Annotated in this window: 58 protein-coding genes and 1 other RNA gene (1 of these 59 running past the window's edge); 15 read left to right on the top strand and 44 right to left on the bottom strand. The window is 40.2% G+C overall.

Annotated elements, in window-relative coordinates; genetic code table 11:
- Positions 1–258: 258 nt before the first annotated feature.
- The 4 genes from FTV52_RS06710 to FTV52_RS06695 all read right to left on the bottom strand — a co-directional run bounded on the left by FTV52_RS06710 (position 259) and on the right by FTV52_RS06695 (position 3,100).
- On the bottom strand, positions 259–993 hold the full coding sequence (locus tag FTV52_RS06710; RefSeq protein ID WP_004976677.1) for a histidine phosphatase family protein: 735 nt from the start codon (positions 991–993) through the stop codon (positions 259–261).
- A gap of 57 nt (positions 994–1,050) precedes the next feature.
- Positions 1,051–1,908: a 3'(2'),5'-bisphosphate nucleotidase CysQ gene (locus FTV52_RS06705; RefSeq protein ID WP_131261461.1), complete on the bottom strand. Its 858-nt coding sequence runs from the start codon at positions 1,906–1,908 to the stop codon at positions 1,051–1,053.
- A 182-nt stretch (positions 1,909–2,090) separates the two neighbouring features.
- Entirely contained in the window at positions 2,091–2,270 is a 180-nt protein-coding gene (locus FTV52_RS06700; protein WP_004976682.1) for a hypothetical protein, read from the bottom strand.
- Between the two features lie 584 nt (positions 2,271–2,854).
- Positions 2,855–3,100 (bottom strand): hypothetical protein, encoded by a 246-nt coding sequence (locus FTV52_RS06695; protein WP_004976684.1) that lies wholly within the window; start codon positions 3,098–3,100, stop codon positions 2,855–2,857.
- A gap of 285 nt (positions 3,101–3,385) precedes the next feature.
- On the opposite strand from FTV52_RS06695, the gene FTV52_RS06690 reads away from it, so the two are divergent.
- From FTV52_RS06690 to FTV52_RS06675, 4 genes are all read left to right on the top strand, one after another.
- The gene (locus FTV52_RS06690; RefSeq protein ID WP_096901429.1) at positions 3,386–4,060 is read left to right on the top strand and encodes an HAD-IA family hydrolase; all 675 of its coding nucleotides are present in this window, start codon (positions 3,386–3,388) and stop codon (positions 4,058–4,060) included.
- Positions 4,053–4,493, top strand: coding sequence for an RNA-binding S4 domain-containing protein (locus FTV52_RS06685; RefSeq protein ID WP_004976690.1), 441 nt, complete (start codon positions 4,053–4,055; stop codon positions 4,491–4,493). The genes FTV52_RS06690 and FTV52_RS06685 overlap by 8 nt, the downstream gene beginning before the upstream one ends.
- Positions 4,494–4,637: 144 nt before the next feature.
- A complete protein-coding gene (recA, locus tag FTV52_RS06680; protein ID WP_004976691.1) occupies positions 4,638–5,684 on the top strand; it encodes a recombinase RecA in 1,047 nt (348 codons plus the stop codon).
- Positions 5,685–5,764: 80 nt separating this feature from the next.
- On the top strand, positions 5,765–6,454 hold the full coding sequence (locus FTV52_RS06675; protein WP_179990297.1) for a regulatory protein RecX: 690 nt from the start codon (positions 5,765–5,767) through the stop codon (positions 6,452–6,454).
- Positions 6,455–6,520: 66 nt separating this feature from the next.
- Here the strand turns inward: FTV52_RS06675 and ffs are convergent.
- Positions 6,521–6,617, bottom strand: an RNA gene (gene ffs / locus FTV52_RS06670) — signal recognition particle sRNA small type.
- 349 nt (positions 6,618–6,966) lie between these two features.
- On the opposite strand from ffs, the gene FTV52_RS06665 reads away from it, so the two are divergent.
- Positions 6,967–7,812 carry a YbgF trimerization domain-containing protein gene (locus FTV52_RS06665; protein ID WP_179990305.1) on the top strand — a complete coding sequence of 282 codons (846 nt, stop codon included), beginning with the start codon at positions 6,967–6,969 and terminating at the stop codon, positions 7,810–7,812.
- Between the two features lie 71 nt (positions 7,813–7,883).
- On the opposite strand, the gene lpxA is transcribed toward FTV52_RS06665, so the two are convergent.
- The 12 genes from lpxA to rimO form a co-directional block, all read right to left on the bottom strand.
- A complete protein-coding gene (lpxA, locus tag FTV52_RS06660) occupies positions 7,884–8,672 on the bottom strand; it encodes an acyl-ACP--UDP-N-acetylglucosamine O-acyltransferase (RefSeq protein WP_019836491.1) in 789 nt (262 codons plus the stop codon).
- Positions 8,669–9,157 (bottom strand): 3-hydroxyacyl-ACP dehydratase FabZ, encoded by a 489-nt coding sequence (gene fabZ / locus FTV52_RS06655; RefSeq protein WP_004976697.1) that lies wholly within the window; start codon positions 9,155–9,157, stop codon positions 8,669–8,671. Before fabZ ends, lpxA begins: the two co-directional genes overlap by 4 nt.
- A 2-nt stretch (positions 9,158–9,159) precedes the next feature.
- Positions 9,160–10,230 (bottom strand): UDP-3-O-(3-hydroxymyristoyl)glucosamine N-acyltransferase, encoded by a 1,071-nt coding sequence (gene lpxD / locus FTV52_RS06650; protein ID WP_179990295.1) that lies wholly within the window; start codon positions 10,228–10,230, stop codon positions 9,160–9,162.
- A 3-nt stretch (positions 10,231–10,233) separates the two neighbouring features.
- Positions 10,234–10,734 carry an OmpH family outer membrane protein gene (locus FTV52_RS06645; protein ID WP_131261465.1) on the bottom strand — a complete coding sequence of 167 codons (501 nt, stop codon included), beginning with the start codon at positions 10,732–10,734 and terminating at the stop codon, positions 10,234–10,236.
- 41 nt (positions 10,735–10,775) lie between these two features.
- The gene (gene bamA / locus FTV52_RS06640) at positions 10,776–13,127 is read right to left on the bottom strand and encodes an outer membrane protein assembly factor BamA (protein ID WP_373683413.1); all 2,352 of its coding nucleotides are present in this window, start codon (positions 13,125–13,127) and stop codon (positions 10,776–10,778) included.
- Between the two features lie 186 nt (positions 13,128–13,313).
- Positions 13,314–14,669 (bottom strand): RIP metalloprotease RseP, encoded by a 1,356-nt coding sequence (rseP, locus tag FTV52_RS06635; RefSeq protein ID WP_096901424.1) that lies wholly within the window; start codon positions 14,667–14,669, stop codon positions 13,314–13,316.
- Between the two features lie 3 nt (positions 14,670–14,672).
- Positions 14,673–15,869 carry a 1-deoxy-D-xylulose-5-phosphate reductoisomerase gene (gene ispC, locus FTV52_RS06630; RefSeq protein WP_179990291.1) on the bottom strand — a complete coding sequence of 399 codons (1,197 nt, stop codon included), beginning with the start codon at positions 15,867–15,869 and terminating at the stop codon, positions 14,673–14,675.
- The gene (locus FTV52_RS06625; RefSeq protein ID WP_004976707.1) at positions 15,870–16,694 is read right to left on the bottom strand and encodes a phosphatidate cytidylyltransferase; all 825 of its coding nucleotides are present in this window, start codon (positions 16,692–16,694) and stop codon (positions 15,870–15,872) included. It abuts the gene before it with no gap.
- A gap of 3 nt (positions 16,695–16,697) precedes the next feature.
- Positions 16,698–17,450, bottom strand: coding sequence for a polyprenyl diphosphate synthase (uppS, locus tag FTV52_RS06620; RefSeq protein WP_004976709.1), 753 nt, complete (start codon positions 17,448–17,450; stop codon positions 16,698–16,700).
- Positions 17,451–17,453: 3 nt separating this feature from the next.
- Complete coding sequence (frr, locus tag FTV52_RS06615) at positions 17,454–18,008, bottom strand: ribosome recycling factor (protein WP_004976711.1); 555 nt, start codon at positions 18,006–18,008, stop codon at positions 17,454–17,456.
- An 88-nt stretch (positions 18,009–18,096) separates the two neighbouring features.
- Positions 18,097–18,825, bottom strand: a complete 729-nt coding sequence (pyrH, locus tag FTV52_RS06610; RefSeq protein WP_004976712.1) for a UMP kinase — start codon at positions 18,823–18,825, stop codon at positions 18,097–18,099.
- A gap of 84 nt (positions 18,826–18,909) precedes the next feature.
- The gene (gene rimO / locus FTV52_RS06605) at positions 18,910–20,253 is read right to left on the bottom strand and encodes a 30S ribosomal protein S12 methylthiotransferase RimO (RefSeq protein WP_096901422.1); all 1,344 of its coding nucleotides are present in this window, start codon (positions 20,251–20,253) and stop codon (positions 18,910–18,912) included.
- 350 nt (positions 20,254–20,603) lie between these two features.
- On the opposite strand from rimO, the gene glnL reads away from it, so the two are divergent.
- Both glnL and glnG read left to right on the top strand, forming a co-directional pair.
- Positions 20,604–21,713, top strand: coding sequence for a nitrogen regulation protein NR(II) (gene glnL / locus FTV52_RS06600; RefSeq protein ID WP_004976718.1), 1,110 nt, complete (start codon positions 20,604–20,606; stop codon positions 21,711–21,713).
- Positions 21,700–23,178 (top strand): nitrogen regulation protein NR(I), encoded by a 1,479-nt coding sequence (gene glnG, locus FTV52_RS06595; RefSeq protein WP_154320780.1) that lies wholly within the window; start codon positions 21,700–21,702, stop codon positions 23,176–23,178. Before glnL ends, glnG begins: the two co-directional genes overlap by 14 nt.
- A 94-nt stretch (positions 23,179–23,272) precedes the next feature.
- On the opposite strand, the gene FTV52_RS06590 is transcribed toward glnG, so the two are convergent.
- Positions 23,273–23,602: a hypothetical protein gene (locus FTV52_RS06590; protein ID WP_004976724.1), complete on the bottom strand. Its 330-nt coding sequence runs from the start codon at positions 23,600–23,602 to the stop codon at positions 23,273–23,275.
- Positions 23,603–23,722: 120 nt separating this feature from the next.
- Here FTV52_RS06590 and FTV52_RS06585 point away from each other — a divergent pair, with 120 nt between their 5' ends.
- A complete protein-coding gene (locus FTV52_RS06585; RefSeq protein WP_136143954.1) occupies positions 23,723–24,163 on the top strand; it encodes an HD domain-containing protein in 441 nt (146 codons plus the stop codon).
- A gap of 63 nt (positions 24,164–24,226) precedes the next feature.
- Complete coding sequence (locus FTV52_RS06580; RefSeq protein ID WP_004976726.1) at positions 24,227–25,126, top strand: LysR substrate-binding domain-containing protein; 900 nt, start codon at positions 24,227–24,229, stop codon at positions 25,124–25,126.
- Positions 25,127–25,350: 224 nt separating this feature from the next.
- On the opposite strand, the gene map is transcribed toward FTV52_RS06580, so the two are convergent.
- From map to FTV52_RS06565, 3 genes are all read right to left on the bottom strand, one after another.
- The gene (gene map / locus FTV52_RS06575; RefSeq protein ID WP_004976729.1) at positions 25,351–26,145 is read right to left on the bottom strand and encodes a type I methionyl aminopeptidase; all 795 of its coding nucleotides are present in this window, start codon (positions 26,143–26,145) and stop codon (positions 25,351–25,353) included.
- 178 nt (positions 26,146–26,323) lie between these two features.
- Positions 26,324–27,481: an RNA-guided endonuclease TnpB family protein gene (locus tag FTV52_RS06570; protein ID WP_154320786.1), complete on the bottom strand. Its 1,158-nt coding sequence runs from the start codon at positions 27,479–27,481 to the stop codon at positions 26,324–26,326.
- Entirely contained in the window at positions 27,478–28,092 is a 615-nt protein-coding gene (locus FTV52_RS06565) for an IS607 family transposase (protein WP_075167936.1), read from the bottom strand. The genes FTV52_RS06570 and FTV52_RS06565 overlap by 4 nt, the downstream gene beginning before the upstream one ends.
- A 366-nt stretch (positions 28,093–28,458) precedes the next feature.
- Here FTV52_RS06565 and brnQ point away from each other — a divergent pair, with 366 nt between their 5' ends.
- Both brnQ and FTV52_RS06555 read left to right on the top strand, forming a co-directional pair.
- Positions 28,459–29,751 (top strand): branched-chain amino acid transport system II carrier protein, encoded by a 1,293-nt coding sequence (gene brnQ, locus FTV52_RS06560; RefSeq protein ID WP_179990290.1) that lies wholly within the window; start codon positions 28,459–28,461, stop codon positions 29,749–29,751.
- A gap of 572 nt (positions 29,752–30,323) precedes the next feature.
- Positions 30,324–30,560 carry a hypothetical protein gene (locus tag FTV52_RS06555; RefSeq protein ID WP_004976747.1) on the top strand — a complete coding sequence of 79 codons (237 nt, stop codon included), beginning with the start codon at positions 30,324–30,326 and terminating at the stop codon, positions 30,558–30,560.
- Positions 30,561–30,733: 173 nt separating this feature from the next.
- On the opposite strand, the gene FTV52_RS06550 is transcribed toward FTV52_RS06555, so the two are convergent.
- The gene (locus FTV52_RS06550) at positions 30,734–31,186 is read right to left on the bottom strand and encodes a hypothetical protein (RefSeq protein ID WP_004976749.1); all 453 of its coding nucleotides are present in this window, start codon (positions 31,184–31,186) and stop codon (positions 30,734–30,736) included.
- A gap of 140 nt (positions 31,187–31,326) precedes the next feature.
- Here FTV52_RS06550 and FTV52_RS06545 point away from each other — a divergent pair, with 140 nt between their 5' ends.
- The gene (locus FTV52_RS06545) at positions 31,327–32,187 is read left to right on the top strand and encodes an alpha/beta fold hydrolase (RefSeq protein WP_096901415.1); all 861 of its coding nucleotides are present in this window, start codon (positions 31,327–31,329) and stop codon (positions 32,185–32,187) included.
- Between the two features lie 267 nt (positions 32,188–32,454).
- Here the strand turns inward: FTV52_RS06545 and FTV52_RS06540 are convergent, their stop codons facing one another.
- A complete protein-coding gene (locus FTV52_RS06540; protein WP_004976753.1) occupies positions 32,455–33,978 on the bottom strand; it encodes a TerC family protein in 1,524 nt (507 codons plus the stop codon).
- 777 nt (positions 33,979–34,755) lie between these two features.
- On the opposite strand from FTV52_RS06540, the gene FTV52_RS06535 reads away from it, so the two are divergent.
- A complete protein-coding gene (locus FTV52_RS06535; protein ID WP_004976754.1) occupies positions 34,756–35,220 on the top strand; it encodes a MarR family winged helix-turn-helix transcriptional regulator in 465 nt (154 codons plus the stop codon).
- 54 nt (positions 35,221–35,274) lie between these two features.
- On the opposite strand, the gene FTV52_RS06530 is transcribed toward FTV52_RS06535, so the two are convergent.
- The 5 genes from FTV52_RS06530 to FTV52_RS06510 all read right to left on the bottom strand — a co-directional run bounded on the left by FTV52_RS06530 (position 35,275) and on the right by FTV52_RS06510 (position 42,485).
- Positions 35,275–35,952 carry an SOS response-associated peptidase family protein gene (locus FTV52_RS06530; protein ID WP_096901413.1) on the bottom strand — a complete coding sequence of 226 codons (678 nt, stop codon included), beginning with the start codon at positions 35,950–35,952 and terminating at the stop codon, positions 35,275–35,277.
- Positions 35,953–36,067: 115 nt separating this feature from the next.
- Complete coding sequence (locus FTV52_RS06525; protein WP_179990288.1) at positions 36,068–37,510, bottom strand: aldehyde dehydrogenase family protein; 1,443 nt, start codon at positions 37,508–37,510, stop codon at positions 36,068–36,070.
- Between the two features lie 199 nt (positions 37,511–37,709).
- Positions 37,710–39,875 (bottom strand): malate synthase G, encoded by a 2,166-nt coding sequence (locus FTV52_RS06520; RefSeq protein WP_004976757.1) that lies wholly within the window; start codon positions 39,873–39,875, stop codon positions 37,710–37,712.
- 358 nt (positions 39,876–40,233) lie between these two features.
- The gene (gene zapE, locus FTV52_RS06515; RefSeq protein WP_179990286.1) at positions 40,234–41,388 is read right to left on the bottom strand and encodes a cell division protein ZapE; all 1,155 of its coding nucleotides are present in this window, start codon (positions 41,386–41,388) and stop codon (positions 40,234–40,236) included.
- An 89-nt stretch (positions 41,389–41,477) separates the two neighbouring features.
- Positions 41,478–42,485: an AraC family transcriptional regulator gene (locus FTV52_RS06510; protein ID WP_171501106.1), complete on the bottom strand. Its 1,008-nt coding sequence runs from the start codon at positions 42,483–42,485 to the stop codon at positions 41,478–41,480.
- A gap of 169 nt (positions 42,486–42,654) precedes the next feature.
- On the opposite strand from FTV52_RS06510, the gene FTV52_RS06505 reads away from it, so the two are divergent.
- Positions 42,655–44,133 carry an NAD(P)/FAD-dependent oxidoreductase gene (locus FTV52_RS06505; RefSeq protein WP_154320792.1) on the top strand — a complete coding sequence of 493 codons (1,479 nt, stop codon included), beginning with the start codon at positions 42,655–42,657 and terminating at the stop codon, positions 44,131–44,133.
- Positions 44,134–44,200: 67 nt separating this feature from the next.
- Entirely contained in the window at positions 44,201–45,106 is a 906-nt protein-coding gene (locus tag FTV52_RS06500) for a lysine exporter LysO family protein (protein ID WP_004976767.1), read from the top strand.
- A 121-nt stretch (positions 45,107–45,227) separates the two neighbouring features.
- Here the strand turns inward: FTV52_RS06500 and pyrF are convergent, their stop codons facing one another.
- The 16 genes from pyrF to FTV52_RS06420 all read right to left on the bottom strand — a co-directional run.
- Complete coding sequence (pyrF, locus tag FTV52_RS06495) at positions 45,228–45,908, bottom strand: orotidine-5'-phosphate decarboxylase (protein ID WP_019836519.1); 681 nt, start codon at positions 45,906–45,908, stop codon at positions 45,228–45,230.
- 182 nt (positions 45,909–46,090) lie between these two features.
- Complete coding sequence (locus tag FTV52_RS06490) at positions 46,091–46,456, bottom strand: lipopolysaccharide assembly protein LapA domain-containing protein (protein WP_004976771.1); 366 nt, start codon at positions 46,454–46,456, stop codon at positions 46,091–46,093.
- A gap of 17 nt (positions 46,457–46,473) precedes the next feature.
- A complete protein-coding gene (locus FTV52_RS06485; RefSeq protein ID WP_004976773.1) occupies positions 46,474–46,779 on the bottom strand; it encodes an integration host factor subunit beta in 306 nt (101 codons plus the stop codon).
- 159 nt (positions 46,780–46,938) lie between these two features.
- Entirely contained in the window at positions 46,939–48,615 is a 1,677-nt protein-coding gene (gene rpsA / locus FTV52_RS06480) for a 30S ribosomal protein S1 (RefSeq protein ID WP_004976774.1), read from the bottom strand.
- A gap of 119 nt (positions 48,616–48,734) precedes the next feature.
- Positions 48,735–49,427, bottom strand: a complete 693-nt coding sequence (gene cmk, locus FTV52_RS06475) for a (d)CMP kinase (RefSeq protein ID WP_154320795.1) — start codon at positions 49,425–49,427, stop codon at positions 48,735–48,737.
- A gap of 16 nt (positions 49,428–49,443) precedes the next feature.
- The gene (locus FTV52_RS06470) at positions 49,444–49,875 is read right to left on the bottom strand and encodes an SRPBCC family protein (RefSeq protein ID WP_179990284.1); all 432 of its coding nucleotides are present in this window, start codon (positions 49,873–49,875) and stop codon (positions 49,444–49,446) included.
- A 101-nt stretch (positions 49,876–49,976) separates the two neighbouring features.
- Positions 49,977–50,468 (bottom strand): tRNA adenosine(34) deaminase TadA, encoded by a 492-nt coding sequence (tadA, locus tag FTV52_RS06465; RefSeq protein WP_004976782.1) that lies wholly within the window; start codon positions 50,466–50,468, stop codon positions 49,977–49,979.
- Between the two features lie 27 nt (positions 50,469–50,495).
- Positions 50,496–51,617: an enoyl-CoA hydratase/isomerase family protein gene (locus tag FTV52_RS06460; protein ID WP_004976784.1), complete on the bottom strand. Its 1,122-nt coding sequence runs from the start codon at positions 51,615–51,617 to the stop codon at positions 50,496–50,498.
- Complete coding sequence (ung, locus tag FTV52_RS06455) at positions 51,614–52,327, bottom strand: uracil-DNA glycosylase (protein ID WP_179990283.1); 714 nt, start codon at positions 52,325–52,327, stop codon at positions 51,614–51,616. The genes FTV52_RS06460 and ung overlap by 4 nt, the downstream gene beginning before the upstream one ends.
- Positions 52,328–52,364: 37 nt before the next feature.
- Positions 52,365–52,961 carry a 6-carboxytetrahydropterin synthase gene (locus FTV52_RS06450; protein WP_104851897.1) on the bottom strand — a complete coding sequence of 199 codons (597 nt, stop codon included), beginning with the start codon at positions 52,959–52,961 and terminating at the stop codon, positions 52,365–52,367.
- A gap of 182 nt (positions 52,962–53,143) precedes the next feature.
- Positions 53,144–54,127, bottom strand: coding sequence for a type II secretion system minor pseudopilin GspK (gene gspK / locus FTV52_RS06445; RefSeq protein WP_179990281.1), 984 nt, complete (start codon positions 54,125–54,127; stop codon positions 53,144–53,146).
- Positions 54,128–54,140: 13 nt separating this feature from the next.
- Complete coding sequence (gene gspJ / locus FTV52_RS06440; RefSeq protein ID WP_131261480.1) at positions 54,141–54,764, bottom strand: type II secretion system minor pseudopilin GspJ; 624 nt, start codon at positions 54,762–54,764, stop codon at positions 54,141–54,143.
- Entirely contained in the window at positions 54,761–55,141 is a 381-nt protein-coding gene (gene gspI / locus FTV52_RS06435; RefSeq protein WP_179990279.1) for a type II secretion system minor pseudopilin GspI, read from the bottom strand. Before gspI ends, gspJ begins: the two co-directional genes overlap by 4 nt.
- Positions 55,131–55,682, bottom strand: coding sequence for a Tfp pilus assembly protein FimT/FimU (locus tag FTV52_RS06430; protein ID WP_179990277.1), 552 nt, complete (start codon positions 55,680–55,682; stop codon positions 55,131–55,133). Before FTV52_RS06430 ends, gspI begins: the two co-directional genes overlap by 11 nt.
- Before the next feature lie 6 nt (positions 55,683–55,688).
- Positions 55,689–56,303: a TetR/AcrR family transcriptional regulator gene (locus tag FTV52_RS06425; RefSeq protein WP_004976797.1), complete on the bottom strand. Its 615-nt coding sequence runs from the start codon at positions 56,301–56,303 to the stop codon at positions 55,689–55,691.
- A gap of 93 nt (positions 56,304–56,396) precedes the next feature.
- Positions 56,397–56,443, bottom strand: partial view of a TatD family hydrolase gene (locus FTV52_RS06420; RefSeq protein WP_004976800.1) — the end only. It continues 727 nt past the right edge of the window; 47 of the gene's 774 nt are visible here — the last part of the coding sequence; its start codon lies off the right edge, out of view — the gene reads right to left on this strand; it ends in the stop codon at positions 56,397–56,399.

Genomic DNA, 56,443 nt, shown 5'->3' with positions numbered 1-56,443 from the left:
ATGTTCGCGGCACAAGTTCGGTATGGGTGTTCCTGCTTCAGCTTGCTTCAAGATACTCATGATCAAGCTGTCTGAATACTTAGATGTTTTCATAGAAAATCTCCTTAAATCAAGGTTATTCGATTTTTTACTTTTAAACTCAATTATTTTTAGGGAGGATTACCAGAGAATAAAATTTGAATTATTTTTTTAATTTCTGACAGACGGTATTCTATCGTACTGAATGGATAGCACTAGAATATGCGTTCAATGTTCTGCTTAAACTTTCTGACGAAATTGCGAGATATCTAAAGTGTGAATCTGACCGCGCCAAATCCATTTTAGCTTGGATTCTAAAAACTCATCACCTTCAAACCAAACGAATAAACCTTCCATCATATCTGGCCAATCGGCTTGCGTGACTTCATTACGTCCAGAAATTACCGCGATAATTGCAGCTAAAATCGTATCATGACTCACAGCCAAACTCAGTCCGTATTGGTTGGTTGGATGGGTGTTATAAATCAGCTCAAGGACATCCACGACACCATGAATCGGATGTTTCATGCCGGGCAAGGCATTATTCACAAAACTATTAATAAAGCCTAAAGCACCCTGTTTCTGAAAATATGGGCCTGCCTGTTTGATATCAAGTACAAAGCTTCCTGGTTCCACCAATAAACCTTGTTCTATAATTTCAATGTGATGGGTATTGGGTTCGAGGGTAATGCCATCTGCCCCACGAATCATTAAAGCAGCCGTATCGACACAACGCTGAATAGGACTTGAAATACAGTGTTGAATCACCCGATCTGTATTTCCAACCAAGTAGCCTCCCCATGCTTCGGCTAAATCGCGACCTTGTTCGGTCAATTGTAAATTATAGCCAGCCAAACCCTGACCAACGACAATTTCACGAATAGAATGACGTGTAAACAAAGTCACAGGCGTCTGAGCATCAGGCAATAAATCAATTGCTTTAAGCATACTTGCAGGGAGTAGTTCTAATGCCATGATCTAGCCAAAATTTTAACTTGGTTGCTTGACACTATACCATGTTCAGCACTTTGCTCAATCTGACTTCGCCATAAGTCCAAGTGCTTGTAAGGCAATCTGTTTCATCTGCGTATTTTTATAGGCGATAAAACCACCATTTAACAATGTATCGCGCTGATTATATAAAAATGCCCGTCCCTGAAAATCGACCAATCCACCACCTATTCGTTCCAATAAACATTGTCCTGCACTGGTGTCCCACTCAGAAGTCGGATGAAAACGTGGGTAAATATCGACACGATCTTCCAAAATCATGCAGAATTTATAAGCACTACCTGCTTTTAGTTCTTCAAAATTGGTCAACTGCGCCAAGCTTTTTAAATAGTCTGCATAGTGTGATTTTTTTTGACTACTGTGGCTTAATCCAATTTTTAGAACTGAAGATGTTACCGTGGGTTCAGACTGATAGAGATACCATTGCTGAGTTAAAATATGATATTTCAATGGCATACCCTGTTCAGGACAAAAATAAATAGTTTGCTCGCCTGGTACTGCAAGTACTGCAAAAGTTGTTTGCACACCACAAATTAAACTTAAATTAATGGTAAATTCAGGACGTTGATGTAAAAACTCTTTCGTGCCATCTAAAGGATCAAGCAACCAAAATTGCTGCCATTGCTGACGTTGGTCTTGCTCACCTTCTTCGGACAACACAGGTAAATTGGAGATTTTTGCCAAAGCCTGCATTAAATAATAATTGACTCGATAATCGGCTTGCGTAACAGGAGAATCATCAGTTTTCTTTTCTACATCAAAAGCAGCACCTGAACAATAATCTTGAAATTCCTGATTTAAAATTTCACACGCCTGCTGCACGATTGGCAATAACTGTAAAATTAAAGTATGCGTTGGCGCCTTTGTTTTTATAAACATAACTATCCTTTTTAGACTGTATCTAAAGGTCTAATTTTTCATTACTTTCATAAAAACATTGTAATAAAATTTACGGCTGATGCGTAGATAAAATTTAGTGGCTAGATATGCTAAATCAAGACTTTATGTGTCAAGGCAATTCATTTTTACTTGAGTTTTTTATTTATTGAGTGCTTAGTTAATTAATCTTTAAATGGATTGGATAATCTTTTTTTAAACATCGATAAAGTGAGTGCACCACTAACCAATAATAAAATACCCACAATCACCAAATAAGTTTCACCACCAAAAAAACCAATAATAATTGCAGCAATACCCAATAAACCCAAAATAGTGGTAATGGCAATTCCTAAAATAGACATCACAATTCCTTTTAAATTTATTTAATCATGAAAAATTGTCAATATTCTTAGGTATCGTTCTGTCATATTCATGCCTCTTTTGATAGTTAAAGCGTAACATTTGAGCGCACCTTGCCACATTTATACACAGAACTTATACTGAAATAGACCAAACACGACCTATTACATTTTACTGAGTTTGCTGAATAGCTTAAGTGCAGATTATGACAACTTGATGCATTTTATTTAAAAAGATTCTTTCTTAAATCATTTTTGAATCACTGCAAAGGAAATTCCCTTTCCTTTTAGGAGACTTGCGGAGCATGCTCCTCAGGGAGAGGTTTTTTATAAGAACCCCCTCATCCACTTGCGGAATATACTCCTCATCCTGAGCAATACATGGCGTAAAAGAAGGGACTTTCAATACTAATTTTACTGATCATTTATGATCAAATTTCGACTTATAAAAGGATTCTAATTCAGGTTGAACCATTCATAGAATTAAGGTATAAAAAAGCCCGATCTGCATCAATCGGGCCAGATTTAAAGGTACACAAATTTGTATACATAATCAAAATCACTAGAATTTTAAATCAAAAAATTAATCAATCCTTTTCTAGAAAAGTTAACTCTCCCTCATCTGAGGTGATTTTAATTTTGACTTTACGATAACTACGTTTATCTGGGTTTAATGCCGACTCTGAAACATGATGGGCGAATTTTTCATCGCCCATTAAATGCGCAAATAATTTATAGCCGATACGCATTTTCTTAATTTTTTTCTTCTTTTTCTCAAACTCATCGAGTTGTTTATCTAAGTGTTTTAAATCTAAATACTGTTGTTCAGCCATTACTAGCTCCCTAATTTAAAAAATTTACCATTCAATTTCTATGCTTGTACAGACAAACAAATACAGAAATATGTCAAAAAAATTGTTTTTGTGAACGCTACAGTTACTTTTTACAACTGCCCCATCTCACCTAATTTATATGCAACGCATGTACAGTGCTTATTTATTTAGCCTAGCACAATTTGGCGAATAATCAGACAGTATTTTGAGTTATGCCTCAAGCATGTTTAAATGAGCCAGTTTTATTTGCCTTTTGGCAATTGCTTAATGGTTTAGGATGTCTAAATGCACAAAAATATCATCATGTTTGACATGGACGGAACGCTGTTAGATCTCGCTTATGATGATTTTATTTGGAATGAACAACTGCCTATTCGCTATGCAGAATTACACGCCTGTTCTTTAGAGCGCAGCAAAGAAATTTTATACGATTTTTATCAAGCGCATAGCCACACCTTAGAGTGGTATTCCTCACGTTTTTGGACGGCTAAAGTGGGTGTAGATATGCTTGCGATGCAACTTGAATATAAAGATCAAGTCACGTTGCGTCCACAAGCTATCGAATTACTGGAATATTTAAAAAATAATGGCTATCACATTTGGCTCACCACCAATGCCGATTGTGCAGGTTTAGACTTTAAATTAGCACATACAGGTTTAGCAAAGTATTTTGAAGTGATTGTTAGTTCTGAAAGTATTGGTTATGCCAAAGAGCGCGTTGAATTTTGGCAAACATTGCAACAACAACATGCATTTAATCCTGAAGATTGCTATTTTATAGATGACACCGAAAAGGTGCTTAATGGTGCTAAAGCCTTTGGGATTGGACACTTATATAGTATTGCCCAGCCATCCTCAGCAAAACCTACGCGTCAGACTTGTAATTACCCTATGTTGCACCAATTAACAGATTTAATTCCTGTCTTAGAACAATTTGAGGACACTCAAAAATATGCCTAAAACTTCGTCCCACGAAGCCATTGAAACGATCCGAATTGATAAATGGCTATGGGCTGCACGTTTTTTCAAGACCCGCTCTATTGCAAAAGCTGCCATTGAAGGCGGCAAAGTACATCACAATGGCGAGCGCGTTAAAGTTTCCAAAGAAATTCGTGTGGGAACTGAGCTGACCATTCAACAAGGTTTTGATAAGAAAACCGTATTGGTCAAGGCATTATCCGGCGTACGCGGCCCTGCCCCTGTCGCTCAGCAACTTTATGAAGAAACTGAAGTGAGTATTGCACGCAGGGAATTGATTGCGACCCAAAGAAAGTTGCATAATCTAGCACGACCTGATCATCGACCAAGTAAAAAAGACCGTCGTGACATCAGCAAATTTAAACAAGAGAATGATCAGCAATTTGACCAATTTTGGTCATATAATGATGATTAAATAGAGCGTCACAGGCTGTCGCACAGCCCGTGATATAAATAGAACTACAGGACAAATTCTGTCACTATATTGCATGTGGAAAAGATTTAAGTAAATGCATCCACTTGAGTATATTGTTTCGTGACATCGTATTGAGGTTGTAAGATGGATGAGAATAAAAGCAAGGCGTTAAACGCTGCGTTAAGCCAGATTGAAAAACAATTTGGTAAGAACACAGTCATGCGTCTTGGTGACAACACTGTGCAAGCGGTAGAAGCCGTATCTACAGGCTCATTGACCCTAGATATTGCATTGGGTATTGGTGGCTTACCTAAAGGTCGTATCATTGAAATTTACGGCCCTGAATCATCAGGTAAAACGACTATGACCTTGCAAGCCATTGCAGAATGTCAAAAAGCTGGTGGAACTTGTGCCTTTATTGATGCCGAACACGCGCTTGATCCTCAATATGCACGTAAACTTGGTGTAGATATTGACAATCTTTTAGTATCGCAACCAGACAACGGTGAACAAGCCCTTGAAATTGCCGATATGTTGGTACGTTCTGGTGCAATTGACATGATTGTAGTCGACTCCGTGGCTGCCTTAACCCCTCGCGCCGAGATTGAGGGTGAAATGGGTGATTCACACATGGGCTTACAAGCGCGCTTAATGAGCCAAGCCTTGCGTAAAATCACAGGTAATGCCAAACGTTCGAACTGTATGGTGATCTTCATTAACCAAATTCGTATGAAAATTGGTGTAATGTTTGGTAGCCCAGAAACCACAACTGGCGGTAACGCATTGAAGTTCTATGCTTCTGTTCGTTTAGATATTCGCCGTGTAGGTCAGGTGAAAGAAGGCGACGAGATTATTGGTTCTGAAACCAAAGTCAAAGTTGTGAAAAACAAAATGGCGCCTCCATTTAAAGAAGCATTGTTCCAGATTCTTTACGGTAAAGGCGTTAACCATTTGGGCGAGCTGGTCGATTTGGCTGTTCAACAAAATATCGTGCAAAAAGCAGGTGCTTGGTATTCTTATCAAGGCGATAAAATTGGTCAAGGTAAAAACAACACCATTCGCCACCTTGAAGAACATCCAGAGCTTGCTAAAGGCATCGAAGCGATTATTCGTGAACAACTGCTCACGACAGGTCAAGCAGCACCTGTAGAAGATAAAGACGAAGAAGAATTCGACTTACTTGATGTTTAAGCATACGCTAATATGAACACAACAAACTGAATTAAATAGAACGCTCTACGGAGCGTTTTATTGTATATGGAAGCATTACCATGCCTGAAGACAAATTCCCCAAACTGATTGATTACGCTGCGCTAAAACAACAATTTGGCGAAGATGAGCAATCATGTAGCCGAACTGAGCAGATATATTCCGAAACAACGTCTGCCCTGCATTTTGCCTCAAATTCTGCGCCTAACATTAATAAACAATACCCTGCTTATACAGATGCCATTGATGATCAAGAACACAATCACAATGAAGACCAAGACGAACAGCAAAACAAACGCCCAGGACTAACAGGTTCTCGTCTACGCAGCTACGCCTTTGCTGTCTTAACGCGTAAAGAATATTCTAAAAATGACTTAATTGAAAAACTGGCTTTATATGCAGAAAACCGTGATGAAGTGATTGAGTTAGTCAATGAATTGGCACGTGAAAATTATCAGAGTGATCAACGCCTAGCAGAAATGTTACTGGCTAGCCAAAAGCGGCAAGGTAAAGGGCCAAATCGTATTAAAATGGCTCTTAAAAACAAAAAAGTGGATAGCAGTTTAATTTCAGAAGAACTTAAAGAAACTGATTGGACAGAACAAGCCTATCAACTGAAAGTGAAAAAATTCGGCACAGAAGTCGCAAACGAGCCAAAACTTAAAGCCAAACAAATTCGTTTTTTACAGTATCGGGGCTTTGATATGGATGAGATTATGAAAGCAATTCGTAGGAAAGAGCAGGATTTTTAAAATAGTGGATATAAGATCAAAATAAGTAGAAGATAAATAGAATTATTATTTCAAAACTGGTGGCAACCCTACCAGCAAGCCTTCGGCACATCATAGTTCCACTACCGCTGCTACCTTCCGGTCCTGACGGGGTTCGTAGAGTACAATTGCGAAGTAACCAGCAGGGCTACCATTGCAAAAACAGAGTATAGAGATTTTTAACAAACTTGCAAGCGTTGTTCTGTATTTCCTTTTATAATGCTATCCAATTGATTATTTTAAAAACAATTGAAGACATTTATAGAATAACCTCACTTAAAATTCAAAACTTAGTCTAACTAAACCATCATAAAAATTATTTTGAGATTTAAATCCTAGATTTACCCATATTGCGCTGAGATTGATGATAAGTTTGTAAAAGCTTATTGCAATTCCACGCGCGGACGTTTTAAATGTGGAAAATGACTAAATCAACAGGTTGAGTCCAATACGCTTACAAGGACTCACTTATACAAGATTAAGATGGATATTCAATTATGCTAAAAAAGCATGCACTTTGTGCTCTTGCCCTACTGTGCTCAACGTCTGTATTTGCCAATATTCCAATTGAAAGCCACAACCTCAGCCAAAGCAGTGCTGGCTATGCCAATAGCCCTGCGATTGCAACGAGTAATATGGCAACTGCTAATGTACCCACCAATATCAATTGGCAGTTGATGCAAAAAAATCAGCAACTTGAAAATGACATCCGCCAGTTACGTGGCAAAATTGAAGAACAAGACAATGAAATTGCGCAGCTCAAACATGAATTGCAAAATCGCTATACCGATTTAGATCAACGTCTAGAACTGCTCCAACAAAAAATAGACCCTGAATCTGCTCCTGCCGCTGAGGAGGATAACCAAAAAGATACTGCACCCAGCGCCAGCAACAACCAGTTAAATAGCAATGCCCCGCAATCTGTGCAAAATACAACGCATGTGAGTCCAACAGCTCAAGGTTTAAATACCAATATTGAGCTGGAAAAAGCAGCCTATACTGTTGCATTGGATGCCTATAAACAAGGTGGCGCCAAAAAAGCGATTGCACCTATGCAAAACTTTATTAAAAACCACCCAAACAGTGTGTATATCAGCAATGCGTATTTTTGGTTAGCTGAATTTAATTTAGCAATTGAGCCAACCAATTACACCGAAGCCAAAAAGAATTTTGAAATTGTAGCAACAAAGTATCCCCAATCTGCAAAAGCATCAAGTGCCTTATATCGCTTATATAGCATAGCGCAAGATGTAGATCACAAACCTACTTTAGCAGCGCAATACAAAAGTAAAATTCTGAGCCAATATCCAAAGTCTGAAGAAGCAAGATTTTTAAAATAAGCCAATAAAAAAAGACATCCGAGGATGTCTTTTAATATTCTGAAGCTTGCCGTATTCGGTAAACTCAAACCTTAACGCACAATACCACGTTCAGATTGTTCTAAAGAATCAATTAAACGCTGCGCTTCTGCCACATTTGGCAAAATATCACTGCGAATTTGCTGAATGGCTTGCTCAGTGGTTAATCCAGATTTGTAAATGAGTTTAAAGGCTTCACGAAGACCTTGAATCACATCCTTCGACCAGCCTTTACGACGCATTCCTTCCACATTCATTGCAAATGCATGTGCAGGATTACCAGAAACCATGACATACGCAGGCACATCTTTAAGAATAAGCGATGCACCACCAATCATGCTATAAGAGTCAATTTTACAGAATTGGTGAATACCAGAGTTTCCACCGACAACCACATAATCCCCAACATGCACATGACCTGCCACACCCACGTTATTGGCAAAAATATTGTGATCACCCACCATACAGTCATGTGCGATATGCGTATTGACCATAAGTAAGTTGTGACTACCAATTTTGGTCAGGCTATTGTCTTGCACCGTACCACGATGCAAACTGCAGTGTTCACGAATTTTGTTGTGATCACCAATTTCTAGCCAAGTTTCCTCACCTGCATATTTTAAGTCCTGACAGACCTCACCTACGCTGGCGAACTGGAAAATTTCATTGTGCTGACCAATACGGGTGTAACCACCAATCACCACATGCGAATGAAGTTTTGTACCCTCACCAATCGTTACATTTGGGCCAATAATACAGTATGGACCAATCGTGACATCTGAAGCGATTACTGCAGATGAGTCAATAATAGCGGTTGGGTGAATGAGTGGGTTATTGCTCATGCTTGCTCTGTTTTCTGATGCGAAACCATAATTTCCGCGGTTGCTGCGACGACGCCATCAACGGTGGCGATACAATTATATTTGTAAATGCCTCGTTTTTGCATAACTAATTCAGATTTTAATACAAGTTGATCGCCTGCAACGACTTGTTTTTTAAATCGAACTTTTTCTGCGCCTGCAAAAAGGAACAAAGAACCTGCGCTCGGTTTCTCATTATTCATGATAAAACCTAAAATACCCGACACTTGTGCCATCGCTTCAACGATTAAAACACCCGGCATGATCGGATAATTCGGGAAGTGTCCTTGCAAGAATTCTTCATTGATAGATACGTTTTTATAACCCACGATACCGTTATCAGTGACTTCTACAATGCGGTCTACCAATAAAAACGGATAGCGATGGGGTAAATATTCACGAATGGTTTGAATGTGCATTGGCAATTCAGGTTTAGTGAAGGTGCTAGAATTCGACTCAGTCATCATAATTATTTACGCAATTTAAAAGTTGATTCAAGGGACTCAATTTGAGATTGCATATCATCAAGTCTTTTCACCAATTGGGTCAATGGCACATCTGCTAATTGTCTGAGGCGCACAACAGTACGTTTCCACTTTTGATTTTCAAACAAGCCTATACCTGACGAATATTTTCCTGATTCAGAAATATTATTTGTGACCATTGACATTCCTGTCAAAGTCACATTATCAGCAATATTTAAGTGCCCTGAAATTGCACTTCCACCACCAATGATACAGTTTTTGCCAATTGTCACACTTCCAGCCACGGCAGTTTTTGCTGCAATGGCCGTATGAGCACCTAATTTGACGTTATGTGCGATTTGCACAAGGTTATCAATAATGACACCATCTTCCAAAATTGTATCATTTAGTGCACCGCGATCTACGCTGCAATTCGAGCCAATACGAACGTCATTGCCAATAATCACCGAACCCAACTGTGCAATACGATGCCATTTGCCTTGATAAGGTGCAAAGCCAAAGCCTTCACTGCCAATTACAGTATTGGCGTGTATGCGCACACGATGTCCAAGCTTGGCTGCGCCTGTCAAAGTCACGTGTGAATCAATAAAACACTGTTGACCAATTTCGACAAAGTCATCAATTTTACAGTGCGATTGCACAATCGTATTGTCACCCACCACACAATTTTCACCAATTACGACGTAATGACCAATATAGGCACTATCGGCGATGATGGCTGATGGATGGATTTGGGCTGTGCTTTCTATACCACGTTGCGTATGCTTGCGCTCAAATACATGAGTCAAAATTGCAAAAGCCAGATATGGATTATCGACCACAATAAAGTTGTGATGATTGTCTAACTCGGCTTGTAGTGAAGCGGTCACAATTAAAGCTCCCGCTTGGGAGCTACGTGCTTGCGCTAAATATTTATCGCCATTCACGAATGCAAGTTGATGCGCCTGAGCAGACTCAAGGCTTGCCAAACCTTGCAAACGTAAGTCGGCTTGTCCAATGTATTGACCTTGAACTAAACTAGCAATTTCTTCTAAGCGATAATGTTGGGAACTCATTGATTATTTAAGTACGTTGACCTTTTGGATCATTTTATCAGTTAAATCATACTTCGGGTCATAGGCAAGTGCTGAGTTTTTATTCAAAACCACATCTAAACCATTTTCTTTACGCAATTGTTCAGCAACTTGCTTTAAACGAGTTTCAAAACCATCGTTAATTTTGTGCAATTCTGACTGAACACGAGTTTGCACTACTTGTTGCAAACCATTAAATTCTTTCAATTTCGCTTGAAACTGAGTATTCATTTTTTGCTTTTCAGCATCTGACAAATTCGTAGCCTGCTGCGCTCGTTGCTGCATGGTTTCTAGCTCTTTTGCCAGTTGCTCAAGCTTAGTGGTTTGTGGTTTGACCGACTGCTGCAAAGCTAGATTTTGCTGTTTGAGATAACTGCTATTTTCTACAACACGCTCTAAACTTACCACACCATAGCCTGCAGCATGTGCTACTGCAGCCATTGTAGATAAACCCAACAATGCCAAACTCAATATTGTTTTTTTCATGTGCTACATCCTGTGTTTAAACAATCCAACATGGGTCGTACTTAGAAAGTACGACCAATTTCAAATTGGATATTTTTGGTGTCATCGCCTTGTTTATCATTCAATGGGTATGCATAGCTAAGTGACAATGGACCAATCATGGTAATCCAAGTAAAGCCGACGCCCACGCTATAACGCATCTCACCGAAGTCAAAGCCGTAGTTGTCTTTACAATACTGTTTGGCATCAACACCATTATCATTGACACCACCTTCCCAATATAATTTACCTTGAGAAATATCACACTGAGTATCAAATACTTGTGCGCCTTCAGCAAAAATCACAGGGCGAACTTGACGTGTCCAATCACCTTTAAATGGTACAGGCAAAGCTAATTCGGTACCGAATTGTACCAAAGCATTTCCACCCACTTCCTCTGGTGAATAATCCTTCGTACGCGCTTCATTACTTGTTACACCCGGATATTTTGGACCTAAGGTACTGTTGTCATAACCACGCACCGAACCATAACCACCCGCATAGAAGTTTTTATAGAACGGTAAATCATTACCAAAACCTAACTTACCATAGCCACGCAAGACAAAATCATGACCTAATGGGAAATAGGCTTGAGCATCATAAGTGACTTTTTGGAATTCCACATCACTACCTGGTAAGGCAATTTCACCATTTACACGATGTGACATACCTGTAGTAGGGAAAATTGGACGGTTTAAAGTGTTATACGACCAACCTAAATTTAAGTTATAAGTAAGGAAGTCACCTTTAAATTTATCATCAAAATCAACTAACGAACCATTACAAATATTATTTGTTAGTTCACCAACACAGACATCTTGTCGTGAACTTGTTGGCTTTCCACCATTCGCCAATAAATAATCTCGTACATAAGTCGAGACATAAGGCCCTGTAGTCACTTCAGTTTGGTCAATATTTAAACCTGCACTAATGCTTTGGTTCTCATCAATTGGGTAACCAAAGTTAATACCACCACCAAAACTGTCTGTCACATAGTTGTTAACGTTATAGTCATCATCTAGCTTAGTTTTGCGGTAATACATGTTATAACCACGACGTACACCATCAATAGTAAAGTATGGGTCGGTCACACTTAAGTTATAATAGTCTTGCGTTTCTGAACGTGATAGATCAATCGAAACGGCATTACCTGTACCCAAGAAGTTAGTTTGGCTTAAACCTGCCTGGAATGTCACACCACCACTTTGAGAGAAACCAACCGCTAAGGTACTGGTACCTGAGTGCTGTTCTTCTACATTTACATTTAAGTCAATTTGGTCTGGCACATTTGGAATACGCACAGGCTTGACATCAACGGTTTTAAAGAAACCTGTACGCTCTAAACGGACTTTAGACAAATCAATTTTTTCATTGCTTGCCAATGCGCCTTCCATTTGACGCATTTCACGACGCAGTACTTCATCGGCGGTTTTACTGTTACCAGCGAAGTTAATACGACGCACTGTAACTTGCTGACCTAGGTTGATGTAGTAGTTTAAATCTACCAGTTTAGTTTCTTTGTCAATTTGCGGAACAATATTCACTTCGGCATAGTAATAGCCTGCATTGCCATATTTACGCAGCAACAATTGTTTCACCGCATTCACTTTTTCTTGTGAATAGGTTTCACCATCTTTATAAATTTTCAGTGCCGTAAGTTCTTCTGGTTTGTATAAAGCATCGCCCAAGAACTTGCTTTCGCCAAACTTGAATTGCTCACCTTCATCCACCGAAACTTCAACAAAAATATGCTTTTTGTCTTCGCTCAAATTCAAGCTAGAGTTAGTGATATTGAAGTTGATATAACCTTTATTCAGATATAACGCACGTAATGCTTCCAAGCTTGCTGCCATTTTTTCGCGTGCATAACGGTCATTACGGGTAACAATCGAACTCCAGCTACTTTCTTTAACAGCAAACGCCTGCTTAATATCGCTATCTTTAAATACCGTATTGCCAATGATGTTGATATCTACCACTTTGGCGGCTTTGCCTTCAACAAATTCTACGGTTAAATCTACACGGTTATTTGGGCGTGCTGTGGTAATGACGCGTACATCTGCATCATAACGACCTTGCTGCATATACTGCTGTTCAAGCTCAGATTCTAAAGTTTGTAGTGCTGACTTTTTCAGCACTTCACCCTCAGCCACACCCATTTTCTTTAAACCATCTTCCAACGCTTCTTTTGGAATCAGTTTATTGCCTTTAAATTCAACCTTAGAAATGATTGGGCGCTCAACCACTTTAAACACTAAAGTGTCGGCTTCACGACTGGCCTGAATGTCATCAAACAAACCTGTGGCATAGAGTGAACGAATCGCATTGGCCAACACTGCTTCATTGACACGATCACCACTATTCACTGGAATCATTCCATAGACATTGGCTGGCGTTAAACGAACAAGACCATCTATTTTTATATCTCGCGCAATAAATTCATCTGCTGCATATACTTGTTGTGTTGCCGCCATTGCACTAACCAGTGCCAAGGGCATAAATAAATGTGTGTGCTGCATGCCAGTCTTTTCCAGTGTTAAATTTATTTCGTATCTACGTTGTTATAAACGCATAATGTCATTAAATAATGCAAGGAGCATCATACTTCCAAGCAGTACCATACCAATTTTTAAACCAACTAATTGTATTTGTTCAGAAACAGGTTTTCCACGAATCAGCTCGATAAAATAATAAACTAAATGCCCGCCATCCAACATTGGAATTGGCAATAAATTTAGAATTCCTAAGCTTACGCTCATAAGTGCCATAAAGGAAATAAAAGTTTGCCACCCCATTTCCGCACTTTGCCCTGCGACTTTGGCAATAGTAATTGGGCCTGATAAGTTATCTAAACCAATTAAACCACGTACCATTTTGACAATAGAATTCAGAATCATGCTAGACAGCTGACCTGTTTTATCTACCGCCATAAATAAAGCTTCACTCGGGCTGTATTGAATGGTTTGCTTAAAATCTTCTGGAATGACAATTTTTCCAGGATCACTTTGCACACCCAATACACCCGAAACATTGCCCATATTGTCACGTTTGCCTTGCGGCATCACTTCCAGTTGCTGTACTTGATTGTTACGCAGCACATCTACTTTCAGTAATTTTTCTGGCGATGCTTGAACAACTTGTACCACATCGTACCAGTCATTCATTTTGACGCCATCAATCGCAATAATTTGATCGCCGACTTGCATACCTTGACGAATGGCCGCACCATCTTCACTTAACTTACTGACAATTGCAGGAATTTGTGGGCGATACGGTGTAAAACCCAAGATATCTAAAGGTGATTGGGATTGATCATTTAAGAAATTTTGAATGGGTAAGCTAAATGTTTTGATTTCACCTGCGCGTTCCGCCTGTACCTGGATCTTGCCTGTTTCACCTACACGATCTACCAAGGCAAAGTTCAGCTTTTCCCATGTCGTCACAGGCGTACCATCAATGGCGGTAATCTTATCACCTACTTGCATTTGCGCTGCCGCCGCAGGTGTATCTGCCAGTACCTTACCCACACGGGTATTCAACTGTTCTTGAGAGGGTAAAAATAATAGCCAGAACAATAATATGGCAAAAATCAGGTTGATTAACGGACCTGCTGCCACAATCGCAATACGTTTCCACGGATGCTGACGATTAAAGGCATAAGGTAGGTCTGCTTCTGCAACGTTTTCTTCGCGTTCATCAAGCATTTTGACATAGCCACCCAAAGGCAGTGCCGAAAGCTGATATTGAATCCCCGATTTTTTAGACGTCCATTTTAAAATGGTTGGTCCAAAGCCGATGGAATACACCAAAACTTTGACACCTAATTTACGTGCAACAAAGTAGTGCCCAAACTCATGAATTGCAATTAAAGGTCCTAGCAAAAGAATCGCTGCAACCACAATAAATAAGGCACTCATGCTTTAGCTTCCTTTATTCAACACAAAATGCTGTGCAACAGCACGGGCATTTTGGTCTGCCTGCAAAATCAGTTCAATGCTTTCTGCGGCTGAATTTTGTATTTGGTTCAGGGTATGCTCAACCACTGTCGCGATTTCGGTAAAACGAATTTTTTGCTGCAAGAATGCTGCAACTGCAATTTCGTTTGCTGCGTTTAAAATAGCAGGTGCTAAACCACCTTCTTGCATGGCTTGACGTGCCAGACTTAAAGCAGGAAAACGGGTGGTATCGGGTGCTTGAAAATCAAGCTGATGATTGACAAACAAATCTAAAGGCGGAACATGCGTTTGGATACGCTGCGGCCATGCCAAAGCATGCGCAATTGGCGTACACATATCAGGATTACCCATTTGTGCCAAAGTTGAACCATCCACATATTGAACCATGGAATGAATAATACTCTGTGGATGAACCACAACTGTAACAAAGTGTTCTGAAATTGCAAAAAGATGACACGCTTCGATTAATTCCAAACCTTTGTTCATTAAGGTTGCAGAATCTACCGAAATTTTTTGTCCCATAGACCAATTTGGATGTTTGCAGGCTTGTGCAGGGGTAACGTGTTGCAGTTCTTCTAGGCTATGATTTAAAAATGGGCCGCCCGAAGCAGTCAGTAAAATTTGTGATACACCTAGCTGAGGTTGTCCATTTCTTTCGGTTTGTAAATAATGTTCAGGCAAACATTGAAAAATCGCGTTATGTTCAGAATCTACAGGTAATAACAAAGCACCATGTTCACGTGCCGCCTGCATCATGATGTCGCCCGACATCACCAAGGCTTCTTTATTGGCCAATAACACGCGCTTACCCGCTTTAACCGCAGCCAGTGTAGGTAATAAACCTGCCGCACCGACAATGGCTGCCATCACCACATCCACTTCAGGATGTTCGGCAACTGCGATTAAACCCGCCTCATCGCTTAAAATTTCAATCCCTGAAATGTGTTGCTGTGCAAGTAACTGCTGCAATTCATCAACTTTTGCCGCAGGTACAACCACAATTTTAGGATGATACTGTTTGCATATTTGAACCAGTTCTTGAATTCGGCTATGTGCCGTCACGGCAAAAACTGAATACTGCTCAGGATGTTGTTGCAGTACTTTTAGGGTGCTTTGTCCAATTGAACCTGTCACACCCAAGATACAAACAGCTTGTGACATTTATAAATCTACGCCAATAAGTTTTAAAACATACATACCTGCAGCAAAAATTGGAGCTGCTGCAAGTAAAGAATCAATCCGATCTAGCACACCACCATGACCTGGCAAAACTCGCCCAGAGTCTTTAATACCTGCACGGCGCTTGATCATGGATTCAAACAGATCGCCCAATACTGAGCTAAATACCGTAAATACCGAAAGAATCAAAAATAAAATATGTTGTGCCAAAGTTAGGTCCAAATACACCACTTCGACAACAATCACAATTAGCATGGCTGTAAACACACCGCCATATAAGCCTTCTACTGACTTGTTTGGACTGACATTTGGTGCAAGTTTTTTCTTGCCTAGTTTGCGTCCAACAAAATAAGCACCTGAGTCTGCACCCCAAACCAACAAGAACAAGTACATTAACCACCACGGCGAACTATTCCATACGGAAAAAATTGCAGTGACCGCAGCAGAAATTAGAATAAAACCAATAAAACTTAAGCTTGGGTTATACCATGCATCGTATTCTGGATAAGACTTGACCCAATAAATACTGAGTAACCATGTCAAAATAGAAGCTGCCCAAAGTAACAAGGCAATATCACTAAAATAAAGTGCCATTGCTGCCAAAGCGGCAGTCAATACACCAAAGCCCCAAGCCACAGGTTTGAGGACATATTTAGTTTTTCTTGGCATGAGTTTGAACCACTCATAGCCCGCAACCCCTGCTGCAACAATCATCAGCATAAACATTGGATAGTGCGACTGAGTTGCAAACATACAACTCAACACCACAGCAACCAATACCAATGCGGTAATAATCCGCTCTAACATGTATTAATTCTCAATTTTCTCTTGTTGAATTTGCTCAGAAGTTTTACCAAAACGACGTTCGCGACCACCAAATACTGCCAGTGCATCGTCAAATTCTTCTATGCTAAATTCAGGCCACAAGGTTTGGGTAAAATACAATTCAGCATACGCAGCTTGCCAAAGTAAAAAGTTGGACAATCTAAAATCGCCACCTGTACGAATCAACAGATCGACAGGTGGTAGGTCTGCCAGACTGACATATTGACCAAAAAGTTGTGTATCTATTTGTTCAATATCAATTTTATGCGCCACAACATCTGCAGCAATTTGTTTTGCAGCTTGTGCCATATCCCACATACCACCATAACTAATGGCAATTGTGAGTGTCATGCTGTTGAAATTAGCAGTCCTTTGTTCGGCATGCAACATTAACTCACGCAAATGCGGCGACAAACGTGAACGGTCACCAATAAAACGTAAGGCAATATTGAATTTTTCCATGCGTGGTAATTGCTCATGAATTGTGGTTTCCAGCAATTGCATGAGTAAATCCACTTCAAACTGCGGACGATTCCAGTTTTCACTCGAAAAAGCAAAAACGGTTAAAGCTTGAATGTGTTTTTTTCTACAATGTTCAACAATCGGGTCAAGTACATCTTTACCAGAGCGATGTCCTTCCCCTTTTTGCATTTGATTTTTTTTTGCAAAACGATTGTTGCCATCCATAATGATGGCAACATGTTTTGGCAAAGACGCGCTGTCTTCCGATGTGGTCATTGATTAGACCTTCATCAACTCAGCTTCTTTTGCAGCAAGACGCTTGTCTACTTCTGCAACGTATTTGTCTGTGATTTTTTGGATGTCATCTGCTGCACGGCGCTCATCATCTTCAGAAATTTCTTTTTCTTTCAATAATGCTTTGATGTCGCCCAATACATCACGGCGGATGTTACGAATAGCAACTTTGGCATTTTCTGCTTCAGAACGCGCAACTTTTTGCATGTCACGACGAGTTTCTTCAGTCAATGCTGCAAGCGGTACACGAATTGCATCGGCTGTGATTGGGTTTAGACCCAAATCTGACTCACGAATTGCTTTATCAATTGCAGACACCATTGAACGCTCAAATGGCTGAACCAATAAGGTACGTGAATCTTCTACACCAATGTTGGCTACTTGGTTAAGTGGCACATCGGAACCGTAGTAAGAAACCATCACACCATTTAAAATTGATGGATGTGCACGACCTGTACGTACTTTGGCAAAACCATGTTCTAAAGACTCTAAAGTCTTGCTCATACGTTCTTCGCTGTCTTTTTTAAGATCGTTAATCATAAGATCTTCCTTACTGTATTCTAAAATTTGAGTCAAAATATAGGGTTAAATTAAACCGTAGTATAAAGAGCTTTGTGGCTCACGTACATTAGTTCGTAACGTGAGTTCCTTCTTTTTCGCCCATCACTACAGAAAGCAATGCACCTGCTTTATTCATATCAAAAACTTGCAACGGCACATTGTGATCGCGGCATAAGCAGATTGCAGTTAAATCCATAACACCTAATTTTTCATCCAACACCTGGTCAAATGTAAGTGTGTCATATTTCACCGCATCTTCGTATTTGCTTGGATCTTTGTTATATACGCCATCTACTTTGGTCGCTTTTAAGATCAAGTTAGCTTCGATTTCGATACCACGTAAACATGCTGCTGTATCTGTGGTAAAGAATGGATTGCCTGTACCCGCAACGAACACACACACTTCACCTTGAGTCAGGTGACGAATCGCATCACGGCTTGAGTAAGACTCAACCACTGTACCAATAGGCAATGCAGACATTAAACGGGTTTTGATGTTACGGCGCACCAAGGCATCACGCATGGCTAAACCGTTCATCACCGTTGCCAACATACCCATTTGGTCGCCTGTTACACGGCCGACTAAACCATCTTTTTGTAATTGGCTGCCACGGTATAAGTTACCACCACCGACAACAATACCCACTTGCACACCTAAACCGACCAAGTGTGCAATTGCCAAAGACATTTGATCGAGCACTTGCGCATCAATCCCCATGTCTTTATTACCCGCAAGTGCCTCACCCGATAGTTTCAACAAGATACGTGCATAACGTGGCTTTTTTGAATCTAACATTGTCATTACTCCAATTCTAAATTCTAAACTTTAATTTTTTACAATTTGTATGGCTTACAGCTAGCAATCCAAATCTGCAAAGCATTATGCAGATTTGACCTGAATCAGCTTGGCAAATAAGTCGTATTCATCGGCATCGGTAATTTCAACTTCAAGTAAATCACCTGCTTTAATCACGCTCTTGTCAATATCTTCTACAAAGACGTTGCCATCAATTTCTGGCGCATCTGCATAAGAACGTGCCACTGCGACTGGAAATTCTTCTTCCAAATCATCTACCAACACGGTCATGGTTTGACCAATACGTTTTTGCAGTTTAGCTGCTGAAATTTCTTGCTGAACCTGCATAAAACGCTCATAGCGTTCTTGCTTGATTTCTTCTGGCACATGATCTGGCAAGTCGTTTGCTGCCGCACCTTCAACAGGTGAATAAGTAAAGCAACCAACACGGTCTAATTGCGCTTCTTTTAGCCAGTCGAGCAAAATTTGGAAATCTTCTTCTGTTTCGCCTGGAAAACCCACCACAAAGGTTGAACGAATCACCAACTCAGGGCATTTTTCACGCCAAAGTTTTAAACGCTCCAACGTGTTTTCGCTGTGCGCAGGTCGCTTCATCAACTTTAATACTTTCGGGCTGGCATGTTGGAATGGAATATCCAAATAAGGTAAAATTTTGCCTTGTGCCATTAAATCAATTACAGCATCCACATGCGGATATGGATAGACATAGTGCAAACGCACCCAAATACCCAATTGCCCTAAGGCTTCACACATATCATAGAATTTGGTTTTAACAGGCTGACCGTTCCAAAAGTCCAATTTGTATTTGGTATCTACGCCGTAGGCAGAAGTATCTTGAGAAATTACCAATACTTCTTTTACGCCTGCACGTTTCAGTGCTGCAGCTTCTTCTAATACCGAACCCACAGGACGCGAAACTAAATCGCCACGCATGCTTGGAATGATGCAGAAAGTACAGCGATGGTTACAGCCTTCTGAAATTTTAAGATAGGCATAATGTTTAGGCGTCAAACGAATGCCTTGTTCAGGTACCAAATCAATAAATGGATTATGTTTTGGTGGCTCAGGAACATATTGATGCACCGCTTCCATCACGTCCTGATAAGCAGCCGCGCCAGTCACTTTTAATACGTTGGGATGCATTTGACGAATTTTATCTTCATCTTTACCCAAGCAACCTGTCACAATGACACGACCATTGGCATTCATGGCTTCGCCAATCGCGTCTAAGGACTCTTGTACTGCAGATTCAATAAAACCACATGTATTGACAACAACTAAGTCAGCACCTTCATAATCAGATGCGACATCATAACCTTCAGTTTTTAACTGAGTTAAAATTCGTTCGGAATCTACCAATGCCTTAGGACAACCTAAAGAAACAAAACCGACTTTGGGGGATTTCATAGAATCTGCACTCCACTAGAATGCGCGTATTGTATGACTTTTCTTTGCATAAAAATAGAGAAATAGCCGACTCTTTGCATAATGCACCAAAATACAACCATTCAGGCTGAATGATTTAAATATTGCACCATTTTAATGCATTTTTTATTTACAGTGTTTCTGTTATCCGTTATATCTTGAAAATTCAGTCCAGTTCCTGCGCATTTTTCCGATTCTTCAGTGATAAATGCACTAAAAACGAAAAGTTGGCGTGCATTTTGCTTAATTCGCCTCAATTCGATCCAAATTTGGAACATGGCTGACAGATGACAATGCCCTTGCACAATATTTCATACAGGAAGCATTCACGAATGGATCAGACCCAGAGCATTGACTATCGTCTTTTGGTGGATAACCTCAGCACCGCAATTTTACTGGTTGATCGTGACCTGAATATTTTTTATTTAAACTCGTCTTGTGAAGCATTGTTTGATATCAGTTTAATTCGCGCTTCGGGGCAACCCGTTTTAAATTTGCTGCACATGCCTGATGATGAGTTCAATACGCAAGAGGCTTTCCTGAATACCATCAAAACTGGTCAACCCTACACCCGCCGTGAAGCGACCATTAATGTCAATTTTAAAGATATTCATGTCGATTACACTGCATCACAGTTAAATGCAGGCAAGCCTTATCATCCTCTTTTGCTGATTGAATTGAATCCGATTGATCGGATGCTCAAAATTTCCAAAGAAGAAAACTTTATTCAACAGCATCAAGTCGCACGTCAGCTGATTCGTGGTGTGGCACATGAAATTAAAAACCCGCTTGCAGGAATTCGTGGTGCGACACAACTGTTAGCACGAAGTTTAAATGACCCGAAATATGATGAATTTACCGACATTATTATTAGCGAGGTAGATCGTTTAAGAAACTTGGCCGATACCATGCTCGGCTCACGCCAACTACCAAGCTATGAACTGGTCAATATTCACGAACCTTTAGAACGGGTGCGCAGCCTGATCGTCAATCAAACTAAAAACAAAATAAATATTATCCGTGATTATGACCTTTCTTTACCTGAAGTCATGGCAGACCGCGATCAATTGATTCAAGTCATGCTGAATATTTGCGCCAATGCAGTACAAGCCATGACCGAACATCCCGATTTCTTTACCGAGCATCGACCTGAATTGATTTTAAGAACTCGTATTCAACGCTTGGTTACCATTAATGGTGTGCTGAATCGTTCTACCGTACGTGTTGATATTGAAGATAACGGCCCAGGCGTACCTGAAGACATTTTAGAATCCGTGTTTTATCCATTGGTGACTGGACGCGCAAACGGTACAGGACTTGGTTTGAGCATCGCACAAAATATTATGCATCAACATAACGGAATGATTGAATGCCAATCCATTCCAGGAAAAACAATATTTAGCTTATATTTACCTTGGGAGGCGAGTCATGTCGCGAAATAAAATTTGGGTGATTGATGATGACCGTGCAATGCGCTGGGTACTGGAAAAAACTTTTAGAGAAGAAGGTTTTGAAGTCACCAGTTTTGAAGAAGCACAGTCTGCACTAGATGAGTTAAACCAAGATGCACCCGATGTAATTTTGACCGACATTCGCATGCCTGGAATTGATGGTTTAACTTTTCTTGGCAAAGTCAAAGTCAGTTATCCCGACTTGCCTGTGATTATTATGACTGCGCACTCCGATTTAGAATCGGCAGTATCTAGCTATCAAACAGGTGCATTTGAATACCTACCCAAGCCTTTTGATATTGATGAAGCACTTGCTTTAGTCAATCGTGCAATTTTGCATATCACCAAACTACAACAGCAAGAATCTGCAAAATCGACAGTGCAGCCAATTCAATCGACAGAAATTATTGGTGAATCGCCTGCCATGCAGGAAGTGTTTCGTGCGATTGGTCGTTTATCGCAATCACACATTACTGTGCTCATTAATGGTGAATCAGGTACAGGCAAAGAGTTGGTGGCGCATGCACTGCATCGCCACTCACCGCGTAGCAGCAAACCATTTATTGCGCTGAATATGGCAGCCATTCCGAAAGATTTGATTGAAACCGAACTTTTTGGACATGAAAAAGGTGCATTTACAGGTGCCAATACACAACGTCAGGGACGCTTTGAACAAGCCAACGGCGGCACCTTGTTTTTAGATGAAATTGGTGATATGCCTTTTGAAACCCAAACCCGCTTATTGCGCGTCTTGGCAGATGGTGAATTTTATCGGGTTGGTGGACATATTGCTGTCAAAGTGGATGTACGGATTGTCGCAGCAACACATCAGGATTTGGAAAAACTGGTACAAGATGGACGCTTCCGTGAAGACTTATATCATCGCCTGAACGTCATTCGGATTCATATTCCTAAACTGGCGCATCGCAGTGAAGATATTCCAATGTTGGCACAGCACTTTTTGGCACGTGCAGGCAAAGAATTAGGCGTGAGTCCAAAAATATTGCGTCCTGAAACAGTCGAATATATGCAGCAATTGCCGTGGCAAGGTAACGTGCGCCAATTGGAAAACACTTGTCGCTGGCTTACCGTGATGATTACAGGACGTGAGGTCTATCCTGAAGATTTACCAACCGAACTCAAGCAAATTCCAATTGAAAAATTAGCCGAACATTCTGCGCTTCATGTGGCAGATCGGGTATCTATGCAGCATTGGGATGAATTACTTGGGCAATGGGCAGTACAAAAGTTAAAAAATGGCGAGATGAAACTTCTGGATATCGCCATTCCAATGTTTGAACGCACCTTAATTAATGCTGCACTGCAACAAACCCGTGGACGTAAACGTCATGCCGCTGAATTATTGGGTTGGGGACGTAATACTTTGACGCGAAAACTCAAAGAATTAGGAATGGACAGTGCCGATGATGAAATAGAAGAAGATATGGAGAGCTAAACGCAGAAAAAATATCTAATCCATCAAAATATAGGGAAATTCAGCTTTTGAATTTCCCTATTTTTATATCTTAGACTCTCTAAGTTAAGTGCAATTAAGCCGCGGTAAATCCAACATAGCGAGATAAACCTTGCACGCCTAAATCCGTTTTATAAATCAAATATTGCGGATAACGACTTGAAGTCAGTTCTTGCCACATATCCAACTGATCATCATGTGCATGAATTTCATCGACACTGCGTGGCATGCTTTGTTCAAATACATCTGAGGCATATTCAAAACCCAAATCCATTGCGACAAACAAAGTATGCTCGCAAGGCTGAATATATTGTTCTTCTGCCCAATCAATAACAGCATGTTGGCAATGTGGGCAAAGCAAATTTTCAGTCGCAGGCGTATTCAGTTCAATGAGTTGATATGGCATAGAGCAGCATCACCAATAGTAAAATAGATAAACATAAAATCTGTTTGCATCATAACAAGCAATTTCTATATTTTGCGCTAAGCACGGCTTATAATTATAGAAATTTTTTTAATTATACTTATGGCAACTCTAGAAAATGCAATTACACTTGCAGTACAACAACATACAGGGCAGCTAGATAAAGGCGGTCAGCCTTATATTTTGCATCCCTTACGTGTAATGTTGCAATTACAACAGCCCGATCAGCAAATTGTCGCTGTACTGCACGACATTCTTGAAGATACCCACACCACAGCACAAGACCTGCAAAATTTAGGATTTCAAACGCATATTATTCAAGCAATTCAGGCTCTCACCAAACTGCCGCATGAAACTCGTGTTCAAGCGGCTATGCGTACTGCACAAAACCCGCTTGCCTGTGCTGTAAAAATTGCAGATGTGCAAGACAACATGAATTTAACGCGGATTCCCAATCCTACAGCACGTGATTTAGCCCGTTTAGAAGAATACCGACAAGTTTTAGAGATTCTGCAAAAAAGCACAGCAATAAAGCACAATTAAAGATTGACAACATGCAACGATGCCACTTTAATTTAAGTATTGTTGCATAAATGGAATTTAGTCATGCTTACAGATTTGGATGATTTTTATTGTTTTGCCCAAGTGGTCGAACATGGTGGATTTAGTGCAGCAGAACGCGCCACCGATATTCCAAAATCCAAACTTAGCCGACGCGTACACAACCTAGAAGAACGCTTAGGTGTGCGTTTAATTCAGCGCAGCTCACGTCATTTTGCGGTCACAGAAATTGGTATGAATGTGTATCGGCATGCGCAAGTAATGATGAATGCTGCCCAAGCCGCGCACGACTTGGTCGATCACCTAAGTATTCAACCGCGTGGTGTAATTAAAGTCAGCTTACCTGTTTCAATTGCACAAAATGAAATTGCCAAAATCTTGCCTGAGTTTTTGAAAGCCTACCCTGAAATTAAAGTACAGCTAATTGTCAGCAACCGTCGTGTCGATATCGTCAACGAAGGGATCGACATTGCCCTGCGTGTCCGCTCAAATTTAGATGATGATCCAAGTTTGGTGATTCGCAAATTCAGCAACATCGAACAACATCTATTTGCCAGTCAGGCTTATTTGAATGAATTTGGCGATTTGAAAAAACCTGAAGATTTAAGTCATCATAAAATTTTAAGCATGTCGGATGAGCATTTAGATCAATACATGGTTGTGCATGATCAACAACAGCAACCGAAAAAAATTAAGGTCAACCCTACAGTCATGGGTTCAGATTTAATGATGCTAGCGCAATTGGCACGACAAAATTGTGGCATTGTGTTGTTGCCTGACACGATTGTTGAAGATTATGTTGCATCGGGTGAATTGGTTCGTGTTTTACCCGACTGGCACGCACCGCATGGTATTTTCCATGCCGTCTATCCATCACGCCGTGGTTTATTACCTGCTGTACGTGTATTTATCGACTATTTGGTCGAAAAGCTAACCATTCGTTAGCACATAGGATCTTTTGATTTCAGATACGAAACAGCAAAAAAAAAAGCTTATCTAAGACAGATAAGCTTTGAAAACTACAATCTAAAATAAGAAAGCTAAAACAAAGAAACTACAGCAAGTATCTTTGACTTCAATTATAGCGATTGTTCATTTTTTAACAAATAGTTTAAAACTAAAGTCTAAGATGTTTTATCTATCAGTCTTAACCTGAAAGCATTCGTGCATTAAATTTCAGGATAACTCCCCGTACCTTCTGGCCACGGCGATAACACTTCAAAGCCTGTATCAGTCACAGCAACCATATGTTCCCATTGTGCAGAAAGTGATTTATCTGTCGTCACCACCGTCCAGCCATCTTTCAGTTCTTTCACACGCGCTTTGCCCGCATTCACCATTGGCTCAATGGTAAATACCATGCCTTTTTTAAGCACCAAGCCTTGTCCAGGCTGACCATAATGCAGCACACTTGGTTGTTCGTGATACACCTGCCCAATACCATGTCCGCAATATTCACGCACAATGCTAAACCCTTCACGATGCGCCACACTTTGAATGGCATAGCCAATATCGCCCAAAGTCGCGCCCGGTTTCACCGCATGAATCCCTGCGCGCATCGCCTCATAAGTGGTATCGACCAGTTTTTTCGCTTCTGGTTTCACCTGACCCACATAGTACATACGACTGGTATCACCATAAAAACCATCTTTAATCACTGCCACATCAATATTAATAATGTCGCCATCTTTTAAAATGGTTTTGGATGATGGAATACCATGACAGACCACTTCATTGGGTGAAATACAGGTGGTTTTGGTATAACCGTGATAGCCCACATTGGCAGGAATGACTTTTAAGGTATTTACAATATAATCGTGACACAAATCATCTAAGTATTCTGTCGTGACTCCGGGTTTGACATGCTCGCCAATCATCTGCAACACCTGAGCAGCCAAACGCCCCGAAATGCGTAATTTCTCAATATCTTGCTCTGATTTAATGCTGACTTTAAGGGCGCGCATGATGAACTCCTGACCTGAAGCCTGAGATTATAGCCGTTATTTAAAACCTACTCAAACCTACTCAATGTGGGTTTGATGTTTAATTCCTACTTCACCATCAAGAACCTAAAACATTTGCTTTAGGGATTACCTCAATTCCATAGGCTGTCACGGTGTAACTCACCGCCTTAATCACCACTTATGCAGTGATTAAATCTTTATCCGCATATCGCAGGATATTAATTGATGCATTAACATCACGATTTTGGATGGTTTGGCAAACTAAGCACTTCCACTCTCGCGCAGAAAGTGTGAGAGATTGATTTAATTCACCACAGCACGAACACATTTTACTACTTGGGAAGAATCGACCAACCGAAAGTACCGATTTTCCATGCTGTTTGGCTTTATAAATCAACTGCCTTTTAAACTCATAAAAACCCATATCGGATATAGCTCTTGCGAGTTTACGATTCCTCAACATGCCTTTAACATTCAAATCTTCAATCGCAATCACATCAAAACGTGTTACCAAATCCGTTGTGACTTGATGAAGATTATTCTTGCGTAGACAGGCAATTTTATAGTGCAGGCGAGATAGCTTGGCTTTTGCTTTTTCTCGATTCTGACTACCTTTTTTCTTACGACTAAAAGACTTGTTGAGTCGTCTTAGTTTTGCAAGCTGTCTTTTAAGTGGTGCGTTAGAAGGAATAACCTCACCATTTGAAAGGGTGGCAAGATTAGAGACACCCAAATCAACACCGATACTTAAACCTGTTTTCGGTTTAAGCTTTTCGATCTGGGTGAGTTCGACAGCGATTGATACAAACCACTTACCACCTTGTTTAAATATTTTGGCCGAGAGAATTTTACCCTTATAGCGCAGATTCTCAGTCATTTTCACCCAACCCAAATTAGGGATTTTAATAGACCGACCCTTTACGCTAAATTGATCATTTGATAATGAAAAACGGTCATCCTTGCCTTTTTTTCTTGGCTTGGGGTATCCTGATTTGCCGTTAAAAAATCTATCAAAAGCACTACCCAACTGCTTAATCGCCAACTGTGGTGCGCACTTAGTCACTTTCTTCATGAAAGGATATTTTTCAAATTTAAAAGTGTTTAGGTGCTTTCTTAATTTACTCTCTTTAGGTCTATTAAGAAGCATTTCATTCACCGCAACATCATAATACTCACACTGATCTCGATATTCCTTATCAGCCTTGTATTGTCGCTGCCACTCTCTTAAAGCCCAATTATACGACAAACGAGCAACACCACTTGCCTGAGCAAAATGGCTTGCTTGTTTATTATTGGGCATCAATTCAATGATATGCCCTCGTATAAATCGACTCATAGTGCTTCTTTGACCGCCTGTATTAGCTTTTGGTTCTTTTTACTTCGGCTTCCATATAATCGTGCTGAAAATACAGTGATAATTTCCAGGACATCTTGAGCCAGTTCCTCCTCAAAACTCAAATTTTCACCCTGATTAATAATTACAATTTCAACATTCCGAGCTTCACATAAAGCAAAAACCAATTCAGCACCAAAACGTAATAATCGATCTTTGTGGGTTAAAACCAATCGACCAATTTCATTATTAATAATTCCATCCAAAAGAGCCTTAAGCCCTTTTTTGTGATAATTCATCCCTGAGCCTAAATCACTAATAATCTCAAATGTCCATCCCTGCTTGGCACAGTACATTTCCAAAACTTGTTTTTGTCGCTCAAGATCAGCCTTTTGATCGTGACTAGATACTCTTGCATAAGCAATAGTTTTTCGGCTGTTCTGAATTGATAGATCATGGATAAGTTCAGGTGTGATCTTGCTTAGATCGTAACGTCTGTGATTTTTTGGGGTTCTATCTGCGACTAAAGTGCCTTCCTCATCCCATCTTCTTAGGGTTTGGATGGAAACACCCAGTGTTTTAGCTGCAACGCCAATACTAACATATCTACTCATTTTTATATAATAATATAGAAATAGGTAGATTTCAACTAGCAGTTATTAACCCTTTCGGCTTGTAAAATCAGCTCAAGCTGCCAAACAAGTATCCATCGTCATGCGACCAACAGTTTTGTTTAAGAACTGCGCATTTAAAATAGCAACCAAAACTTATACTAGATAAGCCATCTATACTATGTGGGATCAGCATTTTTCAAAAATACATCAGATAAACAGTAAGTTATTTAATTTTTATAGTGAAGATTAAAATAGCCTACAAACACATATCATAAAAAATATTCATATGACCTATAAAATAAATTAGAAAATCATAGCTCGATCTACTAAAATCGCTTTCTTTTGTTTACATCTTATTTCTCTCCCATGACGAATTTACGCACACGGGATATTATTGCCTTGGGTTTTATGACCTTTGCGCTATTTATTGGTGCAGGTAATATTATTTTCCCACCTATCGTGGCACAACAAGCGGGCGAACACGTCTGGCTTGCTGCGCTCGGCTTCCTCATTACCGCTGTTGGCTTACCCGTGATTACCATTATGGCGTTGTCACGTGTCGAAGGTTCTATACAAATTTTAAGTTCGCCGTTGGGTAAAATCGCAAGCTTAATTTTAACAGTCGTCTGTTATTTAGCGGTTGGCCCGCTTTTCGCTACACCACGTACAGCTACCGTCTCTTATGAAATTGGTTTCTCTGCCTATTTTGGCGATTCCGCGAACACCTTATTCATTTATAGCGCCATCTATTTTGCCTTGGTGATGTTAGTTTCACTGTATCCACACAAAATTTTAGATACAGTGGGCTATGTACTTTCCCCGCTTAAAATTCTGTCATTACTAATTTTAGGCATCACTGCATTTATTATTCCGACAGGTACAATTTCACCTGCCATTCACAATTATGTGAACAGTCCTGTATCTGAAGGCTTTATTAATGGTTATCTCACCATGGATACTTTAGGTGCATTGGTATTCGGGATTGTGATTATTAATGCGATTCGTTCACGTGGCGTGACTGATAAAAAACTCATCACCCGCTATGCAGTATGGGCAAGTTTAATTTCAGGGGTTGGTTTAACGTTAGTTTATCTAAGCCTATTTAAACTGGGGATGGGCAGTCACGATGTTGCCGCCAATGCCAGTAATGGTGCAGTCATTTTACATGCCTATGTGCAACATGCTTTTGGCGGATTTGGCTCGGTATTTTTAGCTGCAATGATTTTTATTGCCTGCATGGTTACGGCAATTGGACTGACATGCGCATGTGCTGGATATTTTGAGCAAATTACTAAAATTCATTATCGCCGTTGGGTATTTATTTTAGTGGGCTTTGCCTTTGTTATTTCCAATCTTGGACTCACCAAACTCATTGCAGTTTCAGTGCCTATTTTAAGCGCGATTTATCCACCTGCAATTGTGGTCATTCTACTCAGCTTTTTCTGGGGATTATTCCGTATTCCAACCCGCGTGATTGCACCTACTGCCGCAGTTGCATTGCTCTTTGGCATCATTGATGCAATGAAGGCCGCAGACTTAGCTAGATTCTTGCCAACCACACTGACCAATTTTCCCCTGAGTGAACAAAACCTCGCTTGGTTGATTCCTGCATTACTGATTTTTGTATTCGCTGCAATTCATGATCGAATGAAAAAATAGCCAGTACGGACTTCGAGCTCGGCTATTTTTTCAAGTCATGCTCTATTTTCGAGCTGTATTGTATTAAAGTCGTGTTTTATCCAAATACGAATTTAAGTTAGACAATAATTGTCAGGTTTTACCCAAACCCGCACTTATTGTTTCTTGTGCTAAAACTGCCTCTTTTTAAGGCAATTTATCAGTCATGATAATAGCAACCCAAATAATTATTTGGTATAAATAAACAAATGAAATTAAAATATTTTCAATAAAAAACTAAAACAAAATAAATCATTCACCCATTTTAAGCAGAGCTCAAATTAACGCTAAAGTCGTATAGTCGCCCTCAAAATTAGCTGGCATAAAATATGCAAGTACGATTGAAATCGTATTTAAATGGCTTAAAAAACACACTACTTTTTATTATTTTGTAAATAAATGATAACAAATAGTAGTATTTCATATGAAAATGATGTTTTTTATCAAAATATGACTATAAGGGCTTGAAATAGTTTGCTAAACAAGGTAGAACAATAAAACCAATCTGACTAAAATGCTCTGATTTTAGTGATTTATAACAAGGAGGGATGGAGATGTTTTCACATTTCAATACGCAAGTCTTCATTAACGCTCTGAAGGCTAACCAAAATCTAGTTACTTTTTTAAGCACCACTTTTGCACTGATGCTGACCCTATTGCTCCAAGGCTCAATTCAAGGCAACTTGAAACCAACCTATTTTTTATATGCCTTATTGGTATGTATAGCCTTTGCGATTTGGACATCCATTGACCAAAAGTTTCGTGAACATAAAAACGTAGAAGTTCATTAATCATACCCTAGCACCCACTCATTTTAGCTTTTTCGCTTTCACTTTGCGGCAGATGGATCACTCCTCTGCCGCCAAACTCAAAAAGTAGATTCTAATCATCATTCCTGATCTACAGCAAAAATCTCAAAATCTTCTACGGGCTACCAAGAAAAAATTAAACTGAGCAATTAGAATTACAACAATCCATAGATTGCGCCAAGCAATAACACACTAGTCCCACCCAATTCAGCCACAATCAATAACAGCATCGCCAAACTCATGCACCAACTTGGCAATGTCCATGCTGCAATTTGATGCGGTTGTTTAAATTGATTAGTGGTATCTTTAAGCAATCCATGCAAGATATAACTCAGAATAGAAAAGCTAAAAAATACTAAATTTAGAATCACACAAATTAAAATTACAGTGGCATCCCAAATACAAAAATAAGCCAAGACCGCTAAAATTAAACTTGCAGGTGCATATAACAAACTACTGCGATGTGCGATATCCACATAATAATGAGCACGCGCTTGGGCAGAAGCACGAATTTGCCAATATTTCCACACGCCTGTAAGCATCCCCACCCACAAAAATATTCCACTGAAAATAATCGCAAGGCGCACTGCCAAAGATAAACTTTCCATGTTTAACACTCTTTTATTTTTCGTGTGGCTATTTAACTACACTCGCAGACTACTAAGCTTGACTTTAGAGTCAGAATAAATACAAGTTTCTTTTTGGAACTCGTGTAAAGTAACTTTATTCTCATCATCCTTAAAACATTATGAGCACATTTGAAAGCTTAAATATTATATGTGCAGATGGTTATGCCCTCGCTGCCCGTTATTATCCAAATCAATATACACAAGCACAGCGTCTACCCGTCTTGATTTGTCCCGCGACAGGCATTACCAAGAATTTTTATCACGCTTTTGCCACATGGCTAAATGAACAAGGCTATGCTGTGCTGTGTTTTGATTTTCGTGGTATTGGTGATTCGTTACACGAACCATTGAAACAATGTGAAGCCAGTATTGTTGATTGGGGGCAGTTAGATATTCCTGCAGCAGTAAATACTTTGCTGCAAAAAACGCAAGCTGAACAAGTGGTTTTATTGGGACACAGCGCAGGCGGACAATTACTGGGGATTAATCCTGAATATCATAAAGTGGCAAAAGTCGTAGCTGTTTCAGGCTCTACAGGCCACACAAAAGGTTTAAAAGGTCGTACTCGCCTACTTGCCCCTGTGATGTTTAAAGTTATTTTTCCACTTGCCAGAATCACACATGGTTATGGCCCAACCAATGCAATTGGCATGGGCGAAAACCTACCTAAAAATGTGGCCCAACAATGGGCACAATTTTGTAGCAAACCCGGCTATGTCATCAATGCTATAGGCAAAACAGTTTCACAGCATTATCACGATGAAATTCGTTGCCCGATTACTGCTATTTGGAGTTCGGATGATGAGATTGCCACCGAAGCCAATGTGAAAGATTTACTCCGTCTCTATCCCCATGCATCGACTAATATGATTGAACTTAAACCAAAGCGTTATCAGCATAAAGCCATTGGGCATATGGCGATGTTTAAAAAGTCACATCGAAATTTATGGAATGTGATTGAAAATCAATTGGCAGTTTAATTTTTAGTGGCGAAGTCACATACAAATTAAACATTTGTTTTAGTTTCTCGCTTTTTCTTTTCCCTGTTTAAGCAACCAAATTTGTAATCCTGTTTGGTTGTTTCTTTTTTTCTATTCCATGCCACATTTCATGTTCAGCTTTTAAAATCCAGACTTATCGCTGATACACATTTTCAGGATGAAACATCACAATCTTTTTATTACACCATAAAAAAGCTCCACCATTTCGGTAGAGCTTTTTGAGTGATTTAATTCAAAGCTTAGTAATTAGCGTAAGCGAATCATCACAGTTTTAATACGGTTACCATCAAGTTCTGTCACTTCAAAGTGCACACCTTGATAATCCAACTGCGTGCCGACCTGAACTTCACCTTGGGTTTTATCTAAAATCAAACCTGCAACGCTAATGTAGCCTGCATCTTCTTCAATCAGATCCATCATACCCAGTTCAAGTTCAAGCTGGTATAAATCCAGCATACCTGTTGCTTTCCATTCGTTTTCATTGGTTTTAACCAAATCTAACTGTTCGTCTGCATCAGGGAATTCACCTGCAATCGCTTCAAACACATCAAGCGGTGAAATCAAACCTTGAACATTACCAAACTCATCGCTGACTAAAACCAAAGAACCTTTAGAGGTACGTAACGTATTGATCGCATCAATCACTTTCATTTTTTCAAAAATGTAAATTGGACGCTGACGTTTAATTAAAGCTTTAAGCTCTTCTTCTTCGTCCAATACATCCAACAACTCTTTGGCACGTACAATACTAATGACTTTATCTAAACTACCACGACACACTGGGAATAAGCTGTGTGGTACAGATAGAATCTGTTCGCGGATTTGTTCAGGTGAATCTTCAATATCGACCCATGAAATTTGGCTACGTGGCGTCATAATTGATGCGACTGAACGCTCTGCCAAGGTCAAGACACCACCAATCATGTAGCGTTCTTCATCTGCAAACGCTTCTTGCGCTTCGTTATGCAAATCAGGGCTACTGGTTTCAACTCGCCCCCCCATCAATTTTAAAATTGAATCTGCAGTACGGTGACGTAACGGAATTTTTGCTTCATGTTTTGCAACATTGCGCTGACCAAATTGGTTAAACGCTTCAATAGCAATCGCAACACCAATACCCGAATAGATATAACCTTTAGGGATATGGAAGCCAAAACCTTCTGCAATCAAGCTGATACCAATTAATAGTAAGAAGCTTAAACACAAAATCACCACTGTTGGATGACGGTTCACAAAAGCAGTTAATGGCTTAGATGCAAGTAACATCACCAACATTGCAACCACCATGGCAACCATCATCACATAGATGTTGTCGACCATGCCAATTGCGGTAATGACTGAGTCTAAAGAGAAAACTGCATCTAGAACAACAATTTGTGCTACAACTGCGGCAAAACTTGCATAAACCACATTGGTCGTGACTTTGACTTCGGGTTTGCCTTCCATCTTCTCGTGCAACTCTCCTACCGCCTTATAGACGAGGAACAAACCGCCACCCAAGAGAATGAGGTCACGCCCTGAAAAGGTTTTTTCAAATAAGGTAATTAACGGTTCGGTTAAAGTAACCAACCAAGAGATTGCAAATAACAATCCTAAACGCATAAACAACGCTAAAGATAAGCCAATCACACGGGCTTTATCACGCTGTTCTGGGGGTAATTTTTCTGCAAGAATTGCAATAAAGACTAGGTTATCAATACCTAATACGATTTCTAGAATAATAAGTGTAATTAAACCAACCCATATTCCCGGATCTAATAAAAACTCCATTAGTTCATAGCTCCGAGATAGTTAGCAGAAATCGAAATATAAAGTAGACCTGCGCACGGCGACGGATCCATAAAAGTAACCTTTTTAGCAATAGATAGCTTAATTATGCACAATCTTGAACATTTGTAATTAAATTTTTAATTTTTTTGAATAAAACTAAACAGTACGATCTATAAGATGGTTTTTACTTTATTTTTCACATTCTTAATTTTTTTAGAGCGATGACAGCCAAACAAAAGCCGTGAGAATGGATTAAAAATGTCAAATGAATTGTAATGTATTTTTAGACGCATTAGTCATAGATTACAACTGTAAGCCAACCCACACTTTAATCTAAACTTAAAATATTGATAAAAAACAACTATTGTTAAAAGATTAGACCAAAGCTTATAATTTTTTTGCAAAATTCAACGCAATAACCCGCACTTTTACCTAAAAGCCAAGTGTACAAATGTATTTTTTTAACTAAAATGCAGCCTAAGTTGATGGTTAAATTGATAATTCAACTTATAAAACCAGATAACTCACTACTAATCCAAACTAAAACAATTCTATAGGATTAATTGATATGACACATGAATATGGATTGAACTTAAACAAATGCCTACGCGCTTGGAAAAATAGCCATTTCAAAGCCAGCTTCTAAATCGAGATTCATCATATTTCGTCAGATTTCAACCAAATTTTAGCCACTGAAAGCATCTTGCTAAGCACATGAGTTTTCACATAAAATGTGAAATATCAAAAATACAATTAAAACAATGCAGGGAATATGCAATGTCCAAGAAATATTCAAAATTTCTACCATCCGCCGACCAATATGATATTGAACAATTTCCGTATTATTGGGTCACACAAGTACATGCTCAATATGTACAGAATGTCGATCAGGCACTTAAAAAGTATGGTTTAGATAATTCTCGCCGTCGTATTTTATTGGCATTAAGATCAAAAGCACATGCGAGTGTGTCTGATTTGTCAGACATGGTGGTGTCAAAAATGTCAACTACAACTAAAATTGTTTATCGTTTAAAAGATGAAGGTTTGGTTGAAACTTATTCTTGTGATGATGATGCGCGTATCACTCGTGTCGTGCTTACTGAAAAAGGTAATGAGATGACCAACAAAATTAATGATCTGACTAGCGTTGTTTTAGAGCAGTCATTTGATGGTTTAACTCCACTACAAATTGAAAAAATGATGGAAAGTTTACGTCATATTTTTAATAATTTAGCACGCTAAACATCACGTTATTGTTCCACATCTGTTCTTATCCTATATAAGCACAAGATGTACTTAAAGATCGAAAAAATTGAGCTGGGGGCTTACTTTTTCGATCTTTGCTTTTGGTACATGTGAACACTCAAACTCGTCTAAAGGAAAGCCCTGCACAAAGCTGTGTATGTTCGGTGTTTTCAAACTTAGCCATTCATCTAAACGTGCATGTGGAATAACAATAACAGAACGTTTGACTGGCCCAGGCTCATGAAATTCCTTCATCATCGCGTGATCAATTGCGTCCATGGTAATCATACTCGCAGAACGGACAATTTCTTCCGTGCCTTGCCCATCCTTTAAACGGCAAATTTCATACAGTGCTGCAATAAAAAAGGCCTGTCCATCTTTACGACGTACACCCCAACGCTGCGGTTTACTGTCTATATATTTGGATTCATAAAATTCTGACACAACAATCGCGCCAAATTTACACTTATAAGCAGCTTCACTAAAACTTGGTTTTTCTAATAAAGTTTCGTTACGGCAATTATAGGTTTTTTGCGCAATACTTCTGTCTTCCGCCCATTTGGGAATCAAGCCAAAATTCACCGAGCGCCACTCTAAACCTTGTTCAGACTTAAACAATAGTGGCACACTCGAATTTGGATACGCTTCTTCAGCATATTCAAACGGAATTTCAGGCAGACCTAATGCAGATAATTGCGCTATGCTTATTGGTTTAAAATTGGCACACATATACAAATTGGATGATTAGACACACGCACTATATTATGCGTTTTGATCATGAACAGTAAGTGCGCACCCACGCATTCCTTCTTACTCAAACAAAACGCAGGACAAATAATTACCGTTAAGCTGGCAATGTCAGCCAATGCGTGCGGGTAAATTCTTCAAATATCCAGCGCCCATTAAAACGACCTAAGCCTGAGTTTTTCTCACCACCAAACGGTGCATTGGCATGATCGGCAACGGTAATACCATTAATATGTGTCATTCCAACATCAAACTGTGCTGCAAATTCTGCACCGCGTTCTACATTTGTAGTGCATACAGCAGCAGATAAACCATAGCGTGTATCGTTCGCTAACTGTAAGGCATGTGCGGTATCTGCTGCATTGAGAATCGGTAAAATAGGTCCAAAACTTTCATTTTGTACAATTTCTGAATCGGCAGCGACATTCACAAAAACATGTGGTGCAACTAAGTTCCCCGTAACCCCGCCCGCATAAACCAATTCTGCACCCTGCGCCTGTGCTTTTTGAATAATATGCTGATGCTTTTTTACCTGTTCTGCATTAATAATTGGCCCAATCAAGGTGTCATTTTTATTCGGATCACCTACTACTAATTGCGACACACTTGCTAACAATTTTTCAAGATAGGCTGCATAAATAGACTGATCGACAATGACCCGATTGGTACTCATGCAAATTTGACCTTGATGCAAAAAGCGCCCCATCACAGTTAGTTCTACGGCCAAATCTATATCTGCATCATCCAAAATGACTAAAGGTGCATTGCCACCGAGTTCTAAGGCGACACGTTTTAAATGCTCACCCGCAACGGCCAGTTGCCCTACATGCTGTCCAACTTCTGTAGAGCCTGTAAATGAAATCATTTTAGGAGTTACATGCTCAACAAAGTAATCACCAATTTCACGACTCGCACCCGCCACCACATTGAGTACGCCTGCAGGCAAGTCTGCTTCTTCGAACAGTTTACCGAGTATAGTTCCACCTGTGACTGGCGTATCACTGGCAGGTTTGAGCACTACACTATTACCACAAGCAATCGCTGTAACCACTGAACGCATAGACAAATGGAAAGGGAAATTCCACGGACTGATCACAGCAATAACACCCAAAGGTTTACGCAAAACAACACTACGGACTTTCGGATCTTTGCTTTCCAGTTGCGTCGTGGTCATTTGCTCGGGAAATTGTGCAGCTTCTTGAATAATCCCTAAAGCAGCATCGACTTCGATATTGGCTTTTAAACGGGTACTGCCCGACTCATCAATCAGCCACTGGATAATTTCTTCGCGTCGTTGCTGAATGACTTGCTCTAAGTTCTTAATGATGTATTGACGCAGACTTGTGGATTGAATCAATTGTTCATCAAAAGCTTTTTGCGCTGTACTATAGGCACTATCAACATCTACCACGCTGGCGCCCTGCATCTCAAAAATTGTAGTTTGATGATATGGATTCAAGTTTGGAATGGTTTTAGTAGATGTCCCAACCGACCACTTGCCGCCAATAAATTGTTGATTCAAATCTTGATATGCTGGCATGTATTTGTCCTTGCGCTACTTTTTATATATGACTTTCACTCTACTCCGCAGCTTGATGTTTTTCTAGCAGCAAGTACATCCTGTAACTATTCAGCTGCAAAATTTTCAAAAAACCATAAGCAAAATACAGGCAACAAAAAAGCCTCCGAAGAGGCTCATTTGTTTGTATTACACAATCAGTAAATCAAATCCTAAAGGATTAATCACCTGTATAACCTTTTAACTTTAAACGCGCTGCGTGTAAAAGTGGCTCTGTGTAACCAGAAGGTTGCTCGCCACCTTTGAAGATCAAGTCAGATGCAGCTTGGAATGCAATGTTATTAGCAAAGTCGTTAGACATAGGCGTGTATAGTGGATCATCAGCATTTTGTTGATCTACAATTTTCGCCATGCGCTGCATTACTTCTTCAACCTGTTCACGCGTTACAATTCCGTGACGTAACCAGTTGGCAACGTGCTGAGAAGAAATACGTAAAGTTGCACGGTCTTCCATCAGGCCCACATCATTGATGTCTGGAACTTTAGAACAACCTACACCCAGATCAACCCAACGAACGACATAACCCAAGATACCTTGGCAGTTATTTTCCAGTTCTTTTAGTTTCTCTTCTTCAGACCAGTTGGTATCAGTTGCAAGAGGTGGAGTTAACAAATCATCTAAAGGCAATGCTTCAGTTGCAAGCAATTCTTGCTGACGGTTTGCTACATTAATTTGATGGTAGTGAATCGCGTGAATCACTGCACCTGTTGGAGACGGAACCCATGCACAGCTTGCGCCTGCTTCAGGATGTTCAGTCTTGGTTTTGTACATGTCTAACAGCATGTCTGGTTTTGGCCACATGCCTTTACCAATCTGTGCTTTACCACGTAGACCTGTTTGTAGACCTACCATGACGTTACGGTTTTCGTAAGCTGGGAACCATTTTTGGCCTTTGATTTCGCCTTTACGAACAAATGGACCTGCTTCCATGAAGGTATGGATTTCATCACCTGTACGATCCATGAAACCAGTGTTAATAAAGATGGTACGGTCTTTCGCCTGAGCAATACAGTTTTTCAGGTTAACAGAGGTACGACGCTCTTCATCCATGATACCGATTTTCAGGGTTTTAGCAGGTAAGCCAAGCGCTTGTTCAGCACGTTCAAACAGCTCAACCGCAAATGCTACTTCTTCTGGACCGTGCATTTTTGGCTTAACGATATACATAGAACCGGTACGTGAGTTCTTGATCGTGTTCTCACCACGGATATCAGCCACAGAAAGCAATGGAGTGACCAATGCATCCATGATGCCTTCATAAATTTCTTCGCCATCTACAAGGATCGCCGGGTTTGTCATCAAGTGACCCACGTTACGAAGCAGCATCAATGAACGGCCATGAACCTTGGTCTCACCGCCTTCAACATTTTTGAAGGTGCGGTCAGCATTTAGTTTACGGGTAATGGTCTTGCCATTTTTCTCGATAGACTCTTCAAGCGTACCTTTCATCAAGCCTAACCAGTTACGGTAGCCTTCAACTTTTTCTTCAGCATCAACTGCTGCAACAGAGTCTTCCAAGTCTTGAATCGTCGTTACAGCCGCTTCAAGCACAACATCTTTCACGCCAGCTGCATCTGTCTGTCCAATTGGGCTGTTTGCATCAATCTGGATGACTGCGTGCAGGCCGTTATTTTTCAGTACGATTTCAGTTGGTGCAGAAGCTTCGCCATTGTAACCAACGAATTTAGAGCTATCCGCAACAGTTGTTGTAGAACCATCTTTTAGGCGAACAACAAGTTTGTTTGCTTCTACAGCATATTGAGTCGCGTCGGCATGTGAACCTTGCGCCAATGGGAAAGTTTCATTTAAGAAGTTTTTCGCGAATGCAATTACTTTTTCACCACGAACTGGGTTGTAGCCTTTACCTTTTTCTGCGCCATTTTCTTCAGAAATAACGTCAAAACCGTAAAGTGCGTCATATAACGAACCCCAACGTGCGTTTGCTGCGTTCAAGCAATAACGTGCGTTACGTACAGGTACTACGAGCTGTGGACCAGCCAATAATGCGATTTCTTCATCAACATTTTCGGTGGTAATTTGAAAATCTTCTACTTCTGGTAATAAGTAGCCAATTTCAGTCAAGAAAGCTTTGTAAGCTTCTAATTCAAATGTATTATTGCGGTGCCATTCATCAATTTTAGCCTGAAGCTCATCACGCTTTGCGAGTAATGTTTTGTTCTTAGGGCTAAGATCGACAACGACTTGCTCAAAGTTTTTCCAGTATGTATCACTGTCCAAACCAGAACCTGGTAATGCTTCATTTTCGATGAAATCGTAAAGTTCTTTAGCAATCGCTAACTTGCCTTTTTGAATACGTGCAGTCATTGTCTTTCCTGATATTGCTACTTTTTATACAAGAGATTCTAGTATACTGATTTATATTTAGCTGAATAGTATTATCACATTTCAAAATAACGATCATTTATTACAAGATGAATGACAACAATCATCATAAATCCTGATCAGAAACACGACACTATTACTCATCTAAATACACTTTTACAGTGTATAAAGTTTTTGAAATGTCGAAATTAGACTTAAGTTCAGATTTTGTTGTAAAAATCGACGTCAGTCTTATTGCAACCCTTCAAGATTAAGCCATGTTTATGACAAAATGTCGATAAAACCAACAGTCACATCTTTTCTATCATAAAAAAGCGCCTAGTTCTAGGCGCTTAAAAGATCAACTGATTTGATGTTTGGCTTCGGTGGCCTGTATCTGTCGATGTTCTTCATTTAAGTAATCATCAGACTGCATTTCCAATAAACGTGAACGTGTGCGTTCAATTTCAAATGCCAGTTTTTCGCCCTGATAAATTTCAATAATCGAATCTTCAGAAGTCAGTAATAACTTGACACCACGATCATAAAATTCATCGACCAAATAAATAAAACGACGTGTTCCTTCAGACAAGAAGTCTGTTAAATGCGGTACATTGCTCACCAAAACCGTGTTGTAGATGTTGGCAATTTCAATAAAGTCTGCAGGACTACGCGGTTTAAAGCACAGTTCTGAAAATTCACACCACAACACATCTTCAGTATGCGCAATTGTTTCAACAATACGTTGGTTGATAATAATTGGCTCAGAAGAATAATGTTGTGTATTACTCAAAGCACTGAAACGCTGTGCCATCCAGTTTTGATTATCATGCGTTAAAGGCGATTTAAATAATTGCGCCTGTTTCAAAACACGTAAGCGATAATCTACACCAGCATCGACATTTAGCACTTGGCAATGTTTTTTGACCATTTCAATGGTTGGAATAAAACGATCTCGATGGATACCATTTTTATATAAACCGTCTGGGGCGATGTTAGATGTTGCCACCAAAGTAATGCCACGATGGAATAATTTTTGGAACAAGTCACTCAGAATCATCGCATCAGTCACGTTAGATACGAAAAATTCATCGAAACAAATCACCACTGCATCTTTATAAATTTGGTCTGCAACAGAATCGAGCGGGTTACGCTGCCCTGAAAGTTTGTTCAGTTCACGATGCACATGCTGCATAAAGTGGTGAAAGTGCATACGTGTTTTACGTCTAAATGGAATCGAGTCGTAAAACTGATCCATGAGCCATGTTTTACCACGACCTACACCACCCCACATATAAACACCCTGTGGTGCTGTTTGGCGGCGGAAACGGCGGAACGCTTTTTTTGATGCTTTATAGCGTTGAATTAATTCCTGCCACACACGCTCAAGTTCGTGTACAGCCTGCGCCTGCGCATCATCTGGCATAAATTGTCCAAAGGCTAACGCTTGTGCATAACGCTCCGCAGGCGATAATGGAGTAAAGGCTGTGGTTTGTGGCGAATTAAAATCAGACATATTCATCAGTACTTATTTGGGCAAATAGATTATAACGAAGATCGAATCACGAGATATAGCACTTTGGCATAGTTTGCAAAATACTTAGGCTATTTTGTATATTGGCGTGGACTTTGTCCAAACCACCGCTTAAAGGCATGATTAAATGCTGCGGGTTCTGAATAACCAAGTAACTCTGCAATCATTTCAATTGAATATTCCTGATATTCAATTAATCGCAATGCTTTATCTTTGATGAGATCTTCACGAATTTGTTTATAACTGGTGTTCAGTTGTTGCAGTTGATGGCGCAATGTCCGTTCAGGAATTTGCAAAGCATGTGCTGTTTCTGCCATGCTCGGCATACTGCCCTGTTGTAACTCCAAATAATCTTTTACGCGCTGCACTACCGAAGGCGCATCATCTTCAAGTTTAAGTCGCTCTAACTCAATCACACACTTGGCTTCATAACTGCTAAAAGTGACTGCATCGGCAGAGGGAATACGTGCTGTGAGAACTGCATCATCAAACCAAAATGCTGCTTGTGATTGATTAAAAACAATATCTTGACCGTAATAATCATAAAAAGTTTGCAAAACTTCACTTTGCTGCGGCTGTACAAATGGCAATTCTATGCGAATACGTGGCGCACTCATCCCCATCATTTTATATAGGTCTTGAATAAATTTGAATGTGCCTGAAATTTCACACTGCGCACGTAATACACCTAAACTACTATGTAAATCATTGGGTTGATAACACAATGCAATATGTCGCGTGCTATGTTGTAAACTTAGTTTCCCGCTTAAATGCGTCAATCCCTGATATTGAATCCCTTTTTCTAATGCAGTGGCAATATCTGGACTGGTCACCAATAACATCAATAAAGGACCATAACCTGCCAAAGCATAATGCTGTCCAATAAACAGCCCCATTTCAGGTTCTACATCTTCACCAATCACTTTTAGAATATCCCATTCCAAACTCGGATGAATGATTGAACTGGTATCTAGCGCATCTGCACGCAAGCCGATACTTTGCAATTTTGCATCGACATCAACGCCTGCTTTACGCATGCCTTGTATTAAATACATTAAGCCAAGTATGGATCTTTTCATAAAATGAACAGTGCGAAACGGAATATCCTTTTTACCCGATTTGTCCACAGATAGAAATTGCCGAAAATATCAATTTTTATGTCAGCACGATCATGTTACCGCATGCTGGCTTATTCTATCCTGACTCAAACAAACTCAAATCAAACAAAATAAATATAAGGATATCTTCATGCAGGATGCAGCAGCGTATTATCAAGTCGCAATTATTGGTGCAGGCTTTGGCGGATTAGCCATGGCGATTCGTTTACTACAACGCAATATTCATAACTTTGTGATTTTAGAAAAGTCTGATGAAGTGGGTGGTACTTGGCGTGAAAATCAATACCCTGGTGCGGCTTGTGATGTGCAGTCGCATCTGTATTCATTGTCATTTGCACCCAAAACTGACTGGTCAAAACGCTATGCCGAAGCACCAGAAATTTTTCAATATATTCAAGATGTGGTGCAACAATTTAATCTGCGTGAATATTGCCAATTTAACAGCGAAGTGGTGCATACCGAATACCATGAAAAAGACTGTGTATGGCATGTTGCGTTAAAAGATGGCAGACAATTGAGTTGCCAATATTTAGTCTTTGCTTCTGGCCCACTGCATGTGCCACAAATCCCGCACATTAAAGGCATTGAAAAGTTTCAGGGCAAGGTTTTTCACTCGTCTCAATGGGATCATCAATACAACTTAAATAGCAAAGTTGTGGCATCTATTGGCACAGGCGGCAGCGCGATTCAATACATTCCTGAAATTGCACCTCAAGTTAAACAGTTATATGTCATGCAACGTACAGCTGCATGGGTCATTCCACGAGATGAACGCAAATATCTGAATATTGAGAAAAAACTGTTTAAACAAGCAGACTGGTTTAGAAAATTGCATCGTGCGCGTTTGTATTGGTCGAATGAATCACGTGCAATTCCAATCATGCAACCTAGCGTGATGAAATATACCCAAAAACTGGCAGAAGCCTTTATTCGTTTTCAGGTCAAAGACAAACAATTGGCACAAAAACTCACGCCTGACTACATTATGGGATGTAAACGTATTTTAGTGTCCAATAAATACTTCCCAACTTTTAACCGTGACAACGTCGAATTAGTGACTGATGCAATACAGGAATTGACTGCAGACAGCATCATCACCAAAGATGGTAAAATGCGAAAAATTGATTGTCTGATTTATGGCACAGGCTTTATTACCGATCCGCGTATCTATCTACAGCCATTTAGCTGCATTGGTGAACATGGCGTTGAATTAAAACAGGCATGGAAAGATGGCGCAGAAAGCTATTACGGCATTAGCCACAAAGGTTTTCCGAACCTGTTTCAGTTGCTTGGGCCAAATACAGTTTTGGCGCATAACTCGGTTATTTTTATGATCGAATCGCAAGTCGATTACATTCTGCAAATGATGGATTTGGTGGCACAATCACAGAGCAATGCAATTGTAGTAAAAGATCAAGTACAAGATCAATTTAACCACGATGTGCAAGACATGCTAAATAACACGGTTTGGCAATCTGGCTGTGTAAGTTGGTATCAACAAGATGGTGGAAAAAACTTTGCACTTTGGCCAACCTATACTTGGAAATATTGGCTAAAAACCAAGTCGCTGCATCCGAGTGATTTCAGATTAATCAGTAAAGCGGCATAAATTTCCGCTTTTAAAAGCAAACTGGCATAATCAACAGGTTTTTATCTATCTCCCACCTGTTGATCTCATGCAATCTCTTTGGCTGATTTTCCAATTACTCTGCTGTTTATGTCTAGGCTTTGTACTGGCAAAACGCCTCCCTCGAATAATCGAAAAAATTGCGTTTCAACTGCTTCCATATTTTAGCTATATCCTGCTAATTGCAATTGCGATGGAATTTTCACAAACGCTCGGTTCACTACAGCAGCCATCGCATATTCTATCTACAGCTTTACAGATTGCATTTGCTACATCAATTGGTGCTTTTCTGTGTTGTTATTTGCTTTACAAAGGTTTGGGGCTGCAAGCAACGCAAGGCAAAGTTTCATTACAGTTGTTGATTCAATCCTGCATCAACATCAGTTATGCCTTTTTTGCACTTTTGGCAGGCTACGTGCTGCATCTACTTTTTAGTGCTATGGATTTCCAAGTTCAGATCAACACTTGGTATTTACTGTTGCTGTTTATGTGGATGATTGGACTCGATCTCGCTTATTCGCCTTTAGATCGTTCTTGGCTGAATTGGAAAATTTTAATGGTGCCCGTAGGCTGTATTTTCGGTTCAGTTGCAGGGGTACTACTTTGCGCACTTTGGCTCCCCATCGCTCTACAAGATTTGCTTATGCTCTCACAAGGTTATGGATTTTATTCCATGAGCGGGATTGTGGTGTCGGAACTTCGCAATGCCGAATTGGGTAGTATTGCGTTAATGAATGATTTATTCAGAGAGATTTTTGCGATATTGCTGATGTATATTTTGGGATGGCGTTATCCACGTGCTGCAATTTCTGCCGCAGGCGCAACTGCCATGGACGTCACTTTGCCCATGGTAAAACAAGCCTGTGGCAACGATTTTATTCCACATGCCATGGTCAGTGGATTTGTATTGTCAATCCTTGCACCCATTGCTGTAAGTGTATTGGCTGCTATTTAAAAAGAATCAACAATTGTCCTCTCTCCCTCTGGGAGAGAGTTGGAGAGAGGGTTTGCGCTCTATTTAGGCGAGAGTTAGAGAGAGGGCTTATCTCCCTTTTAGAGAGTCAGCGATAGTAAAATTAAAGCGTCGCTAAAATATCTTTCAAAGTCTGACGTGGATTTTCAGATTTTGTAATTGGACGACCAATCACCAAATGCGTAGAACCATCCAGCATAGCTTGTTTGGGAGTCACAATACGTTTTTGATCATCGGCATTTGAGCCTTCAGGACGAATCCCTGGAGTTACTAAGGCAAAATCCTGCCCTAAGATTTCACGCAACATTTTGGCTTCTTGCGCAGAACACACCACACCATCTAAACCACTTTCTTGAGTGAGTTTAGCTAAACGCTGAACTTGCTCAAAAGGCTCAATATCTAAACCTAAATCTTTTAAATCTTCACGCCCCATAGAGGTTAGTACAGTCACTGCAATCAGTTGAGTCTGATAATTCCCTGCTTTTAAACGCTCCACACAGGTTTCCATCATTTTACGACCACCTGAGGCATGCACGTTGACCATCCATACGCCTAAATCTGCTGCAGCACATACAGCCTGAGCCGTTGTATTTGGAATATCGTGAAATTTCAAATCTAGAAAAACCTCAAAACCTTTATCATGCAAGGCTTTCACGACTGCAGGACCTTCATGGGTAAATAACTCTTTACCAACTTTTACTCGACATAATGCAGGGTCTAATTGTTCTGCAATGGTTAAGGCGTCATATTGGCTTTTAGCATCGAGGGCAACAATGATACTCAAGAGAATTACCTATGGATTTGACAAAGAGTCGCTATTATAAAGTGATTCGTGCCAAGCAGATAGTCAAAAAGACAGCTTATCCCCCATCGCAGCGATAATCAGCCATTCGTCAAAGGCACACATAAAAAAACACCCCAAGATAACCTTGAGGTGTTGATGATCAATTCGCTCAACAGAGCAAATTAAAGTGCATTAGAAGAACGATCTTCAGTATGCACATCTAATACCGTTTTTTCATGACGAGTATGCGCAGCAGCTTCAGCAGCAGCCAGTTGAGCTGCATGAATTTGCTCTTTGCGTAGGTATTCAATATCTTTACGTAGTCGCTTAATTTCCCAACTATTTTGGAATACACGGAAAACCTGCACGCCCAACAATAACCCTAGCACCAAACCAAGTGCCAATGTAATCAGTAGCAATAGACCCAAACGCATTGCAGGCACTTGAGTAAATAACAGGTCAACTGAAAGTTCAGTGCCGTTTTGCAAAACCAATGCCAGAGAATATCCAAATAGAATAACTAAAATAGCGACTAGAACGTAACGCATAAACACCCCTAGGAATTTTATTTATTTACAGACTCGTTTACTGCATCACGTAGTGCTTTACCCGGTTTAAAGTGCGGTACAGCTTTAGCCGCAACTTCTACAGACTTACCTGTTTTTGGGTTACGACCTACACGTGGTTCACGGTGATGCAATGCAAAACTACCGAATCCACGAATTTCAATTCGGTTATCTGCCGATAGTGATGCAATCATTTGATCAATCATGATCTTCACAGCTTCTTCCACCAATGGCTCAGCCAAATGTGGATTTTTCAAAGCAATTCGTTCTATCAAATCAGACTTATTAAGTGCTTCAGTAGTCATCTGCGACCTCTTTAATTATCAAGCTACTTGTACCTAAACTGATAATAACCTGTTTAAATACAAAACGGTAGCGTAATAATTGAATACTACGCTACCGTTTACAGTATTTGTGTAAAAAGTATGTGCTAATTTACATTAACCATACAGTTTACCCGCAACTTAGTTGCCCATTTGAGCTTTGATCAAGTCACCAATTGTCTTAGGACCATTGTCTTGACCGCTAGTTGCAGTTTTCAAGTTAGCAACAGCTTCTTTCTCTTCAGCTTCGTCTTTCGCTTTGATAGACAAGTTGATAGAGCGAGATTTACGGTCTACGTTGATGATTTTCGCTTCAACTTCTTGACCAACTTCCAAGAACTTAGTTGCATCTTCAACGCGATCACGGTTGATTTCAGATGCTTTAAGTGTTGCTTCAACTTCGTCAGCTAACTTAACAGTTGCGCCACGAGCATCAACAGCAGTTACAGTACCTTTAACCAAAGCACCACGTTCGTTAGCAGCTAAGAAATCGTTGAATGGATCGCTGTTCAATTGCTTGATACCAAGGCTGATACGGTTGCCTTCAGCGTCTACAGAAAGGATAACCGCTTCAACAGTGTCACCTTTCTTGTAACGACGAATAGCTTCTTCGCCTTGCTCGTTCCAAGAAATGTCAGACAAGTGAACTAGACCATCGATACCGCCTGGTAAACCGATGAAGATACCGAAGTCAGTGATTGACTTGATTGTACCTGAAACTTTTTCACCTTTGTCATGGTTCTTAGCAAACTCTTCCCATGGGTTAGCACGAGTTTGTTTGATACCAAGAGAAATACGACGACGCTCTTCGTCCACTTCAAGAACCATAACGTCAACTTCGTCACCAATCTGAACAACTTTAGATGGGTGGATGTTTTTGTTAGTGTGGTCCATTTCTGAAACGTGTACTAAACCTTCAACGCCTTCAGCGATTTCTGCGAAACAGCCGTAGTCAGTTAAGTTTGTTACGCGAGCTTTAACGATAGAACCTTTAGGATAACGGCTCATGATCGCTAACCATGGATCTTCGCCTAATTGCTTAAGACCTAAAGATACGCGGTTACGCTCTTTGTCAAATTTAAGTACTTTAACAGTAACTTCTTGACCCACTTCAACCACTTCTGATGGATGCTTGATACGTTTCCAAGCCATGTCAGTGATGTGAAGAAGACCGTCAATACCGCCAAGGTCAACGAATGCACCGTAGTCAGTAAGGTTCTTAATCGTACCAGTAACAGTTTGACCTTCTTCAAGCTGAGCAAGAAGCGCTTCACGGTCAGCTGAAGATTCAGCTTCCATAACTGCACGACGAGATACAACAACGTTGTTACGTTTAGCATCAAGTTTGATAACTTTGAACTCTAACTCTTTACCTTCAAGGTGAGTTGTGTCACGGATAGGACGAGTGTCTACCAAAGAACCTGGTAAGAACGCACGAACTGGACCGATGTCTACAGTGAAACCGCCTTTAACTTTACCAGAGATAACACCAGTAACGATTTCGCCGTCTTCAAAGATTTTTTCAAGTTTAGTCCAAGTTTCAGCACGTTTCGCTTTTTCACGTGATAAAACAGTTTGGCCCATACCGTTGTCAAGTGCTTCAACAACAACATCAACGGTGTCACCAACTTGAACTTCAAGTTCGCGTTGTTCGTTTAAGAATTCAGCGCGGTCAACAACGCCTTCTGATTTAAGGCCAGTATCAACTGTTACCCAGTCAGAGTCGATGCTTACTACAACGCCTTGGATGACAGCACCCTTTTCAACGTTGAGGTTTAATTCGCTTTCTTCAAAGAGGGCTGCAAAAGATTCGGTCATGATATACCTGATAAAGTCAGCGGTCTTGGATCAGACAAGGCCGGTTTAGTTAAGCGTCTACATAGTCCGTATAGAACTGATCAAGCTATGCGTTCGCTGAATAGGTTTATTTCACGCGGTTAAGCGCGGCAAATAGCAAGCTTCTGATCGACATAAGCTGTCATTAATGCAAATACTTCATCAATGTTCAACTCAGAACTATCAATGATGTAAGCATCTTCTGCAGGCTTGAGCGGAGCAACTGTGCGCTCCATGTCTCGTTTGTCGCGAGCCTGTATATTCGCTAAAATGTCGCTTATTTTAGCATCCAGCCCCATACCCTGCAACTGTTTTACTCGTCTTTGTGCACGCGACTCTGCCGAAGCAGTTAAATAAATTTTAGCCTGCGCATTTGGAAAAATACTGGTCGCCATATCGCGTCCATCTGCAACCAAGCCTGGTGCTTGGGCAAAGGCATGCTGACGTGCAAGTAATGCTGTGCGCAATTCAGGTACTGCCGCAACTTTTGAGGCATATTCCCCCACACGTTCGGTACGTATGGTTTGCGTGACATCTTCACCATCAAGCAACACTTGTGTGCCATCTGGCTGGGTCACAAATTGAATATTGAGCTGTGTTGCAATGGCAACGCATTGACTCAGTTCAGTATCAAGTTGATCTAGCAAATTCTGCTTATGTAACGCCAAACCCAACAAACGATACAACGCACCAGAGTCGAGTAAATGAAACTGATAATATGCTGCCAATTTTGCCGCGAGTGTGCCTTTACCTGAACCGCTAGGGCCATCAATGGTAATAATTTGAACCGTCATGCTGTTTCCGAAATGATTAGAGAGATTTTGCGAGTTTGGATAAACCAATTTTAATTGCAGTTTTCAACTGCGCAAGAATAGCTTTGCTCACAAACGGAACTCGCGCTTGTAGCTCAATGCTATACGTGACCAAGGTTTTGTGATCTGCCACTTGCTGAAATTCAATTGTACCCAAATGATGTTTGATCAATGGATTTTTAATGATTTTATATCCAATCCGCTGATTCGGTTCAAGCACGGTAATTTGCTCTTGCAAAGGTTTAATTGGCCCAATCCCCATACGACGCACCGAACCTACACCATCTGGACGTTCAGGGTCAGCAGAGTCTTTAATGCGCACCACTTGCATTGGTGCAAATGCAATATTATAAGTTGCATGTTTAGAAAGTAATTCAAATACTTGCGCAACTGGCGCATTAAATTCTTTTTTAATTTGAATAGCGTGCATGGTTTGCCCTGATGATGAATGCTATGTTGTGTTTGATTTAGTTTAACGCAAATCAAGCCTAAAACTCAGAACTGGTTTTGATCATGGAGGTCATTTATCAACTATTGCTGCTTTTGTTGTTTCTTTTGCGCACGGCGCATCTTAAAAAAATCACTCAACTGGGCTGAACATTGCTGCTCTAAACAACCTGATTGATACTCAAAAATATGATTGTAATAGCCTGACTCTAAAAGCTTTCTAGCACTGATCAATGAGCCGGCTTTGGGTTCAGTTGCTCCAAATACCACACGTTTGATTCGCGCATGAATGAGCGCACCCACACACATGGTACAAGGCTCCAGTGTGACATAAAGCGTGGCATCTTCAGGTAAACGATAATTTTGAATATGATCACATGCTGCACGGATTGCCACAATTTCGGCATGTGCGGTTGCGTCGTGTAAGGAAATAGGCGCGTTATAACCCGCGCCAATCACTTGATTTTGACTAACGATGACAGCCCCCACAGGAATTTCTCCCTGTGCTGCAGCCAAAGCAGCCTGCGCATAGGCAAGCTGCATCCAGTCTTCATCACTATAGTTCTGTTCTGACATTTAAATATGAGTAAAAATCAATACGAATTAAATAATCTCGTATTGTTTCAATAACTCATTCCAGCTTTCAATGCTCGTCACAGGTGGATTGTCTGCAAAAATGGTTTTGAGCTGCACTGGCCCATTTTGCTGCCAAGCTGGTGCAAGGTCTTTATCGACCAAACGTGCGCGCACACCTTCGACAAAATCTGCGTGGCGAATTTTCCAGTCTGAAATTTGCGTTTCCAGTTCAAACACTTCATTCCAAGCGTGAACCTTCTTACCCCATTGCCATAGTAACCACGTTAAAGCTGCTGTGGTTGGTGAACCTTTTTGCAAGTTTTCACTGGCTTGACGTAACCAATCGCTACGTGCATCGCTTAGACCAATGATGGATTCATAATCACTTTCAAAACTCACACCACGGCACACGCTTTGAATCACATCCAAAGAATTCTGTAGCGGCCCAGGCCCTACAGGACGGTGCATGCTGTTCAAGGTATCATCAATGGCACGGAAGTCACCTGCAGGGTAATGATTCCAGTCAATATTAATGACTTTTTCTAATACAGAAGCGCGTTGTGCATCACAAATATGGGTTGCCCAACCAATACCATACGCACCTGCAGCAGTCATAATTGAACCCGTTAAACCTGTGAACAAGCCAATCGCACCACGGTCAGCCAAGAAACGAGTTGCCCCTACATCTGGGTATAAACCAATGTTAATTTCTGGCATAGCTAAACGTGAATACGGTGTCACCAAACGGAATGGTGCAGCCATAAATAGACCTAAGCCACCACCCATGACATAACCTTCACCCCACACTAAAACAGGCTTGGCATAGTTATGTAGCAACAAGTCCAACGCATATTCTTGCTCAAAGAATTTATTGGCAGTTGCAACCTCATCATTAATGACAAGCTGACGTAATTTACGCACATCACCGCCTGCACAAAATGCTTTTGGTGTGGTCGAATCTAGCCAAATTGCTTTTACGCTATCATCGGTATGAAAGTCTTCAAATACTGCCAATAATGCAGAAACAATAGATTCATCTAAAGCATGCAAAGATTTTGGGCGATTCAAACGTACAATGCGCCAACCGTTATTTGCTTCTTCGACAATTAAATCCGGATGATATTCTTTAGAAATGGGAGAATGTGTCATGCGTCCAGCTGCCAGTCTATAGGCTCAATGCCATTTTGTTTAAGATAATTATTTGATTTTGAAAATACTTTACATCCAAAAAAACCACCGCGGTTTGCTGCCAATGGGGATGGATGCGCTGCCTTCAAAATCAGATGTTTATTTGGATCTATACGTTGTCCTTTACGTTGTGCATACGCGCCCCACAAAATAAACACAATATGCTCACGTTGTTGATTTAACACATCAATCACATGATCTGTAAAATCTTCCCAACCCTGCTTTTGGTGCGAGGTTGGTTGTCCTGCTTCTACTGTTAACACGCTGTTGAGCAGCAATACCCCTTGCTCTGCCCAATGGGTTAAATCACCGTGTCTTGGAATAGGCACACCTAAATCTGTATGTAACTCATGGAAAATATTACGCAAAGATGGTGGCAATGCAACCCCTCTTTGTACAGAAAAACTAAGTCCATGTGCCTGATTAGGTCCATGATAAGGGTCTTGCCCAATAATCACGACTTTCACCTGATTTAAAGGCGTGGTATTTAGAGCATTAAATATCAGTGAACTTGGTGGATAAATCACCTTATTCTGTTGTTTTTCCTGCAACAAAAAATCGCGTAGCGCATCCATTTGTGGACTCAATAAAAATTCAGCTAGATTGTATTTCCAACTCTCATCTAACTGAACTTTATTTAAGCTCGCGTATTGCTGCTCAGAAAAAGACATACCGCTATCAATCCTTGTTGATGTCTAATGATGTGATTTAAAGTTTAACTTGTAACTCGACATTCGGGTTTTGGAATGTCATCCCCTGTTTTAATTTTTCATACATTTGTGGGTCTGACCATTCTGTCTGTACTTGCTCAGAGAAATGAATTTGATCCAGACTTAGCAATCCCATCTGCGCATTTTCAATATCTTCCAAAAAGCTTTGTGCATAGCCTGTATCAGTTTCATGTACAATCACAGAATAGACTTCTACATCACCTTCCCCATTTTGTGTGATGGTTGATGCCAAAACTTGTTGTGCCAAATAAAAGAAAATACGTGAAAACTGCTCTGCTGATGGCGATACTGGTAAAGATACCCAACGTGCGCTGAACGTTTTGCAGGCTTGAATATATGCAGGGTCATCCTGCTCCCAAAAACAAATGGCATGATCGAAGGCATCAAATAATTCTTTGATTACACCTTTAAGCAAACCAAAGTCATACACCATTTGTCCATGATCAAGTTTTGAAGCTTTCAGTAATAATTCTACTTTATAGCTATGACCATGAATCGAGCGCTTACAGCGGTCTGAAGTGCAATTACGCACAATATGCGCATTTTCAAACTTAAATAACTTTCGAATTAACATGGGTCTTAACGTCATCAAAATATTTGGGGGATATTCTTTTTAATTATAATGCAAAACGTGAACAATAAGCCAATTTTAGCCCGCAGATTGCCAGACAAAAATCGTAATGATCAGTTTCAGTACAGATATGCAATGCATTTGCATCCGAATAACAGCAACTAAGTCAAGGTTAATGCTAATACTTAAAATGGCGCCAGACTTCGCCCACTGACATTGACAGATTTTTCGCTACGCACCAAACCACTGCTAAATTGACGTTTGCGCTCGCCCAATACCACTTCAATTTTGGCTTTAAAATAATGGGATTGCACACCCAATAAACTTGTAAATTCATTGCGTATCGCGCTATCGACAGCTTGAAAGCCATCTAACTCCCACAAAGCATTTACATTGCTAAAGTGCTCTAAATTGGCATTACGACGATCAAGTAGATTTTGCACAGCAACCACATCCAATTTTTCATCAAAGCTCGCCAAAACTAAAGCAGGTGCGGTATTAATATTGATAGTGGTATCTCGTTTTGGCAAGGCACTCACATAAGGTGCAATTTGCTGATACTTCGCACCTTCAAAACCACGGACTTGTTTTAATTCTTCCGCACTATGAAACAAGCTATTGGGCGGTAAATAAGGAATTGGCAAACCTTGGTAATAACTCGACTCTGCACCCATAGCACCACTCGGTTCATCATCTGCATCTTGCCAATCAATCACAGCTTCACTTAATTGCGCAGGTAGCCCAACACGCTGCAATAATTTTTCAAAATATTTTTTTGCTTTTTCGTTTACTTGATCTTCGGTTGTCAGCAAACTATTTAAATTAAATTTCCCTGACTCATCTTGCAGCACGCCCGATACATAACCATCTTCGACTGGAAATGGCGGCATCGGTTTTGCCCAGTTCTCTTGTAAGTGATCAACTTGGCCTGCATTTTCAGCATCATCTTGCAGTAATTCTGCAAAAAATACTTCAGCACTTTTGGCATATAACAATGCCTGATTTTGACGCATCAAATAGGCGGTATTTTCACTGGTGTACATTTGCCGCTTGGCAATGGTCGCTGCCAAAATCGTAGCTAAGGCAACCAACATCAAAATCGTAATCAAGGCGATGCCTTGTTGTGATTTGATGATGCTACCTAAGCGCTGAGTCGATTTTGAATACATTGCCACTGTGCCTTTAATTGTCTTTCTTCTTTAAAAAATCAGTCTGCAATAAGCTAAATATCCATTCGTATTGCACGTCACGCACGGTTAAATTTATTTTTATTCCTTTCGGGAGTAGCCTTAATTGTTCAGTTTGCTGCGAATCGACACTGCTTTCAGGCCAACTGCTCAATTCATTTGGATTCAAAACCATAATCTCAAAGGCTTCGACTTCATCCAACATCACGCTCGACTCAGGCTGATCATTGCCCGTTTGATGCAAATTACGATATTTTAAACGATACAATTTTTTTTCATCGGCACGATATTGATATTCAACACGCTCATGGGGTGAAATACTCTGCTGCAAAGGATCGGTCACCCCTGTTTTACTGAAATTAAAACGTCCATTTTGTAAAACCAAAGCAGGTTGTTGCTGCCCTTTGACATTGGCCGTTAATGGAACAGCCTGCATCGTGTCACGTAATATTTGTTGATAGCTTTCTTGCAACTGTTCTAGATTGGCTTCATGCATCGCATTGCGATCTTTGACTTTGGCGAGATAATCAAATACTTTCCAACCCAAAGCAGACAGCACTGCAAAAATTGCAATAGCGACTAGCAACTCAACTAAAGTGAAGCCTTTCTTTGTACTCATGATTGCTGCTCACGGGCATTAAAAAACACCAAAGAAGTCACTCCTGCTTCAACTTGTCCTGTGTCTTGATTATATAAACTGATTTGAAGATCGACACGTTGCACATTCGGACTAATGGTTGGCTGTGTGGACTTGTCAATTTGCCATGTTTCGCCCTGTTGTGTCACTTGCTTTGACTCTGTTCCACTTAACCATTGCCGATTCATTTCCATCAATGCCACTTCATTCAAAGCCACAAATTGTGCTTTGGTTCTTAAAATTGCATTGGCGGTGGATTGGGTATATTGCATCGCCACTTTGGTCATTGCCATAGCTACTGTTGCAAAAATTGCCAAAGCCACCATAACTTCAAGTAGTGTAAATCCTTTAGCTTTCATGGATTTTTCCTAAATGATCGACCTCTATTTCCGCACCTACAGGACGCTGTTCTAAATAGAACTGAATACGCACAGGTTTGGCTTCACCATTGCCCAGCCAAATCAGTGCGGGTGCATTACCTTGCAGCAACTCACTATTGTTAGCATTCGGATAGCTTTGTTCTAAAGATAAAATTTGGATAGAAACTTGTTCAGGCAACGTTCTGCTTTTAAATTCGCCATAGTTTTGCCATTTTTGATTATTTTGCAGGGTTAATTGTTGTTCTGAAGCATAAGGCTGATATTCCAGTACATCATATCGCGCAGGTGAAACATCGGTTGCTTGATGCAAATTGAGTGCAAAAATACGCGCTTGATCATTGGCTTCACGATTCAGTTTACGCAAATCCAATAAAAACACTTCCCGCGCCTGCATGGCTTTACGCTGATCAACACCACCGATATTCATTAAAACCAGCGATGCCATAATCGCCATAATGACTATCACCACCATCAATTCAATGAGCGTAAAACCGCGAACCGAAGATAGTGGTGTGTCCATAGCGTATTAATTCAATTGCTCGAAAGATTGTGCTTGTTTGGGCATCGCCAACGCTTGATCGATATAGGCCACACGTAAAGTATCCCGGGAACCTAAATAACGCTGATAGAAACTTGAGTTTAAAATGGCTGCCGCACCATGCGTAAGTGCCCAAATTGAAGCCAGATAATCACGCACTTCCATGTGACTATTAATAGATTCCAAATATTGTTCAGTCATACGGATAATGATGCGTAATCGGCTTTTACGAACCTGATATAGTTCACTAAACAACAAGCCAATGCCAACACCCGTTGTAGAAAGGCGTTCTTCAATTTGATGAAAAAGCACAGTACGTTCAGGATGATGTAAGTGATGCAGCATAAAAAATGCTAGATGTTCAGGAAACTGTTTTTCCGCATCTTTAATCATTTCTAGCAACATGCGCTCATTACGAATAATAAGCAACATATATAGTTCATCTTTACTTTGAAAGTGTTTATATAGAGTACCTTTGGCCAAATCCAGTTCTGCTGCCAAAGCATCAAGGGTCATTCCTGCTTCACCATTTTCCAAAAGCAACTGCTCTGCCACTTGGAAAATTAACGTTTCTCTTGCTCGAAACTGAGCCTGACGATCCATCTTCACCCGATAAACTCTCTTTTCACTATTCAATCAATGGAAATTTTTAATATCACCAGAACATTAAATTTTTGCATCATTCCACTATGCAAATTAATGTCCTTTGAGCAGGTTTTCAAAGTTTTGTGTTGTTATGAAAG

The sequence above is a fragment of the Acinetobacter sp. YH1901141 genome (assembly GCF_013416935.1).
GTDB classification, from domain to species: domain Bacteria; phylum Pseudomonadota; class Gammaproteobacteria; order Pseudomonadales; family Moraxellaceae; genus Acinetobacter; species Acinetobacter towneri.
This window is presented reverse-complemented; position numbering and strand designations above follow the sequence as displayed.

What these genes read in the sequence shown, in the direction of transcription:
- FTV52_RS06710 (WP_004976677.1), bottom strand. Translation starts at nt 993, where the DNA reads ATGGCATTAGAACTACTCCCTGCAAGTATGCTTAAAGCAATTGATTTA.
- FTV52_RS06705 (WP_131261461.1), bottom strand. Translation starts at nt 1,908, where the DNA reads ATGTTTATAAAAACAAAGGCGCCAACGCATACTTTAATTTTACAGTTA.
- FTV52_RS06700 (WP_004976682.1), bottom strand. Translation starts at nt 2,270, where the DNA reads ATGTCTATTTTAGGAATTGCCATTACCACTATTTTGGGTTTATTGGGT.
- FTV52_RS06695 (WP_004976684.1), bottom strand. Translation starts at nt 3,100, where the DNA reads ATGGCTGAACAACAGTATTTAGATTTAAAACACTTAGATAAACAACTC.
- FTV52_RS06690 (WP_096901429.1), top strand. Translation starts at nt 3,386, where the DNA reads ATGCACAAAAATATCATCATGTTTGACATGGACGGAACGCTGTTAGAT.
- FTV52_RS06685 (WP_004976690.1), top strand. Translation starts at nt 4,053, where the DNA reads ATGCCTAAAACTTCGTCCCACGAAGCCATTGAAACGATCCGAATTGAT.
- recA (WP_004976691.1), top strand. Translation starts at nt 4,638, where the DNA reads ATGGATGAGAATAAAAGCAAGGCGTTAAACGCTGCGTTAAGCCAGATT.
- FTV52_RS06675 (WP_179990297.1), top strand. Translation starts at nt 5,765, where the DNA reads ATGCCTGAAGACAAATTCCCCAAACTGATTGATTACGCTGCGCTAAAA.
- lpxA (WP_019836491.1), bottom strand. Translation starts at nt 8,672, where the DNA reads ATGAGCAATAACCCACTCATTCACCCAACCGCTATTATTGACTCATCT.
- fabZ (WP_004976697.1), bottom strand. Translation starts at nt 9,157, where the DNA reads ATGATGACTGAGTCGAATTCTAGCACCTTCACTAAACCTGAATTGCCA.
- lpxD (WP_179990295.1), bottom strand. Translation starts at nt 10,230, where the DNA reads ATGAGTTCCCAACATTATCGCTTAGAAGAAATTGCTAGTTTAGTTCAA.
- FTV52_RS06645 (WP_131261465.1), bottom strand. Translation starts at nt 10,734, where the DNA reads ATGAAAAAAACAATATTGAGTTTGGCATTGTTGGGTTTATCTACAATG.
- bamA (WP_373683413.1), bottom strand. Translation starts at nt 13,127, where the DNA reads ATGATTCCAGTGAATAGTGGTGATCGTGTCAATGAAGCAGTGTTGGCC.
- rseP (WP_096901424.1), bottom strand. Translation starts at nt 14,669, where the DNA reads ATGAGTGCCTTATTTATTGTGGTTGCAGCGATTCTTTTGCTAGGACCT.
- ispC (WP_179990291.1), bottom strand. Translation starts at nt 15,869, where the DNA reads ATGTCACAAGCTGTTTGTATCTTGGGTGTGACAGGTTCAATTGGACAA.
- FTV52_RS06625 (WP_004976707.1), bottom strand. Translation starts at nt 16,694, where the DNA reads ATGTTAGAGCGGATTATTACCGCATTGGTATTGGTTGCTGTGGTGTTG.
- uppS (WP_004976709.1), bottom strand. Translation starts at nt 17,450, where the DNA reads ATGACCACATCGGAAGACAGCGCGTCTTTGCCAAAACATGTTGCCATC.
- frr (WP_004976711.1), bottom strand. Translation starts at nt 18,008, where the DNA reads ATGATTAACGATCTTAAAAAAGACAGCGAAGAACGTATGAGCAAGACT.
- pyrH (WP_004976712.1), bottom strand. Translation starts at nt 18,825, where the DNA reads ATGTTAGATTCAAAAAAGCCACGTTATGCACGTATCTTGTTGAAACTA.
- rimO (WP_096901422.1), bottom strand. Translation starts at nt 20,253, where the DNA reads ATGAAATCCCCCAAAGTCGGTTTTGTTTCTTTAGGTTGTCCTAAGGCA.
- glnL (WP_004976718.1), top strand. Translation starts at nt 20,604, where the DNA reads ATGGATCAGACCCAGAGCATTGACTATCGTCTTTTGGTGGATAACCTC.
- glnG (WP_154320780.1), top strand. Translation starts at nt 21,700, where the DNA reads ATGTCGCGAAATAAAATTTGGGTGATTGATGATGACCGTGCAATGCGC.
- FTV52_RS06590 (WP_004976724.1), bottom strand. Translation starts at nt 23,602, where the DNA reads ATGCCATATCAACTCATTGAACTGAATACGCCTGCGACTGAAAATTTG.
- FTV52_RS06585 (WP_136143954.1), top strand. Translation starts at nt 23,723, where the DNA reads ATGGCAACTCTAGAAAATGCAATTACACTTGCAGTACAACAACATACA.
- FTV52_RS06580 (WP_004976726.1), top strand. Translation starts at nt 24,227, where the DNA reads ATGCTTACAGATTTGGATGATTTTTATTGTTTTGCCCAAGTGGTCGAA.
- map (WP_004976729.1), bottom strand. Translation starts at nt 26,145, where the DNA reads ATGCGCGCCCTTAAAGTCAGCATTAAATCAGAGCAAGATATTGAGAAA.
- FTV52_RS06570 (WP_154320786.1), bottom strand. Translation starts at nt 27,481, where the DNA reads ATGAGTCGATTTATACGAGGGCATATCATTGAATTGATGCCCAATAAT.
- FTV52_RS06565 (WP_075167936.1), bottom strand. Translation starts at nt 28,092, where the DNA reads ATGAGTAGATATGTTAGTATTGGCGTTGCAGCTAAAACACTGGGTGTT.
- brnQ (WP_179990290.1), top strand. Translation starts at nt 28,459, where the DNA reads ATGACGAATTTACGCACACGGGATATTATTGCCTTGGGTTTTATGACC.
- FTV52_RS06555 (WP_004976747.1), top strand. Translation starts at nt 30,324, where the DNA reads ATGTTTTCACATTTCAATACGCAAGTCTTCATTAACGCTCTGAAGGCT.
- FTV52_RS06550 (WP_004976749.1), bottom strand. Translation starts at nt 31,186, where the DNA reads ATGGAAAGTTTATCTTTGGCAGTGCGCCTTGCGATTATTTTCAGTGGA.
- FTV52_RS06545 (WP_096901415.1), top strand. Translation starts at nt 31,327, where the DNA reads ATGAGCACATTTGAAAGCTTAAATATTATATGTGCAGATGGTTATGCC.
- FTV52_RS06540 (WP_004976753.1), bottom strand. Translation starts at nt 33,978, where the DNA reads ATGGAGTTTTTATTAGATCCGGGAATATGGGTTGGTTTAATTACACTT.
- FTV52_RS06535 (WP_004976754.1), top strand. Translation starts at nt 34,756, where the DNA reads ATGTCCAAGAAATATTCAAAATTTCTACCATCCGCCGACCAATATGAT.
- FTV52_RS06530 (WP_096901413.1), bottom strand. Translation starts at nt 35,952, where the DNA reads ATGTGTGCCAATTTTAAACCAATAAGCATAGCGCAATTATCTGCATTA.
- FTV52_RS06525 (WP_179990288.1), bottom strand. Translation starts at nt 37,510, where the DNA reads ATGCCAGCATATCAAGATTTGAATCAACAATTTATTGGCGGCAAGTGG.
- FTV52_RS06520 (WP_004976757.1), bottom strand. Translation starts at nt 39,875, where the DNA reads ATGACTGCACGTATTCAAAAAGGCAAGTTAGCGATTGCTAAAGAACTT.
- zapE (WP_179990286.1), bottom strand. Translation starts at nt 41,388, where the DNA reads ATGTCTGATTTTAATTCGCCACAAACCACAGCCTTTACTCCATTATCG.
- FTV52_RS06510 (WP_171501106.1), bottom strand. Translation starts at nt 42,485, where the DNA reads ATGAAAAGATCCATACTTGGCTTAATGTATTTAATACAAGGCATGCGT.
- FTV52_RS06505 (WP_154320792.1), top strand. Translation starts at nt 42,655, where the DNA reads ATGCAGGATGCAGCAGCGTATTATCAAGTCGCAATTATTGGTGCAGGC.
- FTV52_RS06500 (WP_004976767.1), top strand. Translation starts at nt 44,201, where the DNA reads ATGCAATCTCTTTGGCTGATTTTCCAATTACTCTGCTGTTTATGTCTA.
- FTV52_RS06490 (WP_004976771.1), bottom strand. Translation starts at nt 46,456, where the DNA reads ATGCGTTACGTTCTAGTCGCTATTTTAGTTATTCTATTTGGATATTCT.
- FTV52_RS06485 (WP_004976773.1), bottom strand. Translation starts at nt 46,779, where the DNA reads ATGACTACTGAAGCACTTAATAAGTCTGATTTGATAGAACGAATTGCT.
- rpsA (WP_004976774.1), bottom strand. Translation starts at nt 48,615, where the DNA reads ATGACCGAATCTTTTGCAGCCCTCTTTGAAGAAAGCGAATTAAACCTC.
- cmk (WP_154320795.1), bottom strand. Translation starts at nt 49,427, where the DNA reads ATGACGGTTCAAATTATTACCATTGATGGCCCTAGCGGTTCAGGTAAA.
- FTV52_RS06470 (WP_179990284.1), bottom strand. Translation starts at nt 49,875, where the DNA reads ATGCACGCTATTCAAATTAAAAAAGAATTTAATGCGCCAGTTGCGCAA.
- tadA (WP_004976782.1), bottom strand. Translation starts at nt 50,468, where the DNA reads ATGTCAGAACAGAACTATAGTGATGAAGACTGGATGCAGCTTGCCTAT.
- FTV52_RS06460 (WP_004976784.1), bottom strand. Translation starts at nt 51,617, where the DNA reads ATGACACATTCTCCCATTTCTAAAGAATATCATCCGGATTTAATTGTC.
- ung (WP_179990283.1), bottom strand. Translation starts at nt 52,327, where the DNA reads ATGTCTTTTTCTGAGCAGCAATACGCGAGCTTAAATAAAGTTCAGTTA.
- FTV52_RS06450 (WP_104851897.1), bottom strand. Translation starts at nt 52,961, where the DNA reads ATGTTAATTCGAAAGTTATTTAAGTTTGAAAATGCGCATATTGTGCGT.
- gspK (WP_179990281.1), bottom strand. Translation starts at nt 54,127, where the DNA reads ATGTATTCAAAATCGACTCAGCGCTTAGGTAGCATCATCAAATCACAA.
- gspJ (WP_131261480.1), bottom strand. Translation starts at nt 54,764, where the DNA reads ATGAGTACAAAGAAAGGCTTCACTTTAGTTGAGTTGCTAGTCGCTATT.
- gspI (WP_179990279.1), bottom strand. Translation starts at nt 55,141, where the DNA reads ATGAAAGCTAAAGGATTTACACTACTTGAAGTTATGGTGGCTTTGGCA.
- FTV52_RS06430 (WP_179990277.1), bottom strand. Translation starts at nt 55,682, where the DNA reads ATGGACACACCACTATCTTCGGTTCGCGGTTTTACGCTCATTGAATTG.
- FTV52_RS06425 (WP_004976797.1), bottom strand. Translation starts at nt 56,303, where the DNA reads ATGGATCGTCAGGCTCAGTTTCGAGCAAGAGAAACGTTAATTTTCCAA.